The sequence below is a fragment of the Pseudoalteromonas sp. BSi20480 genome, assembly GCF_000241365.1.
GTDB lineage: Bacteria > Pseudomonadota > Gammaproteobacteria > Enterobacterales > Alteromonadaceae > Pseudoalteromonas > Pseudoalteromonas marina.
In genome coordinates this window covers 1-57,671 of record NZ_BADX01000145.1, presented here as the reverse complement: position 1 = coordinate 57,671, position 57,671 = coordinate 1, and the positions used below count along the sequence as shown (strand labels likewise).

At 40.3% G+C, this 57,671-nt stretch carries 42 protein-coding genes, 1 tRNA gene and 4 pseudogenes (1 of these 47 running past the window's edge); 39 read left to right on the top strand and 8 right to left on the bottom strand.

What is annotated here, in order from left to right; all coding sequences use genetic code 11:
* Both P20480_RS04425 and P20480_RS04430 read right to left on the bottom strand, forming a co-directional pair.
* On the bottom strand, positions 1-621 hold the 5' portion of the coding sequence (locus P20480_RS04425) for a TraB/GumN family protein (protein ID WP_008131696.1). 300 nt of this gene lie to the left of the window's left edge; the window shows 621 of its 921 coding nt (coding positions 1-621); its start codon is at positions 619-621; the stop codon falls past the left edge of the window.
* Positions 622-654: 33 nt separating this feature from the next.
* Positions 655-1,020 carry a hypothetical protein gene (locus tag P20480_RS04430; protein WP_008131695.1) on the bottom strand — a complete coding sequence of 122 codons (366 nt, stop codon included), beginning with the start codon at positions 1,018-1,020 and terminating at the stop codon, positions 655-657.
* A gap of 305 nt (positions 1,021-1,325) precedes the next feature.
* Here P20480_RS04430 and P20480_RS04440 point away from each other — a divergent pair, with 305 nt between their 5' ends.
* On the top strand, positions 1,326-3,470 hold the full coding sequence (locus tag P20480_RS04440) for a winged helix-turn-helix domain-containing protein (RefSeq protein ID WP_033025744.1): 2,145 nt from the start codon (positions 1,326-1,328) through the stop codon (positions 3,468-3,470).
* Positions 3,471-3,551: 81 nt separating this feature from the next.
* Here P20480_RS04440 and uvrA read toward each other — a convergent pair whose 3' ends face one another.
* Entirely contained in the window at positions 3,552-6,371 is a 2,820-nt protein-coding gene (uvrA, locus tag P20480_RS04445; RefSeq protein WP_008131688.1) for an excinuclease ABC subunit UvrA, read from the bottom strand.
* A 161-nt stretch (positions 6,372-6,532) separates the two neighbouring features.
* Here uvrA and P20480_RS18590 point away from each other — a divergent pair.
* The 12 genes and pseudogenes from P20480_RS18590 to P20480_RS19930 all read left to right on the top strand — a co-directional run bounded on the left by P20480_RS18590 (position 6,533) and on the right by P20480_RS19930 (position 20,259).
* Positions 6,533-7,899 (top strand): annotated as a pseudogene (locus tag P20480_RS18590) (MFS transporter).
* A 20-nt stretch (positions 7,900-7,919) separates the two neighbouring features.
* A complete protein-coding gene (ssb, locus tag P20480_RS04450; protein ID WP_006793117.1) occupies positions 7,920-8,621 on the top strand; it encodes a single-stranded DNA-binding protein in 702 nt (233 codons plus the stop codon).
* Between the two features lie 140 nt (positions 8,622-8,761).
* Positions 8,762-10,057 (top strand): tyrosine-type recombinase/integrase, encoded by a 1,296-nt coding sequence (locus P20480_RS04455; protein WP_008115066.1) that lies wholly within the window; start codon positions 8,762-8,764, stop codon positions 10,055-10,057.
* Position 10,058: 1 nt separating this feature from the next.
* Positions 10,059-11,597 carry a site-specific integrase gene (locus P20480_RS04460; protein WP_008115067.1) on the top strand — a complete coding sequence of 513 codons (1,539 nt, stop codon included), beginning with the start codon at positions 10,059-10,061 and terminating at the stop codon, positions 11,595-11,597.
* A complete protein-coding gene (locus P20480_RS04465; RefSeq protein ID WP_008115069.1) occupies positions 11,590-13,680 on the top strand; it encodes a hypothetical protein in 2,091 nt (696 codons plus the stop codon). The genes P20480_RS04460 and P20480_RS04465 overlap by 8 nt, the downstream gene beginning before the upstream one ends.
* Positions 13,673-14,089, top strand: coding sequence for a hypothetical protein (locus P20480_RS04470; RefSeq protein WP_008115070.1), 417 nt, complete (start codon positions 13,673-13,675; stop codon positions 14,087-14,089). Before P20480_RS04465 ends, P20480_RS04470 begins: the two co-directional genes overlap by 8 nt.
* Positions 14,086-14,514 (top strand): hypothetical protein, encoded by a 429-nt coding sequence (locus P20480_RS04475; RefSeq protein WP_008115071.1) that lies wholly within the window; start codon positions 14,086-14,088, stop codon positions 14,512-14,514. The genes P20480_RS04470 and P20480_RS04475 overlap by 4 nt, the downstream gene beginning before the upstream one ends.
* A complete protein-coding gene (locus tag P20480_RS04480) occupies positions 14,511-16,745 on the top strand; it encodes an AAA family ATPase (RefSeq protein ID WP_008115074.1) in 2,235 nt (744 codons plus the stop codon). Before P20480_RS04475 ends, P20480_RS04480 begins: the two co-directional genes overlap by 4 nt.
* 107 nt (positions 16,746-16,852) lie before the next feature.
* A complete protein-coding gene (locus tag P20480_RS04485; RefSeq protein WP_008115076.1) occupies positions 16,853-17,611 on the top strand; it encodes a hypothetical protein in 759 nt (252 codons plus the stop codon).
* A 37-nt stretch (positions 17,612-17,648) separates the two neighbouring features.
* On the top strand, positions 17,649-18,071 hold the full coding sequence (locus P20480_RS04490; RefSeq protein WP_008115078.1) for a hypothetical protein: 423 nt from the start codon (positions 17,649-17,651) through the stop codon (positions 18,069-18,071).
* A gap of 552 nt (positions 18,072-18,623) precedes the next feature.
* Complete coding sequence (locus P20480_RS19935) at positions 18,624-19,253, top strand: hypothetical protein (protein ID WP_238530317.1); 630 nt, start codon at positions 18,624-18,626, stop codon at positions 19,251-19,253.
* Entirely contained in the window at positions 19,240-20,259 is a 1,020-nt protein-coding gene (locus tag P20480_RS19930; protein ID WP_008131675.1) for an EAL domain-containing protein, read from the top strand. The genes P20480_RS19935 and P20480_RS19930 overlap by 14 nt, the downstream gene beginning before the upstream one ends.
* Before the next feature lie 61 nt (positions 20,260-20,320).
* Here the strand turns inward: P20480_RS19930 and P20480_RS04495 are convergent, their stop codons facing one another.
* A complete protein-coding gene (locus P20480_RS04495) occupies positions 20,321-21,229 on the bottom strand; it encodes a 1-aminocyclopropane-1-carboxylate deaminase/D-cysteine desulfhydrase (protein ID WP_008131673.1) in 909 nt (302 codons plus the stop codon).
* Positions 21,230-21,404: 175 nt separating this feature from the next.
* Between P20480_RS04495 and P20480_RS19530 the strand changes: the two genes are divergently transcribed.
* The 10 genes and pseudogenes from P20480_RS19530 (at position 21,405) to tldD (ending at position 35,014) form a co-directional block, all read left to right on the top strand.
* A complete protein-coding gene (locus tag P20480_RS19530) occupies positions 21,405-21,926 on the top strand; it encodes a type II secretion system protein (protein WP_008131670.1) in 522 nt (173 codons plus the stop codon).
* A 374-nt stretch (positions 21,927-22,300) separates the two neighbouring features.
* On the top strand, positions 22,301-24,349 hold the full coding sequence (locus P20480_RS04505) for a formylglycine-generating enzyme family protein (RefSeq protein ID WP_008131669.1): 2,049 nt from the start codon (positions 22,301-22,303) through the stop codon (positions 24,347-24,349).
* Positions 24,350-24,480: 131 nt separating this feature from the next.
* Positions 24,481-25,525 (top strand): annotated as a pseudogene (locus P20480_RS19455) (rod shape-determining protein).
* Positions 25,525-26,367, top strand: coding sequence for a rod shape-determining protein MreC (gene mreC / locus P20480_RS04510; RefSeq protein ID WP_006793122.1), 843 nt, complete (start codon positions 25,525-25,527; stop codon positions 26,365-26,367). The pseudogene P20480_RS19455 and the gene mreC overlap by 1 nt, the downstream one beginning before the upstream one ends.
* Positions 26,360-26,839, top strand: coding sequence for a rod shape-determining protein MreD (gene mreD, locus P20480_RS04515; protein ID WP_006793123.1), 480 nt, complete (start codon positions 26,360-26,362; stop codon positions 26,837-26,839). Before mreC ends, mreD begins: the two co-directional genes overlap by 8 nt.
* A pseudogene (locus tag P20480_RS18575) lies at positions 26,839-27,409 on the top strand (Maf family protein). Before mreD ends, P20480_RS18575 begins: the two are co-directional and overlap by 1 nt.
* Before the next feature lies 1 nt (position 27,410).
* Complete coding sequence (gene rng / locus P20480_RS04520) at positions 27,411-28,883, top strand: ribonuclease G (protein ID WP_006793125.1); 1,473 nt, start codon at positions 27,411-27,413, stop codon at positions 28,881-28,883.
* A complete protein-coding gene (locus P20480_RS04525; RefSeq protein WP_008131662.1) occupies positions 28,883-32,746 on the top strand; it encodes a YhdP family protein in 3,864 nt (1,287 codons plus the stop codon). Before rng ends, P20480_RS04525 begins: the two co-directional genes overlap by 1 nt.
* Positions 32,739-33,578 carry a carbon-nitrogen hydrolase family protein gene (locus tag P20480_RS04530; protein ID WP_008131661.1) on the top strand — a complete coding sequence of 280 codons (840 nt, stop codon included), beginning with the start codon at positions 32,739-32,741 and terminating at the stop codon, positions 33,576-33,578. Before P20480_RS04525 ends, P20480_RS04530 begins: the two co-directional genes overlap by 8 nt.
* Complete coding sequence (gene tldD / locus P20480_RS04535) at positions 33,575-35,014, top strand: metalloprotease TldD (RefSeq protein WP_008131660.1); 1,440 nt, start codon at positions 33,575-33,577, stop codon at positions 35,012-35,014. The genes P20480_RS04530 and tldD overlap by 4 nt, the downstream gene beginning before the upstream one ends.
* A gap of 56 nt (positions 35,015-35,070) precedes the next feature.
* Here tldD and P20480_RS04540 read toward each other — a convergent pair.
* Together P20480_RS04540 and gorA are read right to left on the bottom strand one after the other, a co-directional pair.
* Positions 35,071-35,924 (bottom strand): annotated as a pseudogene (locus P20480_RS04540) (mechanosensitive ion channel family protein).
* Positions 35,925-36,110: 186 nt separating this feature from the next.
* On the bottom strand, positions 36,111-37,472 hold the full coding sequence (gorA, locus tag P20480_RS04545) for a glutathione-disulfide reductase (protein WP_008131658.1): 1,362 nt from the start codon (positions 37,470-37,472) through the stop codon (positions 36,111-36,113).
* A 332-nt stretch (positions 37,473-37,804) separates the two neighbouring features.
* Between gorA and prlC the strand changes: the two genes are divergently transcribed.
* From prlC to P20480_RS19280, 13 genes are all read left to right on the top strand, one after another.
* Complete coding sequence (gene prlC, locus P20480_RS04550) at positions 37,805-39,844, top strand: oligopeptidase A (protein ID WP_008131656.1); 2,040 nt, start codon at positions 37,805-37,807, stop codon at positions 39,842-39,844.
* Between the two features lie 137 nt (positions 39,845-39,981).
* Positions 39,982-41,160, top strand: a complete 1,179-nt coding sequence (locus tag P20480_RS04555) for a response regulator (protein ID WP_008131654.1) — start codon at positions 39,982-39,984, stop codon at positions 41,158-41,160.
* Positions 41,161-41,217: 57 nt separating this feature from the next.
* On the top strand, positions 41,218-41,973 hold the full coding sequence (locus P20480_RS04560; protein ID WP_006793133.1) for a class I SAM-dependent methyltransferase: 756 nt from the start codon (positions 41,218-41,220) through the stop codon (positions 41,971-41,973).
* Between the two features lie 103 nt (positions 41,974-42,076).
* Positions 42,077-42,802, top strand: a complete 726-nt coding sequence (gene trmJ, locus P20480_RS04565) for a tRNA (cytosine(32)/uridine(32)-2'-O)-methyltransferase TrmJ (RefSeq protein ID WP_008131652.1) — start codon at positions 42,077-42,079, stop codon at positions 42,800-42,802.
* 232 nt (positions 42,803-43,034) lie between these two features.
* Positions 43,035-43,526, top strand: a complete 492-nt coding sequence (gene iscR, locus P20480_RS04570; RefSeq protein WP_006791973.1) for a Fe-S cluster assembly transcriptional regulator IscR — start codon at positions 43,035-43,037, stop codon at positions 43,524-43,526.
* A 24-nt stretch (positions 43,527-43,550) separates the two neighbouring features.
* Positions 43,551-44,768 carry an IscS subfamily cysteine desulfurase gene (locus tag P20480_RS04575; protein WP_006791974.1) on the top strand — a complete coding sequence of 406 codons (1,218 nt, stop codon included), beginning with the start codon at positions 43,551-43,553 and terminating at the stop codon, positions 44,766-44,768.
* A gap of 48 nt (positions 44,769-44,816) precedes the next feature.
* Positions 44,817-45,200 (top strand): Fe-S cluster assembly scaffold IscU, encoded by a 384-nt coding sequence (gene iscU, locus P20480_RS04580; protein WP_008131649.1) that lies wholly within the window; start codon positions 44,817-44,819, stop codon positions 45,198-45,200.
* 12 nt (positions 45,201-45,212) lie between these two features.
* Complete coding sequence (iscA, locus tag P20480_RS04585) at positions 45,213-45,536, top strand: iron-sulfur cluster assembly protein IscA (protein WP_006791976.1); 324 nt, start codon at positions 45,213-45,215, stop codon at positions 45,534-45,536.
* 75 nt (positions 45,537-45,611) lie between these two features.
* Positions 45,612-46,139, top strand: a complete 528-nt coding sequence (hscB, locus tag P20480_RS04590; RefSeq protein WP_008131647.1) for a co-chaperone HscB — start codon at positions 45,612-45,614, stop codon at positions 46,137-46,139.
* Between the two features lie 41 nt (positions 46,140-46,180).
* Positions 46,181-48,043, top strand: coding sequence for a Fe-S protein assembly chaperone HscA (hscA, locus tag P20480_RS04595; RefSeq protein WP_008131644.1), 1,863 nt, complete (start codon positions 46,181-46,183; stop codon positions 48,041-48,043).
* A gap of 11 nt (positions 48,044-48,054) precedes the next feature.
* The gene (gene fdx, locus P20480_RS04600) at positions 48,055-48,393 is read left to right on the top strand and encodes an ISC system 2Fe-2S type ferredoxin (RefSeq protein ID WP_006791979.1); all 339 of its coding nucleotides are present in this window, start codon (positions 48,055-48,057) and stop codon (positions 48,391-48,393) included.
* Positions 48,394-49,077: 684 nt separating this feature from the next.
* Complete coding sequence (locus tag P20480_RS04605) at positions 49,078-50,505, top strand: NAD-dependent succinate-semialdehyde dehydrogenase (protein WP_008131638.1); 1,428 nt, start codon at positions 49,078-49,080, stop codon at positions 50,503-50,505.
* Between the two features lie 216 nt (positions 50,506-50,721).
* Complete coding sequence (locus tag P20480_RS19280; protein ID WP_370587344.1) at positions 50,722-50,904, top strand: EAL domain-containing protein; 183 nt, start codon at positions 50,722-50,724, stop codon at positions 50,902-50,904.
* Between the two features lie 104 nt (positions 50,905-51,008).
* Here P20480_RS19280 and P20480_RS04615 read toward each other — a convergent pair whose 3' ends face one another.
* Positions 51,009-51,992, bottom strand: coding sequence for an IS110 family RNA-guided transposase (locus P20480_RS04615; RefSeq protein ID WP_008131636.1), 984 nt, complete (start codon positions 51,990-51,992; stop codon positions 51,009-51,011).
* A gap of 652 nt (positions 51,993-52,644) precedes the next feature.
* Positions 52,645-52,720, bottom strand: a tRNA-His gene (locus tag P20480_RS04620).
* 431 nt (positions 52,721-53,151) lie between these two features.
* Here P20480_RS04620 and P20480_RS04625 point away from each other — a divergent pair.
* From P20480_RS04625 to P20480_RS04635, 3 genes are all read left to right on the top strand, one after another.
* The gene (locus P20480_RS04625) at positions 53,152-53,970 is read left to right on the top strand and encodes a mechanosensitive ion channel family protein (protein WP_008113937.1); all 819 of its coding nucleotides are present in this window, start codon (positions 53,152-53,154) and stop codon (positions 53,968-53,970) included.
* A gap of 106 nt (positions 53,971-54,076) precedes the next feature.
* Positions 54,077-54,859, top strand: a complete 783-nt coding sequence (locus tag P20480_RS04630; RefSeq protein ID WP_008113939.1) for a DUF481 domain-containing protein — start codon at positions 54,077-54,079, stop codon at positions 54,857-54,859.
* Between the two features lie 119 nt (positions 54,860-54,978).
* Complete coding sequence (locus P20480_RS04635; protein ID WP_008131634.1) at positions 54,979-57,525, top strand: SLBB domain-containing protein; 2,547 nt, start codon at positions 54,979-54,981, stop codon at positions 57,523-57,525.
* Positions 57,526-57,671: the final 146 nt, after the last annotated feature.

The window sequence follows — 57,671 nt, the reverse complement described above, 5'->3', positions numbered from 1 at the left end:
AAATATATCATTATAGTTATTTAGCTCTGCTAGGTTACGTTTGATAAAGTCATTTTCGTTACCTTGACCCATTGTTTTATATAACTCTAACTGAAACTCCATTGTTTCTAAGTAGTTTTTTGTTTTGTTGTCTTTAGTCGCTTTTTTCGTATAGTAAGCATCAACACCTTCACCCATTAAGTTTTGTTTTTGCAGTTCCATGGACATTAAAACGATACCCACCATGGCTGGGCGAAAACCATCTAACTTTTCTAGGTTAGCGCCAAACTCACTCAGTTTATTTTCGAGTGAAGCTTTAACCTCAGGCTCTAACTTTTCACTTAACGTTTCATTATTAGTATATGAAAGCGCGCCAAGCATTTGCATTTGAGCATTAGTATCAGCTGGGTCTGCTGCTGGCGCTTCAAAAACAATTGTATCGGCTTGTTCATAGGCATGATTAAACTCAACGGGTAATGGCATTTCAGCTTTAGGTAAAATATGTACAGTACCGCCAATAAATAACGAGTCATCTCCTTTGCTTACTTGCCATACAGAGCTTTGAGCTTGTGCTGTATTTGCTACCAAGCTGCAACCAAGTAAAACGCTGGCAGACACTAATTTTTTTGTAAAATTTTTCATAATAACTTCCTAATACTTTAAAATTTGTTGTTTTTAGTTAGATAAAATATTGCTGAAATAAGCAGTAATTGACGATGTTACTTTTGAAAGGTTTTCGTCAATTTCTGTGTTTATTTTGCTCATTGAAGAATCAAGTTCAGCTGATATTTTTTCATCTATTGAAGAAAGCAGTGTTTGCGTATCGACATGAGTTTTTAAAGACTCAGTTGCATTTACTGTGTTAGTTTTTTGCTGCTTTTTGTTAGTTGGTTTGTTTGTTTCTGGATGTTCACCAATTACACACTGTTCAACGCTCTTTTTAAATATGTGTTGTTTCGTATCAACTGCGAAGGCTGATGTAGTATTAAAAGCAGTTACTAGTAGTAGAGTAGATAGACCTTTTTTCATTGTGCTGTTCATAATTAAACCTTTTATATTTTTAATTGCAGCTAATTTAGAATCGCAAATGATTTTTAGTAAGCTGCTTGTTGATGACGGTTTAAAGAATATCGCTGAATTTACTGAGAGTCGCTTATCTAGTTATGAGCAATTAATAGATAAGGTTTTAATCGTATTTAATTGTTTTAATTCAATGGGTTAGCGCAAAACCTTATATTGTTGATATAAGGTTTTAAATGCTTTTTATACACAATAATGAGTTGATGTGGTACGGTTTATAAAAATAAAAATAAAAATAAAAATAAAAATAAAAATACCTAAAGACTATGAATTATCAAATCGGACCTTGGCAATTTATAAGTAATCGCTGTGTGATTACTTCAAATAACTTAGAAAGGGAATTAGATCCACTTTTAGTAAAGTTATTACTGCACTTTGTAAATAAGCCTCAACAAATAGTTTCCCGCCAAGCGCTAATCGAAAGTGTATGGCAACAAAGCTATGTAGACGATAACGCGATTAACCGAGCTATCTCAGAGCTAAGAAAACAGCTTGCTCATCCAGCTGAAAAAGCACCGCTTTTAAAAACGCATTACCGTAAAGGATATAGCCTTACGGTAGTACCTGAACAGTTAACACGAGAAAGCGTTACTGAAAAGCCTGTAAACTCAATATCTGACTCGGCTACTGACACTACAAATAGTGATGATTTTACTGCTGCAACTATTTCAAAACCGGTTCCAGAAAAGAACATCAAAACGCTTTTGGCTTATACATTATTAGTCATCACCTGTATTTTTTCTATTGTGTGGTTGGTACTGTTTTATACAAGTGAAGGCGCTGGTGATGTAATTAAACAAGTTACGGTAAATAAGGTTGCGAGTACGTGGAATATAGGTAGTGAGGTTCACCCTGAGCTATCTTCAGATAAACACTATTTAGCTTATACCAATGTTGAACCTGAACAGGATTTTAATCGTGCATTTGTTAAGCGACTTTCTGATCAGAGAGAAGTAGAAATTACATACCCTGGTTTTCAGGTATCTATTTTATCGTGGCAGCTAAACCAACATGCTGTGCTATTACAAGCGACAAACTTAAAACAGCAGCAATGCGAAATGGTATTAGTTGATTTAAGCCAGTTTCCTATTATTGGAGACGCTAAACTTATAAAAAAATGTGACCTCAGATACACAGGTTATGCGCAATTAGATCAAAATGGTGAGTATGTTTATTATACCGAATACAAAAATGAGCAAGATGGCTCAGGGTTATACAAATTTGATTTAGAATTACAAAAGGAGTCGATTGTTATTCCTCCGCCAGGTGTAATGTATGGTGTAATAATGCCGCGTTTATCTCATTCGGGTAATAAAATAGCGTACATACTAAGCCAAAAAGGCCAGCCATTTTCTGTATTTAGTTACGACTTTAACACACGTGAGACTAAGCGATTATTTAAGGCAAAGAGAAGAACCATCAGTTTCGCGTTCGATTGGCTTTCAAATGATAAAGGCGTCATTGTGTTTGAAGACTCTGATCTTTCAAGCATTACGTTTAATGAAAATAATATAATTAAACATACTCTAAATGTTACCCCCGCAATTTCACCTTATTATATTGCAGTTCAGTCTGCTAATAGTCTGTTTTACTCAGCAAATAAAACACAAGCATTTTCATTAATTAAAGCAACGGATACCTTTGGCGACAATCCAGTTTATGAACCTTTGTATACAAGTGATAATGACGACTACAGTATTGTGGAAGTAATAAATAAAGCTGGGCCAGCGCATGTTTTTGTATCAGAGCGCTCTGGTAGCAGCCAATTATGGATTGCTCAAAATGGGCTAACTAAGCAACTTAGTTTTTTTAATTACGACGATGACTCCTCTACCTATAAATTAAGAGGGTTAAAAGTATCCCCTAATAAGAGGCGTATATTATTAATAAAAAATAAGCGCTTTTCACTTTATGACCTAAACACGCAAAAATTCTACCCGTTAGAGATGTTAAGTGGGCGAAAAATAGAGAGTTATATTTGGTCAAAAAATAACGAAAGTATTATTTATATTGAGCAGCTTGATTCAAAAAATAGAGTCGTTGAGTTGAACTTGCTAACCCGAGATACTCGCGTAATTGAAGACATTAAAGCCAATAAGCTCATTTCGGATAGTGAAGGTAACGCTTACGCAATAACACTTGATCAGTTAATTCGTCTCGCAGATAAGCAAAGCTGGGCATTACCTAAAAATGCCAGAAAGGCGAATGTATATGGAGTAAGCAAAGACTATTTTTATTACTCAGATTCTATTTCAAGAATTGCAAGGCTCAATTTAAAAGAGGGTACCGTGCAAGATACACACGTGGACTTTCGGCCTATCACTTTTGAGGTGAGTTCAGATAACGAAATTTTATTTACGGGTGCTAAATACAAAGATATGCAAATTATACAAATTAGTTGGGATGAATAAAAAGTTTATCAAGGACTAACAGTTGGGAGCCAAATATAAAAAACACCAAGTAGTTAAATTAACTTGTGTTTTTTATTGGTATTAAAGCAATGGCTTTAGGTAATGACCTGTGTGCGAACGCTCACATTCGGCTACTTCTTCAGGCGTACCTGCAATAAGTATCTCACCGCCGCCAGCGCCCCCTTCAGGGCCTAAATCAACCACCCAGTCTGCAGTTTTAACCACATCTAAGTTATGCTCAATAACCACGATGGTGTTACCGTGATCGCGCAGGCGATGTAATACAACAAGCAGTTGTTCAATGTCAGCAAAATGTAGGCCAGTTGTGGGCTCATCAAGTATGTACAGTGTTTTACCTGTATCGCGTTTAGAAAGCTCACGGGCAAGTTTTACACGCTGAGCTTCACCGCCAGAGAGTGTAGTAGCTGCTTGTCCTAAGCGAACATACGATAAACCAACGTCCATTAGCGTTTTAAGCTTACGGGCTATTGCAGGTATTTTATCAAAGTAGTCGTGCGCGTCTTCAACGGTCATTTCGAGTACTTGGTGAATGTTTTTACCCTTGTATTGTACTTCTAGAGTTTCGCGGTTGTAGCGTGCCCCTTTACATACATCACAGGGTACATATACATCAGGTAAAAAGTGCATTTCTACTTTAATTACGCCATCACCTTGGCAGGCTTCACAGCGTCCACCTTTAACGTTAAAACTAAAGCGACCCACTTTATATCCACGAGAGCGTGATTCTTGTGTACCCGCAAATAACTCACGAATCCCCGTAAAAATACCGGTATAGGTAGCAGGGTTTGAGCGTGGTGTACGGCCAATAGGGCTTTGGTCAATATCAATTACTTTATCAAAATGGTCAAGACCACTAATTGATTTATACGGTGCGGCTTCGGCTGTGGTTGCGCCGTTTAATTCAGTATGCGCTAGTTTGAATAGCGTATCGTTTATAAGTGTTGATTTACCAGAGCCCGACACCCCTGTTATGCAGGTCATTAAACCAAACGGAATTTTTAAATCGACATTTTTAAGGTTGTTACCTGTTGCGCCAAATAGCTCAAGCCATTTATCGCCGGTTGGGTTACGCTTTTTTGGTACTTCTATTTTTCGCACGCCTGATAAAAACTGGCCAGTTACTGAGTCTTTCGTGGCTAAAATATCGTCGCGTGTACCTTGTGCGATAATATGTCCGCCGTGAACACCCGCACCAGGGCCAATATCAATAATATGATCGGCTGCGCGAATGGCGTCTTCATCATGCTCAACAACAATAACGGTGTTACCAAGGTCGCGTAAATGCACCAATGTTTGTAATAGACGATCGTTATCGCGCTGGTGTAAACCAATTGATGGTTCGTCTAATACATACATAACACCAACAAGACCCGCACCAATTTGGCTGGCTAAACGAATTCGCTGCGCTTCACCACCAGAGAGGGTATCGGCACTGCGCTCAAGCGATAAGTAATTAAGGCCAACATTGATTAAAAACGATAAACGGTCGCGAATTTCTTTAAGAATTTTTTCTGCTATTTGTGCTCTTTGGCCACTTAACGATAAGCTCTCGAAAAAGTCCATCGCTTCGCCAATACTCATGGTGGTAATAGCAGGTAAGTTAGTTTGGCCAATAAATACGTGGCGTGCTTCTTGGCGTAAACGCGACCCCTTACAACTAGGGCAGGCTTGGCTGGTTTGATATTTAGCGAGCTCTTCACGTACCGAGTTTGACTCAGTTTCGCGATAGCGACGGTTCATGTTATTTAACACGCCTTCAAACTCGTGGTTGCGTGTGATTAAATCGCCTCTGTCGTTACGGTAGTTAAAGGCTATTTTTGTACTGCCAGAACCTTCTAAAATAATTTTTTGAGAGTCTTTAGCCAGCTTTTCAAACGGTACGTCTAAATCAAATTTATAATGTTCTGCTACGGCTTGAAGCATTTGGAAGTAGTAAAAGCTACGTTTATCCCACCCTTTTATAGCACCTCCGGCTAAGCTTAACTCTGGGTTATGCACTACGCGGTTAGGGTCAAAGTACTGGCGTACGCCTAAACCATCACAACTTTGACACGCACCGGCAGGGTTATTAAACGAAAATAAACGTGGTTCTAATTCGGTCATTGCATAGCCACAGGTAGGGCAGGCAAAGTTGGCTGAAAACAACATTTCTTCAATACTGCTGTCGTCCATGTAGGCTACATTTGCTACGCCGCCCGACATTTCAAGTGCTGTTTCAAACGACTCAGCTAAACGCTGCTGTTGACCGTCTTTTACCTTAAAGCGGTCAACAACCACTTCAATAGTATGTTTTTTATGAAGTTCAAGTGTCGGCGGATCTGATAAGTCGCACACTTCGCCATCTATTCGGGCACGGATATAACCTTGGCTTGCAAGCTGCTCAAGTAATTTAACGTGCTCACCTTTACGGTCTTTAACCACTGGTGCTAAAAGCATCAGTTTAGTGCCCTCTGGCAGCGCTAAAACGGTATCAACCATTTGGCTAATTGTTTGTGCGGCTAAAGGTAAATCATGTGTAGGGCAACGAGGTTCGCCCACACGGGCAAACATTAAACGTAAGTAATCGTATATTTCGGTAATTGTACCTACGGTAGAGCGCGGATTATGCGAAGTTGATTTTTGTTCTATTGAAATTGCAGGAGACAGTCCCTCAATATGATCAACATCGGGTTTTTCCATCAAGGATAAAAACTGTCTTGCATAAGCAGAAAGTGATTCAACATACCGGCGTTGCCCTTCAGCGTATAAAGTATCAAATGCAAGTGATGACTTTCCCGAACCAGATAGGCCTGTGATAACAATTAATTTATCACGTGGGATGGTTAGGCTGATGTCTTTTAAATTGTGCGTACGGGCGCCTCGGACTTCAATGTTTTCCATGCTATCTCGTTAATTACCAAAATTATTTACTGAGTATCTCATAATACGCTGCAATATTAATCCTTGATCATGAAAAATCCTTAGCTTTAAGCGATTAATTATTGCCAAGCTTGTGGTAGAATCCTTGCCTAATTTTTTCACATCGTAAGATTTTGCTGATAATGACTGCATCTTCACTTAATTCACGAGAAAAGCGCGCCGCTGTATCGCTAGCGAGTGTGTTTGCATTTAGAATGCTCGGCTTATTTATGCTGATGCCGGTATTAGCGATTTATGGCCAGTCGCTTGACGGTTTTTCACCTATTTGGATTGGCTTTGCTATTGGTGCGTATGGCCTAACGCAGGCTGTGTTGCAAATACCTATGGGCCGTTTGTCAGACAAAATAGGCCGTAAAAAAGTTATTATTGGTGGCTTAGTTGTGTTTGCTATTGGCTCAGTCATAGCCGCATTAGCTGAATCTATTCAAATGGTAACCGTAGGGCGTGCATTACAAGGCATGGGCGCTATTGCTAGTGCTTTGCTTGCATTTGCCAGCGACTTAAGCCGAGACGAACAACGACCCAAAGTAATGGCGGTTATAGGTATGAGCATAGGCATGAGCTTTGCTTTTGCTATGTTATTAGGGCCTATTGTTGCCGCGTCGTGGGGTGTTGCTGGCGTTTTTTGGCTAACAGCAATACTTGCGGTATGTGGTATTTTTATTATTACGTTTTTAGTGCCCAAAGCGGTTAATAAAGCCCCCAAAGGCGACACGCTTGCAAGCTTTAGCGATATTAAAAAGCTGATTAAACACCCGCAGTTAGCACGCTTAAATGCCGGTGTATTACTGTTGCATTTAACATTAACAACCATTTTTGTTGTGTTACCCAGCCAACTAATAAAAGAAGGCCTAGCGGCAGAACAACATTGGTATTTGTATATTCCAGTCTTGCTTTTAGCATTTCTATTAATGGTGCCCATTATGATTGTGGCCATAAAAAAAGAAAAAGAAAAGCAAGCATTTATAAGTTCTGTAGCGCTGTTAACAGTCAGCATGCTTGCCATGTCAGTATGGATTAATAGTGTGGTAGGAATTGCAATATGTATGTTGCTTTATTTTGTTGCGTTTAACTTTTTAGAAGCAACAATGCCCGCGCTTGTATCGCGCTTAGCGCCTGCTAGCCAAAAAGGGTCAGCCATGGGCGGGTACTCGTCTAGCCAGTTTTTAGGGGCTTTTTAGGTGGTATTTTAGGTGGTTACGTAGCACAAACAATAAGTACGCAAGCTGTGTTTGCGGCAGCGGCACTTGTTGGGTTAATATGGCTTGTTGTTGCGTGGAAAATGGAAGTACCACCCAAAAGTAAAGTTATTAGTTTAATGACCAAATTAAGTACTGAGGAGCATGCCCAAACATTGGCTTCTCAGTTAGTTGCTTTACCCGGTGTAATAGAAGCAACAGTAGTACGCGACGAAAGCCGTAGCTACTTAAAGATTAATGATAAAGAATTTGACCTAGACCAAGCGCGAAAAGTCGCTGGTTTAATCTAACGTTTATAGGAGATGGTTTCATGGCACGCGGTGTGAACAAAGTAATTTTGGTTGGTAATTTAGGGCAAGATCCTGAAGTTCGTTACATGCCTAACGGTAACGGTGTAGCAAATATTACCTTAGCAACTTCAGACAGCTATAAAGATAAAAACACTGGCCAAATGGTTGATAAAACTGAATGGCACCGTGTTGTATTTTTTGGGAAACTGGCTGAAATTGTAGGCGAATATTGTCGTAAAGGTTCACAAATATACGTAGAAGGTAAACTTCAAACACGTAAATGGACTGATCAACAAGGCCAAGAAAAATACACCACAGAAATCGTTGTTGATGGCTTTACAGGTCAAATGCAAATGCTAGGTGCTCGCGGTGGAGACCAGCAAAGTGGTGGCGGTTACCAAGGCAATCAAGGTGGCCAGCAAAACAGTGGTTATCAAGGTAATCAAGGTAGCCAACAAGGCGGTTATTCACAAAATAATCAAAACCAGCAAGGTAGTTATGCACCACAGCAGCAAGCTGCACCTGCTGCACAGCCTCAATCGGCGCCTGCACCACAGCAAAATAACCAGTATCAGCCACAAGGCGGTGGTTTTGCTCCACAGCAAAATAGTGCACCACAGCAGCAAGGTGGTTTTGCACCTAAGCCTCAAAATGCACCACAAGGCGGCGCATCAAATCCAATGGAACCAACAATAGATTTTGACGACGACATTCCGTTCTGAGGAATACATAAATAAAAATTGTAGATTAAAATTATTAAGGGCTTGTTTTTACAAGCCCTTTTTGTATTTGTAAATTTTTATGTTGACAATGACCTCTCTAGGCACTATACATAAATAAAATGTTGATAAAGAGGTGTTCAATGTCACAAATTAGAGATCTGATTTTTAGTAACGGTGAGCGATATCCAATCTTAATGGAAGAAAATGGGTTACCTAATTATTGGGTGACGTTGTACGTTACTGAAAAATTGAGAACATCCCACACACAGTCAGCAATATCTAATTCACTTGGTCATCTAATCCATCTAAAGCTTTGGGAAAATATTAATGATAGAAATCTTGTCTCTGAGTTTGAGCAAGGCCGCTTATTAAATGACGAGGATGTTTATTCCATACGAGATCATTGCACATTAGATACAAGGAGTTTAAAGAAGTGGCTAAAGACATCCGAGAAGAATGTCGTTAAGTTTGCTGCGGCATCGACAGCTAGCGTAACACCAATACAAAAAGTATCTAACGATCATGCTTCAAACCGAATGAGTCAGATAGCTTCTTATCTTGAGTTTTTAGTTAGAACTATTCTCAAAACGAAATTAATTGAAGAAGAGGTTTCAAATAATATTGAAGCCATGAAAAGCCTACTTTTGGCAAATAAGCCTAAAGGCAGCAGTGGCAAAGGACTTACTGCTGATCCAAATACTAAAGCTCCGCCTCCTAAAGCGTTTGAACGAATTTTAAGAATCGTTAAGGAGACTTCACCTGATAACCCATTTAAGGGCGAAGAAGTTAAATTTCGAAACGCAGTGATATTTGAGGTGATGGAAGCAACAGGGATGCGTGCCGGAGAAATTCTAGGCTTGCAGATCCAAGACATTGATTTTCAGAAAGGAAAGGTAGCAGTTGTTCGTAGGCATGACGCTGTTGAAGATCCTCGCAAGAAACAGCCAGTGGCGAAAACTAATGAACGCTCGATTCCTATTGATAAAAAAATCACTGATAGGTTGCGTGACTACATCATGGATAAAAGAGCGAAAATACCTGCTGCTAGAAAGCACCCGTATGTTTTTGTTACGCATAAACATGGTAAATATCACGGTAAACCAATCTCGAATAGCACCTTCGTTAACAGAGTGCTGAAGCCTGCGGTTGCTATCCATCCAGAATTACTTGAAGAAATTACTCGTCATGGTTTTCGTCACAATTTTAACTACAAGCTTTCTAAGAGGATCGATGAGATTAATAAAGCGGCTAAAGAAAACCCTAAAATTAAACCTATTAATGAAAAGAAAGAAATTCAGATCCGAAAAGAACTGAATGGGTGGAGTTCAGATAAAACCGCTGAAACTTATAACCTGAGACACATTCGAGAAGAGGCTGATCGAGTGATGCGAGAGGATATGGATCACTGGACTAACCGAGCTAAGAAGGACAAGTAGTATGCAATTAAAGAAGAATAAGGCTCTAGTCAGCCAGCACACAACGAAAAGCGGCTATCCGTTTTATTTTTCGGATATTGAGTGGAGGCTAGACGGTTCAACCGTGATTAATTTCCAGCGTTTAACCGCTCTTGAACCAGAAACCGAAGATGGTTTTAGAAAAGCTTTGTGCCGCTACGCTGAAGAACTTTCGGCTATGCATACTTTTAATATGTTTAATCGCTTCAATGCTTACATGAAGACTACAAAAGAAGGTAAGCTGTCATTGCAAGGGTTAACAAATTATCGAGCGTCATTTGATTCAGATAGCGAGTATAAGCTAGGAGCACTCAAGGGATTCTTGTTGGCTTGGCATGAGTGGGGATTCAATGGGGTCAGCAAGGAAATTGCAGATTATTTAGAAGAGCTAACTCTAAAAGGAAACCCAAAAGGTAATGCGGTAAAAGGCGCTTGCCCATATTCTGGCCCTCTAACACATAATGAGCTTGGAGCTTTAATTGACTGGGCATCAAATGCCTTTACTAAGGAAACTCTTAATTTAAAAGAATATTGTTGTTTTATGGCGTTGGTTTTAACTGGCCGTAGATATGTTCAGATTCGCTCATTACGTTCAGTAGATTTAATTGTTAGGGAAGATTCAAATGGTAACGACTACGTTATCAATTGCCCTAGAGCTAAACAGCGTGGTGTTGGCTTTAGGGAGCAATTTACACCGCTGCCAATTAATGAAGACTTGTATCTTCTGCTTCATAATCAACGTAACCAATCAATTCAGTATGTTGAATCTAGCTTAGGAGAAAAGTTACATGACTCTATACGTGAGCAGATCCCAATTTTTGTTGAGGAAACAAGAGTTAATCGGTTATCAAGTATAGAGGAGTTAGAAACAAGACTTTCACAAACGCCAGACTACTTACATATGGCTGCTGATTCTGCATATGAGTTATTGCGAGGAGTAGCGATTAAAAACACAGCCTGCTCTGAAAGAACAGGTGATTACATTAACTTCACTGCTTCACGTTTTAGATATACCAAAGGAACAAATCTAGCTCGAAGAGGGATTAGTGGTGTTGCATTAGCTGCTGCACTGGATCATACCGATACGCAAAATATTGGTGTGTACACAGAAAATACTGAAGAAACAGCAAAGCAAATTGATGAAGTAATGGCTCCTATGCTTGCGCCATTAGCTCAAGCTTTTTCAGGGAAATTAATTGCATCAGAACGTGATGCTGTTAGAGCAAATGACCCGAACAGCCGAGTGAAAAATGGCAAGTCTGAAAATGTTGGTAACTGTGGAACTTATGCTTTTTGCGCTTCTGGATATAGGGCTTGTTATACATGTTCAAGTTTTGAGCCTTGGATTGAAGCACCTCATGAAGAAGTTCTCAATGAGATCTTAGCTGAAAGAGATAAGCAAAAAGAGTTAGGAATATCCAACAATGTTATTCAGTCTACAGATCGGCTTTTACTTGCAGTTCAACAAGTTATTGTAATGTGTAAGCAAGAGCTGTCAAAAGAGGAGTGCGCAAATGGCTGATATTATTCACTTTCAACCTAAGCATGAGATAAGCGCTAAGCAAAATCTAGACAGTTTTATTGAGCACTGCAAGAACACATTAACACTCTATGATGATCAAGGCGGTTGGCAAAGTAACAATTGGCAACACAAGCAAAAAAATCGGTCAATAGCGATGACTTTTTCCAAGTACAGAGCAAAGTCAAATCCTGCGAACTTTGACCCTTTGGATGAACCGTTCTTGTCTTTTGCAAAAGCTTATATCCGCTATAACCAGAGTATTAAAGCGGTATCCAGCGTAACAAATAAAATGGTCGCATTGCGTATGTTACATGACGCTCTAGTAGCCGTGCATGGTATTGCCAATGTACTGAAAACTGATGGACTGGTAATTGGTGAATTAGAGACTATCACTAAGCAAAGAGTTACCAATAAAGATCGAAGAAATAAGATTGGCTATCAGATTGAGATATTATTGGAGTTCATTCGAAGCAAGCGAACAGTGCCTGCACTTCAATCGTGGGAAAACCCTTGGCCTAAGGTGGGGGCAAAAGCCGAAAGAACAGATGAAGACTCTCGTAAATGGCAAGATACTCGTTGCCCAAGTATGCACCAGATGCTTGCTTTGGCTGATTGTTTTTCTAATGCAGAAACTTTAGAAGATAAATACTGGTCAAGCGTTATCACTTTATTGATGTTTGCACCGGGAAGAGCTGGGGAACTATCAGAGCTAACCGTTGACTGTTTGCACCGAGGTGAAAATGGGGCGCTTGGTGTGAGGTGGTATGCTGAAAAAGGTTTTGGACATACGATCAAATGGGTTCCAGAATCTTTAGAACAAACGGTCATTGAAGCGCATAGCAGACTTATGGAAATTGGAAAGCCTGCAAGGGAAGCTGCTAAGTACGCTTATGATCACCCTAATGTGTTTATGCGCCACGCAGGTTGCTGCACGCCAGACGACTTTGCAGAAAACAAACCGCTAAATGCCTATCAATTTGCACATGCGATGAGCTTTACAGAGCACTCTATAACAAGCATGAAAGCTAAAACGAGTCAGTTTAGCAGCGTAACAGCATGGAATATGGTTGGTGGTAAAAATACAAAGTGGGTTCAAAAATTAATTGCCTCAGGTGAGCCTACTTATGAAGATTTAGCAAGCTTTGTTGCTTCAGAATATCAAACTCACGACTGGCCTAATCTACCTTCTATTCAACGCCCAGTATGGGAATCTTTAGTATTAATAAGAGATCGTGAGTTCCACAATGACTTTGACGTTAGAGAATTCTCATGGCGATTACCAAGCGTTAATGAACTTAATGCTCAATTAGCAATTAGAGACAAGTTAAAAAATCCACCTAAAACATTATTCCAACGTATGGACTATAAAGATGAAGACGGCTCTGATATTCGCTTAACTTCACATCAGATCAGAGTTTGGTTATCAACTAATGCTGAGCGTGGTGGTATGGATGCATGGCAGCTAGCTAGATGGGCTGGGCGTGCTCGAATTAACGATAATCGTCACTATGACTTACGCACACAAGATGAACGTGAGCAGCAAGCGAGAAGTATTCTTGAGTTTAATGAGAGACCAACAGCGTTAGAAGCGATTAAGCTGAATTTGCCTGTTAGCTACAAAGATCTAGGGGTAAATCGTATCGGTATAGCCGATGTAACTGAGTATGGTATGTGTGTTCATGATTACGCAATGTCGCCATGTACGAAAGGCGGTGAGTGCATGACATGTAAAGAGCATGTTTGTATCAAAGGTATGCCAGAAACACTTGAACGCATAATACGTCTAGAGGAGCAGGTCGAATCTCAATTCAATAAAGCGACAGAAGATAACGCTGATGGTGTTTTTGGTGCTGACAGATGGGTATCGCATTTGGGTTGGAAACTGGCCCATATTCGCACACAACGTGAGCGGCTCGAATCAGAAGATACGCCAGAGGGGGCAATATTGTGGATTCCACCTGAACATGACCCTAGTCCTGTAAAAAGAGCACTTGAGCAAAACGATTTAGAAATCAACGCTAGTGATCAAGATCTTGTTGAAGAATCTGAAGTCGCAATGTTATTGGGGATCGAAAATGCCTAAAAAAATCATTACTGAAAAAACATTACCATTAGCATTACATGAACTCGATAAGTGGTCAGGAAAGCTCACTTGGAATAGTTTTGCTGAGCAGCTTGCAAAGGTGCTTGGGGAAGAGAATATTAGTAGACACACACTGCTTTCCTACCCTGCTTTAGTTGAAGCTTTTAACGACAGAAAACAAAGCCTTAAAGAAGCAACTAAAGACGAAGAAAAGGACATTACACTTGAGTTTGCTAAACAGCAAATAGCCACTCTTGAAGCTAAAGTGGAAAGGCTGGAAAAGCAAAACGAAAAATTGCTAGAACAGTTTGTCCGTTGGCAACATAACGCATATATGATGCCCAATGTTGATATGAAACTATTAGATAGGCAACTTGATAAGCCTTTACCTGAGGTTGATAGACGATGACCAAAGGAAAAAACGGACAGCAGATTGCTCAAGAGAATATCAAACTGGTTCAGGCTTGGATTGATGAGCGTAATGCGGCTAGAGACTGGCACGAGTATGAATACAGCGGCAAAATTAATCGTAGAGTATTAGCTGAAGAGCTGGGTTTTGCAAAGTCTGTATGTACGCAGAATAAGGCCGTCAGAGCACTAATTGAGGAAGCTGATAGCTATTGGTTTCGCAAGATTGATGAAGATAAAAAGTCTCATGAAGCTGCACGAGAAAGAGCTGAAAAACAATCAGGTATGGCGGCAGTAAGCAACAATGCGCTGACACAAAGAATTGCTGAGTTAGAAGCCGAAAACAGACAGCTACAACGTGAATTGATCAAATTTAAAAAACAGCAAACGTTGGTTCAATCTGGCGCAGCAGGGTTCAAGTTATGAGCGAAGTTGTCCACCTTCGTCAAATCATTCAAGTGAAGAAGCAGAGAGCTAATTCATACGCAACAGTTGATCTTGTCAACGCAGATGGTTCGATTAAAAAACGAGACAGAACAACCGTTGTTAAATTTCCAGAGCACGCCCAAGATACAGCTACAACAGGTAGTTTATGGGAAGTCTCAGGTAGAGAGCGACTTAATCACTTTACCATTAATGACTTTCCATTAAGCGAGTACACCATTGATGCAGATAACATCAAGTTTCTGAAACCTTCAGGCAGGATTTTATCTCGTTGGATAAGCAACAATATCAAAGGTATCGGCAGCGTTATAGCTAATCGTCTTGTTAGACATAAAAAACTAGCCCAACTTATTGAAACGCAGGATACAAACGCTCTGCTAAACATAGCAGGAATGACTGAAAATCGTGTTAAGGACTTAATAGAAAGTTGGCCTAGTGAGGCTCTTTTTAACACAATTAATTGGCTTGAAGAGCAGAGTTTGCCACTGGGCTTTGGTGAAAAGCTAGTGGCGATATTTGGTGAAGATGCGATTGATAAAATCAAAGAGCACCCTTTTATCTTAGTAGCAATGGGGGCTGCTTTTGAACTGGTATCACAACTTGCACTAAGACTTGGCTTTACATTAGAAGACGAAGTTGTTGTTGCTGGCATCGCTCAATATGCGGCAATTAATCATGCCAATAAGACTGGTTCAACAGTGATAACCATTGATGAACTAAACAAAGAATACGCTAAGCTCATGAACTCTGACACTCCAGAAAATGTTGGGGGAATAGCCTGCGAACAAGGTCTTTTAGTAAAGGTCGAAGATGGTTATCAAGTTTACGGGAAAGCATTGATGGAAGCGGCTGTAGCTCAGTTTATTGTTGATGCACACCAAAAGCCATCAGGAGAAGGTTGTCTATTGGCTGGCTGGGAGTGTAAATTATCAACAGAATTGGTCGAGGCAGCTTTAACGGACTATGAAAGCACTCTAGATTTTAATTTAACAGTCGATCAGCGTGATGCTGTTGTCGGTGCTGTACTTTCTCCTGTATGCGGCATTTCAGGTGGTGCAGGAACAGGTAAAACAACGATACTAAAAGCTGTATTAGGTGTCTATGACCGAGTAGCACAAGGAATACAGTGCTATCAAGTGGCTCTGGCAGGCCGTGCAGCACAGCGTATGGCGGAAAGTACCCAAAGGCCAGCCCAAACCATTGCCAAGTTAATTAGTGAGCATCTAGGCGACAACAAGCCTGATTTACCTGAGCAAATATTGTTAGTCATAGATGAATCGTCAATGGTGGATCTTTTGTCTATGTATCGACTAGTTGGCATATTGCCAGATGCAGCTAGAGTAATCTTTGTTGGTGACACTGCTCAATTGCCACCTGTAGGTAATGGCTTAGTATTCCACGCCTTAACTGATACTCAGATACCATTTTTTAACTTAACGCAGGTTAAGAGGCAAAACGAGCAAAGTGGAATACACAAGTTTTCGACATCTGTTAGAAATGGGCTGCTTGAGCCTCCAGAGTTAACTAAAAATACACTAAGAGAAAGCAGAGATTGCTCGATTGAAACAAAGCCAACTGTCGAAAGGCTTATCAAGCTTTGGCAAGAGTCTGGCGGGATTACTCAGAGTATTGTTTTATCACCCATAAGAAAAGGTAAATTTGGTGTAGATAACTTAAATCTAGAGCTGCAAGCATCAGTAGGTAATGATAGGCAAGCTATTTACTTTCAAGACTCATTAAGGGGCTGGATTCCTTGGATTACATCAAAAGGTTCAAGGTTATTGAAAGGTGATCCTGTATTAGCCACTGCAAACAATTATGATGAAGATGCAGATCTAAGAAATGGTGATTTAGGGCTTGTTGTCGAAGTCTTTGAACAACCTGATGAAGATGGTGTTGTTGCCGTTATTGAAGTAAACAACACCTTAATTAACGTTACAGCTAAGCTATTGGAAAAACTGCACCTTGGGTATGCCATTACTATCCACAAATCACAAGGTTCTCAATGGCCTAATTGCTTTGTCATGTTACCTAATGAAGCGAAAAAAATGATAGATCAAACGTTGCTATATACCGCATCAACTCGTCCAAGTGAAAGGCTAGTTTTGATGGGAGATGAACAAGTAATTGACAGGGCTATTATGGTTGGTTCAAAAGCTCACAAGAGAAATTCTTATCTAAGAGAGCGAATAACCATAGTAAAAAATATCTAGAATAAATTGTTGATATTTTTTAAAAACTGTTCGTAACTTGCACAGTTTAGATATTGTTGCTATGTTAGTTCATGACAATGGAATTAAAAAATAACAAGGAATTTTTTATGAAATATTATTTCGTACTATTATTAACCCTCATATTTTATTCTTTTTCTTCGTATGCAACAGAGTCCTATGACTATTATGTTCAGTGCGAGTCTTGTACGTACTCTCAAATGGAGCACAAGGCAAAAGAAGCTGCTAAGACTATTGGAAGGCAAGATGTAGTTGTATTTTCTACGGAAACTTCGGTCATTAAAGCTTTTAATATAGATGTAGAAATAGAATCAGAGCCGGGTTATCAATATGTTGAAAAGTACTCCTATGTTAAGTCTGTTAGTGCTGAAACACAGAACCAATTTAACGAGGTATCTTCAACATTAAGAGAAATTAGGGCTGGAAATTCAGTAGATTATACAGGCCCTAACTGTCCTACTTCAGAGTGTTTGACAACTGTAGCTGGTATGGGGTCGGTTACTTCATGGCTCACAGGTAAGTTTGTATTCCCTGCTACAATGAACTCCGTAATGCAGAAAATTCTTAGTAAAATAACAGGCACTCCACCAGAGAAGTATAAAATATCTGTATGTTTCGATGATGGTATTTGCGTTGAATTTCAATTTGAGTATTTATTTAGTTCTTTTGGTTGGAAAACTACAGGTGTAACAAGTGCAAGTGGTCCTTCAGGAGGAACTGGTTCACCCACAGGAGGTCAAGGCTCTGGCGGAGGCGGTTACATTGTTTGTGACACATGGGTTACATATACAAACACAACCGCTGATGGGACGTATTGTGAAGGTTGGCGTTACGTATCTGTTCATTAGTAACGATAACTATTTAAATGTGTGAAATGGAGATGCTATGAAAAAGCTAAATTCAATAACAATAGTGATTATATTATCCTGCATTTATTTTTTAGGCTCTATGCTAGGTTATAGCTTTATTTTTGAGCCTTTAGGCCAGTTCATGACCTCTAATATGGCTCTAAACAAACCAACTGAATTGATGAGTAACATAATGCTATCTATACAACATTTTCTTGTTGCGTTAATTGCAGCTTTACCTGTTGCTATTATGATGCTTAAAAAATTCAAAGTGGATAAATTGATATTCATTGTATTATCTACTTTACCTGTTGTGTTGATTGGGGGGGTAGGGATTTTGAATGTTAATGGTGGCAGCAATATTTTCTTAATTGCAAAAGATATATCAATAATTATTTTAACACCACTTATAGTAACGTACTTGTTAAGGAAATTCGAAACGCAGAGACATCATAATTGATTTTAAAGGCTGGCTAACGTTCATTTCAACAGCCGCATTCAGTTTAATGTGTAGTTATTGAAGAGGAATTTTGAGTAGAAAGCCATAATCATAATAATACTTAAAATACATACATAATTGTTGATTATAATGACTGTATTGCTTGATTATAATTATATAGTAAACGTTTTTAATATTTATGTTGATTAAGGTTTTTTGAACTTTGTCAGATAACTATAATAATAAGGGTGCAAGACTTTTTACTCACTCACCCTTCTTTTGATTTATGTGTTCATTACCTTTTTAGACAAAGACAAAAATAAAAATGTTGAAAAGATATTTTGAAAGCCGCTATTAAGCGGCTTTTTTATGTCTTTCACTCCATCAATGTTAGCCAATTTTCTCGTGTTGCTAATAATGGTAATTAGCTTAAGTACTGTTTTACATTTAAAGTTAATTGGCTACCTTGTGCTTATGGCTTTTTTGAACAACACTTTAGTGACTAATATTACGTGTGGGTGAGTTATGTCTAAGGGGCAGTATTGGTTATTAAGATATTTTAAGCCGATTTGTTTGGTCATGCTTGTTGTATCGCTTATTGGCTTTAACCTCATTTTAAGCAATGCGTTACATTTAAAAGTACATAGCGCTGGCCAGCAGCTCACAAAGCAAGTTTATGAGTTACAATTAAATGCCCCTTTGAATCAAAAAACACTGTCTGTTTTAGCACAAAGCAATGGCTTTATGCTTGCACCTGAGTCGTCTTCCCTCCACTTTAAAAACATTATAAAGCCGCAGCTTGAGGTGTTTTCATATAAAACATTGAACTTAGGCCTTTACCATTCACCTGTGTGGATAATGGAAAGCTACTTATTTATTTTACTTAACCTGGTGATAGTGGGTGCCGCTATTTCATTATACCGTTGGGGAAGCGCTGCTAACTTTAGACAATTAAAACACCAAAACCGTCATCACAATTCAACAAAATTGGCGCGTAGTATTTCCAGTTTAAATGTGGTTAAAAATGTTGAAAGTGAGGAGTTAGCCTCACTATATGCTGCCGCTGAACAGTATCATAGTTTGTTTGTTTTGGTCAGTTGGGAGTGTAAGTTTGACAAAAATACCGACTTAGAAACTAGTTTTAAAGTTTTTATTCTAAAAGGTATTCCAGAGATAAAAAAAAGTAGCTGTGAAACTTATTAATCCAGACAAGCTAACCATTATGCTTTACAACGTATCTATTGCAGAGCTTGATCGGTACACGGAGCGTTTGCATAAAATAATTTTTAATGTGTGCCAAAGCCATCAAAAAAATACGACTCGTAAGCATGTTAAATTGGGGGCGTGTAATTTTCGTCTAGGAGCAGATCAATCAAAGGTTTTGCAAATAGCGCAGTCGGCCCTAACGCTTTCAAAAAATAGTATGTTATTACACCGTCACCGGTTGGCGCTGAGCAAAAGCCAAGAAGTGTTATTTTGTAATGAGCAGGTTATAAACAATATTAAGAAAAATAAATTTATGCTGTCTTTTCAGCCTGTTTTCGATCTGATTAGTGGTGATATTATCCAGCATGAGGCGTTAATTAGAGTAAGACACGACATGCATGGATTACTAGCTGCTCAGTATTTTATTAACCAAGTTGAGAGTAAAGATGACGCGTTAATTCTAGATAAGGCGGTATTGTCGCAAATACTAACACTAGTAATGGCCGAGAAGTCGCCTTTGAGCGTAAGTATTAATATGCATCCTAAAAACTGGCTTAACAATGAGTTTTGGAGCTGGTTAACCATGCAAATGGATAAGCTTAATCTAAGCTGTCAATTACAGTTTGAAATGAGTGAGTCTTTCTTTTGCAACAACAAAAATGCGTTATCAACTACGTTAAATACAATAAAAAAACACAGATCTAATATTATTATTGATAATGTAAAAACGAGTGAAAACATTCCTTTGCTTATTCACTGTGAAGAGGTAATAGGCCTAAAGCTAAGCTATGAACTCGTTCACTTAGTTAATGAAAAATCGCATAATCAAAAATGTATTAAAGAGATTGTTGATGCAAGTAAAATGTTAAACCTTCCTGTTTATGCCGTAGGCGTTGAGACTCAAAAAGAGCTCATTATGTTAACTAAATTGGGCGTTGCTGGCGCACAAGGTTTTTATTTTTCGGAGCCTTTACAAGAGCTAACTCAGGCTGTTTTTCATTAAAATATTTAAGCTTTGTAAATTAACGCCTTATGCAATGGGGCTTAACCGAAAAGAAGTATGCCTAAATTAGTTTTCTGTATTTAAGACCCTCTAACCCCTGCAAACCACCGGTATGAATCGCAATTATTTTACTGCCAGAAGGAAAATAATCTTGCTCTATTAAGTTCCATATTGCGTACATCATTTTACCACTATAAATAGGCTCTAATGGTAAATTGTGTGTAATGTCCATATGTTGGCAAAACGCCCATAACTCAGGGGTAAATTTACCGTAACCACCTCCATGAAAGTCGCAAAGTAATTGCCAGTTAGTTTGTGACTGTGCTTTGCTGCTTAGCTCTCGGACTTCATCCGTTAAATATTGCGCTTGCTTTAAAACTGCAATTCCTATTATTTGTGTTGCTGTATTACTCCCCTCAATTAACCCTGCTAATGTTCCGCCGCTTCCTGTGGGGCAAATTAGGTAATCGTGTTCTGGTAAACTTTGTGCAAGCTCTGCACAACCAGGTACTGCATAGGTATTTGTCCCGCCTTCGGCAAGAATATACGCATCTGGAAACTTCTCTTGAAGCTCAGCAAGGTATTGTGAATCGTTTCGTAACTTATATTCAATGCGATTAACAACATGAAGCTGCATGCCACACTGCTGTGCAAATTGAATTGTTGGGTTGCTTAGATCTAAGTTAGGCCCGCGAATAATCCCATGTGTTTTTAAACCAAAGATTTTTCCAGCTGCGGCGCATGCATGTATGTGGTTTGAAAACGCCCCACCAAAAGTAAGTAGCTCAGTTTTATTCTGCGACTGCATTTGTAATAAATTATATTTTAGTTTGCGCCACTTATTCCCATTTATTAGAGGGTGAAGCAAATCATCTCGTTTTACTAGTAACTCAATGCCTTTACTTTTTAACCACGGATCATCAATTGTTTGCGTAATAGTGGTTTCATTTATTTTGAAAGATGCAGGCATTTTTTCTCAATTAAAAGGATTAATAAAATACATGACCAATTTTATAGCTTATAAACAAAAGGGGCTATCCAAAATTACAACGGATTGTTGTGTGTAACAGTGCGTTGATTAAATTTTGAGTAGCTAGATTGGTAAACATGTTTTAAAGTTAACCAATTGTAAAGGGAGTTTAGTTATGAAGAAGCAATTTCAAGAAACAATACTTATAAAAAAACAGGTTGGCTTTTCGTTTCTGCAGCTAATAATTGTTATTGTCACTTTTGGTGCGTTAGCTGTTTATTTTGCCCCGCGCTTTTTAAACCTTCAAGGTGAGGCACACGCATCCATTCTTGAAACACTGCAAGTATCAATTCAAGCTGAAATAAGCGTTGTACATGGAAAAGCCATTGTAAAAAGTGTGCATAATAAAGCTAATGCTAGTATCGAGCTTGGTTCAGGAAAAATGGTTGATATTGTTTACGGCTATCCTGCTGCAACCGAGGCCGCTTTTAAGGCATTTTTAGATACTAAGTTTGCGAGTGATAATACTGGGGAATTTAATATTACTAGCAACCCACAAGTTGCAAAAGCTATTATTTATCCCAACAGTTATTCTGCAGTAGAGAATTGCCGTATTGAATATGTTGAAGCCAAAAAAAACACTAAACAAAATATAATTACTGCGCCCGCTTTAAGCGTATTTACGTCTGAGTGTTAGTACAAAAAATAAGTGTTTATAAGTTTGCTAGTTTATTTGATAACGTTATTTTTAATGGTTAACGGTTAAATAACGCAAATACGCTAGCTTTAATACAAAGTGACACTTAACGGTGATCAATAACCTAAAATAAAATAGTTTCACTGTTAAGTGTAAGCTTATGAATTTAATGAGAATCTAAGCATTGTTTCACAATTTATCGGGTTTAGAGTAAATGATCAGGTTATTTACTAGCGTGAAACGGGCGAATAGTTGTAAACTAAGATAATAATTGAACAAAGCTTGTGTTTTGCGCTGCAAGTACATAGCATAAGACTTTAATTATAAAAAAATAATAACGACCAAATAATTGCCGCTTTTTGGGACTGGAATATATGCGAATTACTCCTTTATCTCTGTTAATTACAGCTAGTTTGTTAGCAAGTAGTGCATTTGCACAAGACACAGCTACCGTAACTGGAATTGAGTCAGAGATTAGTGTTAAACAGACAGAATACGATAACTCGACAAGAATACTTGATAAACATTTAAAAGAAGAAAGTCAGTTACAAAATCAATTAGAGCTACTTCGTTCTCGTTCAACTGAGCTAGATAAAGAAAAAAACCAAGCGCTCGACGCGATGAACGAAATGTATCGCCGTTTAATTGATGATCCATCAATAAATATTACAAGTGCTCAATCTCGCTATCAACAGGCGGTAGTTGATCACAAGCAAAATAAAGATGATATCTCTATGCAGTTGGCGGCAATTGCATCTCACCGAAAAGATATTGAGCAAATACGAGTTGCTAAGCACACTTTACTAAATACCTTAGAAAGTTTAAAAGAGCAGTTAACAACAGCTCGTGTTGAGCGCTTGCGTAACGAGTTTACGCGTGAAGGTACGCTTGAGGTTAACCATACAATAAATTGTAAGCGCACCGAAACACTTGCAGCCTGTGAGCAACGTGGTCAGCAAATGGGTTTACAAAAAGCAACCAAACGCTTTGTAGATCAAATTTTTGCAAACTTAACCGAAGAGCGCATAGTTGAACCAAAACGCAATTTAGCAGGGGCGCAAGTACAAATTTTAAGTAGCCATGTGGTTAATAGTGCGTTTAGCGGCCAAGGTAATTACAACGTTAACTTAAGCGTTTCAATGCGCGGCGAAGTGAATAGCAGCCGTTTATGTAACCTATTAAGTATAGATAACCGTTATTGTTCAGAATACGGTTCACCGCTAAATACAGCTTACCAGCCAACTTATGGCACTACCTATTCAGATAGTCAGTTAACATTCAGCAATAGCGCGGATAATAACAATACAGTTTCGGTATCGCGTTTAAACAACAAGCCTGTACGCGATTATTCTGTTAAGCAGCCAGTTCAGTCTAAGTCTGATTACACGGTTGTTGAACAAAAAAAAGATCAGTCGGTAGAGTTAACACTTCGCTCTAATGTATACGATGATGAAGTATTCATTAACGGTGTAAGCTTTGGTTCTACTCGTTTAATTACGCGTTTACCAAAAGGTGTGCATGAAATTGAAATTCGTAAATTAGGTTACAAGCCTTACCAAGCACGTGTAAACCTAAATAAAGCGCAAACAATTAATGCTAACTTAGTAAAAAAGCCTAAGTCGATTGCTGCACCGACCTATACTCGCGAGCAACCAGAAACACAAACACGCAGAGTAAGCGAAAATGTTAACGTTTTAAACGCAAATGTAGAAACACCTGTTGTGGTTATTCCTGCTGGCAAATTTAAAATGGGTGATATCAATGGTAACGGATTAGCTAATGAGCGCCCCGTTATTGAAAAAGCCATTGCTAACTCTTTTGCTATGCAAAGCAAGGAAGTGACTGTAGGCGACTATGAAAAATTTGTTGCTAATACGGCGTATAAAACAGAAGCAGAAATAAATAAAGGCTGCGCATATTATTTAAATGGCGAGCCAGTATGGGAAGCGGCTTTAAACTGGCGCAATCCTGGCTTTGAACAGGGCAGTGACTTTCCGGCTGTATGTTTAACTTATAACGATGCAAAAGCATATGCTGACTGGTTATCTGGCCAGACAGGGCAGCAGTTTCGTTTACCTAGCGAAGTTGAGTGGGAATATGCAGCTCGTGCAGGTACAGAAACTGAGTACCCTTGGGGTAACGAAATTGGTAAAAACTTAGCTAACTGTGGTTGGTGTGGTAGTGAATGGTCAAACAAGCGCGCAGCACCGGTTGGGTCTTTTTCTCCAAATGCGTTTGGACTTTACGATACGGTAGGTAACGTATGGGAATGGACCGGTAAAAAATCAGGTGAATCGGATGTGGCAGTAAGAGGCGGGGCATGGAACTTTGCACCAAGCCTTGCACGTGTATCAACACGATTAATTTTAGCGGCTGATTTTAGATCAAACTACATTGGTTTTCGCTTAGTTCGCGAGAGATAAAATTATAAGGAAGCTTTGCTTCCTTTTTTAACAAATTCACAAAGGCGCTGCACTTTATATTGCTCATCAAAATGAGCATGTTAAAGTGAGGCAGCTAATATAAGAACGTATTTCAAAGGTCATCCAGCCTCATGTTTAAAAAACTCCGTGGTATTTTTTCTAACGATCTGTCGATCGACTTGGGTACAGCCAATACCCTAATTTATGTAAAAGAAGAAGGTATTGTTCTAAACGAGCCTTCAGTAGTTGCTATCCGTCAAGAGCGTGCTGGTGGACCTAAAAGTGTTGCATCGGTAGGTACTGAAGCAAAACAGATGCTAGGTCGTACGCCGGGTAATATTAAAGCAATCCGCCCAATGAAAGACGGTGTAATTGCTGACTTTTATGTAACAGAAAAAATGTTACAACACTTCATCAAGCAAGTGCATAACAATAACTTTATGCGCCCAAGTCCGCGCGTACTAATTTGTGTACCATGTGGTGCAACGCAAGTAGAAAAACGACGCAATTCGTGAATCTGCAATGGGCGCTGGCGCCCGAGAAGTTTACCTAATTGAAGAACCAATGGCTGCGGCAATTGGTGCGGGTTTACCGGTATCAGAAGCAACAGGATCTATGGTTGTTGATATTGGTGGTGGTACAACTGAAGTTGCTATTATTTCACTAAATGGTGTTGTTTACTCATCATCAGTACGTATTGGTGGCGATAAATTTGACGAAGCTATTATTAACTATGTACGCCGTAACTTTGGTAGTTTAATTGGTGAAGCAACCGCTGAAAACATTAAGCACCAAATTGGTTCTGCGTTTAAAACGGATGAGCCAATTGAAATCGAAGTACGTGGCCGTAACTTAGCTGAAGGTGTTCCACGTTCATTTACGCTTAACTCACATGAAATCTTAGAAGCGCTTCAAGAGCCTCTAATGGGTATTGTAAGTGCAGTAATGGTTGCCCTTGAGCAATCGCCACCAGAGCTTGCATCAGATATTTCTGCGCACGGTATGGTACTGACTGGCGGTGGTGCACTATTAAAAGATTTAGATCGCTTATTAATGGAAGAAACAGGCATTCCTGTTGTTGTTGCTGACGATCCATTAACGTGTGTAGCACGTGGCGGCGGTAAAGCATTAGAAATGATTGATGTTCACGGTGGTGACGTTTTTAGTTACGACTAATGAAATTAATGTTTGGGCGCACTGTCTCTTTGCAACTGCGACTTTTTGTCGCAGTGCTTTTGAGTATCGTACTCATAGCTGGAGATAGGTACACAGAAGGTGGAACCGTTGTGCGCACCAGTTTAAATACACTGGTTAGCCCGCTTATTTATGTTGCCAACTTACCTTATGAGTTATTTAGCATTGGTGCTAAAAGCTTACACACGCGAGACCAACTCCTTACTGAAAACGAAGCACTGAAAAAAAAGCAAATGCTACAAAGTGAGCAGCTGCAACAGTACCAATTTTTAGCCAGAGAAAACCAAAAGTTACGTGCATTACTAGGCTCGTCAGCAAAACAATCTAATCGTAAAATTATTGCACAAGTATTATCGGTTCACTCAAACCCATATAGCCATCAAGTCGTTATTAACCGTGGTACTACAGACGGTATAAGTGAAGGGCAAGCGGTAATAGACGAAATGGGGGTGGTAGGGCAGCTTACTAAAGTAGGTTCCACTACGTCGCGCGTATTATTGATGACCGATACAACTCACGCAACACCTGTGCGTATACTTAGAAATGACGTACGAACCGTAGTTGAAGGCATTGGTAAAATTAATGTGGTTAAGCTTTCGCATGTTCCACACAGCTTAGATGTGCGTATTGGTGATGTATTGGTGACTTCAGGGCTTGGGGGCACATTTCCTGAGGGGTATCCTGTCGCCATTGTGACAGAAATTAACCGAGATGAAGGTCGTCCATTTGCACAAGTATATGCAGAGCCTATTGCGTTGCTTGACCGTATTCGCTTACTTGTAATTTTATGGCGCAGTCAGCAGGAGCAAATAAACGATGATTAACCGTTACTCATTGTTAATTGCGCTGAGCATATTTTTTGCTTTAATTATGGCGCTAATGCCGTTGCCATTTTCGTTTGAACCATTTAGACCGGATTGGGTCTTATTAGTACTTATGTATTGGTCATTGGCGGTGCCACATCGGTTAAATATTGGTACTGCTTGGGTGGTCGGTTTACTCATTGATTTAGCGTCAGGCTCACCTTTAGGTGTTAACTCGCTGACATTTTCGGTATGTATATTTATTACTGCAAGTAACTTTCAAAAAATTCGTAACTTCTCGCTTTGGCAGCAAAGTTTGTTAATTGGTTTGTTTTTAACGCTGTATCATTTAATGCAGTTTTGGCTAAACCATTTTTTGCTTGGTGTTTACTTTAACCCACAATACTTATGGCCGGTATTTACTGGCATGATTAGTTGGTTTTGGGTGTTTTTATTACTTCGTAAATACCGCAGACATTTTAGGATCAGATAATGAATACTGCCGTATATCTGGCATCAGCTTCTCCTCGTCGTAAAGAGCTATTGGCTCAACTTGGTATCGAATTTTCGCAATTTAGTGTTGATGCAGACGAGAGCCAACTCCCTAATGAACTTCCTCATGCCTATGTAGAGCGCTTAGCGAGGCTAAAAGCTTGCTCAGGTGTCAAGCTTGGTTACACAGACCGGCCAGTACTAGGTAGTGACACAGTCGTTGTTATTGATAATGAATCGTTGTGTAAACCACGCGATGAAGCCGATTTTACGCATACACTTAAACGCTTGTCTGGAAACACTCACCAGGTACTAACCGCTATTGCTTTTGCGACTGAAGATAAACTGCTTAGCCAAGTTATCAGTACCGATGTGACATTTAAAAAAACTGAGCGATGAAGAGATTAAAGCCTACTGGCAAAGTGGTGAGCCGCAAGATAAAGCCGGTGGTTATGGTATTCAGGGGCTAGGTGGTCGCTTTGTTACACATATTGCGGGTAGCTATTTTAGTGTTGTCGGTTTACCTTTATATGAGACTGAACAATTATTACACGCATTTTTAAGAGGGTAGCATGAGTACAGAATTACTGATCAACGTAACACCGAGTGAAAGTCGTGTTGCCCTAATCGAAAACGGTGTGCTGCAAGAAATTCAGTTAGAACGAATTGGTAACCTAGGCATTGTTGGCAATATCTATCTAGGAAAAATAAGCCGCGTTTTACCTGGAATGCAGGCCGCTTTTGTTGATATTGGCTTAGAAAAAGCCGCATTTTTACATGCATCAGACATAGTAAACAGTGCCTCCATTGTTGAAGGTGTTGACGACGTACCAATAAAAAAAGTGCAAGATATACGAGAGTTAGTGCGCCAAGGTCAATACATTATGGTGCAAGTGGTTAAAGATCCATTAGGCACGAAAGGCGCGAGACTCACTACCGACATCACTATTCCATCTCGCTACTTAGTATTTATGCCAGACGCAACGCATGTTGGTGTAAGCCAACGGATAGAAACTGAAGAAGAGCGATCTCGACTTAAAAAAATTGTTGCTGAATATGGCGATGAAAATGGCAGTTTTATAGTACGTACCGCGGCTGAAGGTGCAAGCGAAGCAGAGTTAAGGCACGATGCTGGTTTTTTAAGAAAATTATGGGAAAAAATAACCGCACGTCGTAAAAAAACCAGTAAAGCAACCATATTACATGAAGACCTAACGCTTGCCTTTAGAACACTGCGTGATTACGTAGGTGAAGACATGGAACGTATTCGTGTTGACTCAAAGCTTACCTACCAAGAGCTAAAAATATTTACCGAAGAATTTGTGCCGCAACTTTCACAGGTACTCGAGTACTACCCGGGTGAGCGACCTATATTCGATTTATTTGATGTAGAAAACGAAGTGCAAAAAGCGTTGCATCGCAAAGTCACGTTAAAGTCAGGCGGGTACATCATTATTGATCAAACAGAAGCGATGACTACGGTTGACGTAAACACCGGTGCGTTTGTCGGCCATCGTAATTTAGAAGAGACTATTTTTAACACTAATGTCGAGGCAACGTCTGCCATTGCACGCCAGTTAAGGCTTCGTAACTTAGGTGGAATAATTATTATCGACTTTATCGATATGGTCAGCGAAGAGCATAAAAGCCGTGTATTACATTCGTTAGAATCTGCGTTAGCTAAAGATCGCACTAAAACAAATATCAATGGTTTATCGGCACTTGGGCTAGTTGAAATGACCCGAAAACGCACCCGCGAAAGCTTAGAGCATATTTTATGTGATGTATGCCCGGCATGTTCAGGGCGTGGCTCACAAAAAACAGTCGAAACGGTATGCTACGAAATATTACGTGAAATTGTTCGCGTAAACCGCGCCTACGCAGCCGATAAATTCATGGTTTATGCAGCACCAGCAGTAAGTGAAGCCTTACTTAATGATGAATATCACAACTTGGCGGAGCTTGAGCTATTTATAGGTAAGCAAGTACACATACAAACAGAAAGCTTATACAGCCAAGAGCAGTTTGATGTGGTAATGATGTAATGAAAGCAAAAGCGGTCTGTTTTTTTTGTTTTAGAAAGTTATGGCAAACCTGCGCCATAATTTTGGTATTACTGGCCGTTATTGTTTCAATATTAAAGTACACACTCCCTTACGCAAATGATTACAAAGGTGATATAGAAACCTACCTAGACGAAAAGTTTGCTATTAGTTTATCTATTGGCGCTATTTCAGCAAGCTGGCAGGGAAATGGCCCAGCCCTTGTGCTTGAAGATCTATCGTTTAAAGACAACGAAACTGCGCCAATTTCTCTCACTATTGCAAAAACTAGCTTAGAGCTTAATTTATGGGAAAGCATTAAAACCCTGCAATTAAAGTCTAACTACTTTGTTATAAATGGCTTTCATACCACGGTGAACGTGGCAGACCTGTTTGAGAGCGGTAACCAAGATGATGTTTCGTTTGAGCAAAAAGAGCTTATAGAAGGGCTGTTTTTAGGTAATACCGGTCATTTTGCAATAGAAAACTCCAGTATTAATTTTGTGTTAGACGATAACAAAGAGCGAAAACTCCTGCTTGAAAATATCATTTGGCAAAATGAAGAGTCTCAACATTTAGGTAGTGGAACATTAGCTTTACCTGGTATCACAGTTGGCACCTTTGATGCACGCATTGCTCTCAAAGGTGAAAGCTTAGAAGAAGTTGCTGGCAATATGTATGTCCAAGCCAATAAGGTGGATGTGTCTAATTGGTTGGCGCAATATATAAATACTGAAAAACAACAATTAACTAGCGATATCAATTTACAAGCGTGGCTAAAAATTGAAAAAGGCCTAATTGACGATATAAAAATGCAGTGGCTGCCTAGTTCTGTTACTTGGTTTAATGAATCTCAAAGCCAGCAAGTTAGTTTAAGTGAAGGTGGCTTTCATCTTTATCCCGAGCAAGGTAATTGGTTTTTAAAAAGCACTGGTTTAGCGTTTAATAACAATAATACGACATGGCCAAGCTTAGAGTTTGAGGCTCAACTTGGTGAAAATAATCAAATTTGGTTAAATCAAATAGATATAGCGCTACTGGCTAACTTGGCAGCGCTGACAAATTTCGACTCTCTCGACGCGTTTTTAAAACGCAAACCAAGTGGCCAAATACAGCAGGCGTATGTTAATTACGAGAGTAACCAGCAGTGGCAAGTATGGTTTAACGCCAATAACATAGGCTGGCAAGAGCTTAATTCAGTGCCTGCTGCGCAAGGTTTACGCGTAAGCGGTTTATTAAATCAAGATAAAGGCCGTATCAGCTTATTTGGCGAAAACGGCACTTTATTAACTGGCGATAGTTTTAGTGACAACATTAATTATAACCAGCTCAATATAGAATTAGACCTCGCAAAGCAAAATAATAACTGGCGTATTAGCAGTGATAATATTTGGTTTGATAACAATGAGATAACGCTAGCCGCAGAAATGCAGCTGAGCTTTGGTGATACACCGCGTCTTGATTTATACGCAGAGGCATTTGCAGAGGATGCCAGTATTGCCGGTCATTATTTTCCGTTAAAAGCGATGAACCCAGAATTAGTTAGCTACCTAAACGGGGCTATTAAAGGCGGTGAAATATCAAAAGCTCAGGTTCTATTTGCAGGGCCGTTATCAGGATTTCCATTTAAAGATGGCTCAGGGCAATTTGATGTACTTGCTCAAATTGATAATGCCACGTACCAGTTTGACCCGAAGTGGCCAGCAGTAACAGATGCAAAGGTAAAACTACATTTTGCTAATGAACGCATGGATATTTACAGCCAACAAGGCTCTTTGGTTAATTTAGATGTGGGTAACAGCGTTAAAGTTAGCATTAATGATTTAATGAATGCCGATGAGCTGGTGGTGCAAATAGATAAAAAAGCACCGATGGAAAACCTGTACACCTTTTTTAAAGCTACGCCCATTGCGAGCCCGCTAGCTGATATTTTTGAGGTAATACAAGGCCAAGGTGAAGCCGATGCCAGCATTGAGTTACTGGTAGGTTCAAAGTTTGAAGGTGGTGCCAGTGTTAGCGGCACTGTCAAGCTAGATGATTTACCCGTATTTATTGCCACACCCGGTATTGCGTTAAATAACTTAACTGGCGTGCTTAACTTTAAAAACGATAATATCGAACTTAAAAATGCTACCGCTACATGGCTTGGGATGCCGCTGGCAATTAATTACAACAGCCAAAGTGAAGCGAGTGACTACAAAGCAAACATAGATATTAATGCACAACTTGATGCCAATACCTTAATTGATAGCGGGCAAGGTATTTTAAAAGGGTCACTAGAAGGACAAAGTGCAGTTGATATTGGACTTGTGCTTAATTTTACCGAGCAAGGGTTTAATTATCGTGCACAGGTTAAATCTGACCTTGTTGGGTTAACAAGTAAATTGCCAACACCATACAAAAAAGCCGAGATACAACCGTGGGTTCTTGATGCGGTTGTTCAAGGCGATGATATTTCAAACCTTATAACTGCACAGATAAATAAGCAGTTTTATTTTAATGCAATATTAGAAAATGGAAAATCGCAATTTAGTAATGCGCATTTTGTTATAGGTAAGCAAGATTTAGGGCTAAATTCACAAGACTTAAGCGTTTCAATAAACCTAGAGCAAACCGAACTTGTACCTTGGGTTGATCTTATTGATCAAATAATTAGTGCGGCCCAAAATGAGGATGACCCAGAATCACAAGGTATCATGCCACCGCTTAACGAGATTGTCGCAAATATTGGCATGCTCGATATTAGTAGTATGGTGTTTAATGATTTTGAAATGCGCCTAGCCCCTGAGCAAAGCAATGTGTATTTAAAATTAAACGCCAAAGAATTACGTGCAGGTGTATTTATTCCTACTTCGCAGCGCAGCCAGCCTATTCGATTTAACGCTGATTATTTACGCGTGAATTTTGCAGAGCAAATTGAAGCGCCTATCACTGAGGCTGCAAAAGCAGACCCTGACACCGATTTAACGTGGCTGACGAACTTACCGGCTATAGAGTTTGAATGTGCAGATTGTAAAATTACCAACTATCAGTTAGACAAAGTAAGCGCGTCGTTACTTGGCGACGGTAAACGTTTGGTTATTTCTGAGTTGGTTGTTGATAAAGGCGATCATATTTTGCGCACGAAAGGGCAATGGCAAAATGGACTTACACAGTTAAGCGGTGAAGTTAAAAGTGATGATATAGGCGCGTTGTTTGATGAGTTTGATATTACCACGGCTATTAAGGGCTCTAAGGCCACTATAAATTACAATCTTGCTTGGCAAGCCGCACCTTACTCATTTGATGTCCCGAGCCTCAGTGGTGAAATTGATTGGGATTTAGCAGAAGGGCACCTAACAGAAATTAGTGATGGTGGTGCACGGGTTTTTTCGTTGTTGAGCTTAGATTCGTTGGTGCGAAAACTAAAACTTGATTTTAGAGATGTATTTTCAAAAGGGTTTTTCTACAACAGCATGCAAGGTTCTATGCAATTAGAGAACGGTATTGCTTATACAAAAGACACTAAGATGGATGGCGTTCCGGCTGATTTAACCATTAAAGGCTACGCAAATTTAAATACGCTTGATATCAACTACGATCTCGCTGTTGCACCGCAGGTCACCTCAAGTATTCCCGTTATTGTGGCGTGGATGGTAAACCCAGTGACAGGGCTAGCAGCACTGGCACTAGATAAAGTAATACACTCTGCGCGTGTAATTTCTGAAATTAACTTTAAAGTGACTGGCACCATGAGTGAGCCTGTTGTTCAGGAGCTCGATCGTAAAAGCCGCGAAGTTACATTACCACAAGCAGCGCAAAACCAGCCTCAAGCTTCAGTCGATTTAAAACTTAAAGATGCTGAAGTAACCGCAACTAATGACTAATTTAGCGACCCCTAATAACCACAATATAGTTGCTTTACAAATGTGTTCTGGCCTAAATGCTGACGACAATATTGCAGAACTTAAAAAAGCATTAAACACACTTCCCGCATCACGGCCATTACTTGTATGTCTCCCTGAGGCCTTTTTAGTGTTTAGTAAAAGCGGTCACGATACGCTCTCAACAGCTAAACACATCGAGCAATACAAACGTCAAATAAGCCAATTATGTAAACACCATAATATTTGGTTAAACGCAGGCACAATACCAGAGCCATACAATAATACTAAATATTATGCCGCCTCACATTTATATAATAATCAAGGTGAGTGCGTCGCAACGTATAATAAAATACATCTATTTGATGTAAACGTTGATGATAAAACAGGGAGTTACCGCGAATCTGATTTTACCCAAGCAGGAAGTGATGTGGTTGTGGTTGAATCTCCCTTTGGTAAACTAGGTCTAACAGTGTGTTATGATCTGCGTTTTAGTGCCTTATTTACTGCGCTTGCACGTAAAGGTGCTGAAGTTATTTTAGTGCCAAGTGCATTTACAATGGTGACTGGTCAAGCACACTGGCAACCATTATTAGCGGCGCGAGCGATAGAAACCCAATGTTATGTGGTTGCTGCAGCCCAATACGGCACACATGAAAATGGCCGCCAAACGTATGGCCACAGTATTATTATTTCACCCTGGGGTAGTACTTTAAGTAATTTACCCTGTGGTACAGGTTTTATTAGCGCTAACGCTGATTTAGAGCCGTTACAAAAAATTAGACGAGATATGCCTGTGCAGTCTCATCAACGATTTAGAGAGCATTTATTATGAATTCGGTTGAACAGCATTTATTACACGACAGCCAACTAAATAGAGAAGAGCTCGAAAAAACGCTCGCTTACATACATCAGCACAAAGTAGATTACGCCGATTTATACTTTCAATCGAGTCATCACGAGTCGTGGGTACTGGAAGATGGCTTGGTAAAAGAAGGCTCATACAATGTTGAGCGCGGCGTTGGCGTACGTGCAGTCAGCGGCGAAAAAACAGGTTTTTCATATTCGGATGCTATCAACTTAGAAGCGCTAAACAAAGCCGCTACAGCTGCTCGCAGTATTGCCGATGCAGGTGAAGATAAAACCATTAAAGTATTTAGTGATGTATCAGCAAAAGTGCAATTTGCGCCACATCAACCCATTTCAAGTATGAGCGATAGCGATAAAGTGAGTTTATTACGCGAGCTTGAAAACTACATTCGAGAACTCGCTCCCGACGCTGAGCAAGTAATTAGCTCTATGTCAGCAGTATACGAAGAAGTATTAATTGCGGCCAGTGACGGTACATTTGCTACCGATATTCGCCCGCTTATTCGTTTAAACTGTTCAGTATTGCTTGAAAAAAATGGCCGTCGTGAGCGCGGTGGCGCAGGCGGTGGAGCTCGTTTAGATTACGGCTATTTTAAAGAGCTGGTAAACGGTAAACCACGTTGGATGGAGTTTGCACAAGAAGCTGTACGCCAAGCTAAAGTCAACCTAGAAGCTATTGATGCGCCAGCTGGCACTATGGAAGTAGTATTAGGAAATGGTTGGCCAGGTGTACTTTTACATGAAGCCGTAGGCCATGGCCTTGAAGGCGACTTTAACCGTAAAGGCGCATCAGCGTTTAGTGGTAAAGTAGGCCAAAAAGTGGCTTCTGAGCTATGTACCGTAGTTGACGATGGCACCATGGCCGATCGTCGCGGCTCTCTAAACGTAGATGATGAAGGCACGCCTGCTGCTTATAATGTGCTTATCGAAAATGGTATTTTAAAAGGGTATATGCAGGATAAGCTAAACGCACGTTTAATGGGGGTAAACCCAACCGGAAATGCACGTCGTGAGTCGTATGCGCATTTACCTATGCCACGTATGACAAATACCTATATGTTAGGTGGCGAGCATAGCCAAGCCGATATTATCAGTAGCGTTAAAAAAGGCGTGTTTGCGCCTAACTTTGGTGGCGGGCAGGTTGATATTACCTCGGGTAAATTTGTATTTAGTGCATCAGAGGCCTACTTAATCGAAAACGGTAAAATTACACAGCCAATCAAAGGCGCAACCCTCATTGGTAATGGCCCTGAAGTCATGCAGCATATTTCAATGGTAGGTAACGACTTAGCACTTGATAAAGGCGTTGGCGTGTGTGGTAAAGATGGGCAAAGTGTTCCGGTTGGCGTAGGGCAACCGAGCCTTAAAATTGATCAGCTAACGGTAGGTGGAACAGCTTAAAGGCCTAACCGATAAAGTTTAGGCGCGAAACCGTTCGCGCCTAGTCGCTTTATCAGTTAGTTAGTTACTTGGTTATTTACTTCGTTTAATGCAATTTTATGCTTCATTTCTTCTTCATACCATAGCGCCATAAAACACTCAGTGAGTTTATGCTCTATGTCCAGTGCCTGCTCGGTTGGGCAAAATAGCGTAAAGCGTGCTCTGAACTCACCCAATTCGGTTGTTCCAAAGTGTATTTCTGGTGCTGGGCCCGATATTTTTGCATCTAGTTTTCGCTCAATAATCGAGTTGTAACGAGTTGCGAGCTCTTCAAACTCCTCACAATACATTTTAGCTTTTACCGAGAGCGTGTCGTAAATTGGGTAAGGGTTAAAGCTCTCTTTTCGAACAATAGAAAAGCTATGTGTTGCAAAGCGTTTTACATAATTTAGATTTTTAATCGGGCTGGTGATGAGTTTATTATTAGGTATGTAAATCGTTTTTCTAGAAAACTGATAAGTGTGCATGTCTATTTCATGCATGGTTGTTTTTATCCAGTCTGTTTCTGCTACTTCACCGTAATATTCACCGACTTGCACCCAGTCGCCGACTCTAAATGGGCGTGTGGTGACTAAGTAAAAAAAGCCAATAACACATTGAATAAACTCGCGCGTAGCTAAAACAATGGCAACCGCAAAGGCCGCAATAGATAACGCAAAATTTTGAATTTCAGTCGACCACACAAACAACAGCGACAGCACCAACACAAAATTAATAAAATGCTTAATGTTATGTGCAATGTAGCGAATATCTTTGTCTTTTTTTCTGCGCGGTTTCTCGCTAATTTATCAACAAGTACTTTTAATCCAAGTGCAAAACTAAGCATAACAATTGAAACAAGAAACGGGTGTAGCAATATATCAGTAATCATAATATCCAGTTGTTGGTATGTTGATAAACACACGCTAGTATATTGAGTTATTTAGCTAATAAGCAAATTTAACCTTAATAAAAAAGCCCCTTAGCACATATGTGTAAGGGGCTTAACGTTATTAAATTAGTAAATAACCTGAACTCTGATTAAGTGATTTATTATCCAAAATTTAGGTTAAATATCTTAGCGCATAGTAACAAACTCTTCAGATCCTGTTGGGTGCAGTGCAACAACAGCGTCAAAGTCAGCTTTAGTTGCGCCCATTTTCATTGCTACGGCAAAACCCTGAATCATTTCATCAACGGCAAAACCAAGGCCATGTAAGCCAACTACTTTTTCGTCTTCTCCTGCGCAAACTAGCATCATGTTGCATGCTTGGCGGTGCTGAGTTACCGCTGTGTACATAGCTGCAAAGCTTGATTTATACACTTTTACGTTTTCTGCGCCGTACTGAGAAATCGCTTCTTGCTCGGTTAAACCAATGGTGCCGATAGGCGGATGACTAAATACGACTGTTGGTACTAGGCTGTAATCCATTTTTAAATCATCAGGGAGCGCTTTATTAAATAAGCGTTCTGATAACGTACGGCCTGCTTTAACTGCAACAGGAGTAAGCTCAATACCGCCTTCGATAATATCACCTACAGCATAAACGTTTTCAGCAGTCGTATTTTGGTACTCATCTACTTTCACATAACCGCTTTCATTTACTTCTACACCGGCTTCCGCAAGGTTTATCTTGTCTGTTGTAGGTGTGCGGCCAATGGCCCAAATAACTTGGTCAACATTTTGGCTGTAACCGTTTTCAAAATGAATAGTTAAACTGCCGTCACTTTCTTTGATTACTTCTTTAGGGGAGCATTCAGTATGAAGAGTCGGACCTTCTTTAGCCATAATATCGACGAGCGTGTCGATTATGTAGGGGTCAAATGTACGCAGAGGCTTACTTTTACGAACGAATAAATGTGTTTCTGTGCCCAAGCTATGTAATACACCTGCAATTTCTACGGCAATGTAACCAGCACCAATTACAGCTACGCGTTTAGGCTGTTCATTAAGTTCAAAAAAGCCATTAGAATCAATACCATGCTCAGCGCCCGGAATGTTTGGAATAGTAGGACGTCCGCCTACAGCCACTAAAATATGATCGGCGGTGTAGTGTTCACCATTTACTTCTACTGTTTTGCTGTCGATAAAGGTAGCAAAGCCTTTAATAACGGTAACGCCATTACTTGCTAAACCGTTGTCGTACCCTTTATGAATTCGGCCAATATAGGCTTCACGGCTTTCTACTAGCTTGCTCCAATTAAAGTCTTTTACCTCAACGTTAAAACCGTAATCGGGTGCATATAAGTTAATTGCTTCGGCTACTTGTGCGCCGTGCCACATAACCTTTTTAGGCACACAGCCTACGTTTACACAGGTACCACCCATGTGTTTTGCTTCAATAAGTGCCACTTTAGCACCGCGCATTGCAGCTCTGTTTGCAGAAGCAATACCACCGCTGCCACCGCCAATTGCAATGTAATCAAAGTGTTGTGTCATTTTAAGTCCTTAGGCGTTGAGATTTATGCGCATAAGCATAACATTAAGTTTTAAAAATAAAGAGTGTTTAGATGACCTATGTTGAGTAAAAAAACATTCAAATTTACAGCCTTATCGATATAAAGCGATATGCTAAGTCAGTACCAAACAGAATATCTGCAGTACGTAACCGGGCTCGCTTTAGATTGCATTCCCTGTAGGCATTTCATTATTACCGAGCCTAAAAGTAGTTATTAATGGCTTTTGAATAGCTAGATTAATAAAAAGTATGTTGTTTTTTAACTTTTAGACCCAATCTAAAAATGAAATGCATTAACGCAAAGAGAGTATTTATGAGCAACCCACTAATTGGCCTTGAAGGCTTACCACCATTTTCTAAAATTAAGCCTGAATTTGTAGTACCGGCACTTAAAGACGGAATAGCAAATTGTCGAAAAGCCATCGATGACGTACTCGCGAAAAAGTCATACACGTGGGATGATTTAGTGTTACCACTTGAAGAGGCCGACGATAAACTATCGCGACTATTTTCGCCTGTTTCCCATTTAAATTCTGTTATGAATAACGACGAACTGCGTGAAGCATACGAGCAGTGTTTACCGCTTATTTCTGAGTACTCTACGTTTGTCGGTCAGCATCAAGGTTTATACGAAGCGTATAATGCTTTGCACAACAGTGACGAATTTAAAACACTCACTACAGCACAACAAAAATCAATTACTAACGCCTTGCGTGACTTTAAATTGTCGGGTATTGCATTAGCGAGCGAAGATCAAAAGCGTTACGGCGAAATTAGTGCGCGTTTATCTGAGCTTTCATCTAAGTTTGGTAACAATGTAATGGATGCGACTTTAGCGTGGCACAAGCACATTACTGATGAAGCCGATTTATCCGGACTCCCCGAGTCTGCACGAGCGCTTGCTGCTGACACAGCCAAAAGTAAAGAGCTGGACGGTTGGGTATTTACGCTTGATTTTCCATCTTACTTGCCAATAATGACTTACGCTGATAATCGTGAACTTCGTAAAGAAACCTACACCGCATTTAGCACACGCGCATCTGATCAAGGCCCAAATGCGGGTGAGTTTGATAACTCAGACATTATGAAAGAAGCACTTGCACTTCGCCATGAGCTTGCGCAGTTATTAGAGTTTAAAAGCTACGCTGAAAAATCATTAGCAACAAAAATGGCTGAAACACCAGAGCAAGTGTTTTCGTTCTTAGAAGATTTAGCCGCTAAATCTAAGCCGCAAGCAGAGCAAGAAGTGGCAGAACTCAGAGCGTATGCAGCACAAAAACACGGAATTACAGAGTTAGAAGCGTGGGACTTTGGCTACTATGGCGAAAAACTAAAACAAGAAAAATACGCAATTTCTGATGAAGTACTACGTCCTTATTTTCCTGCTAATAAAGTATTGAGTGGCTTATTTGAAACAGTTAACCGCTTATTTGGCATTAGCGTAAACGAAGTAACCGATTTTGATACGTACCATAAAGATGTGCGCTTTTTTGAAATTGTTGATAGCAATAACACGCTACGAGGACGTTTTTACTTAGATCTTTACGCACGCGATCGCAAACGCGGTGGCGCGTGGATGGACGATTGTATGGGTCGTAAGGTACGCGCTAATGGCGAGTTACAAACCCCTGTAGCTTACTTAGTATGTAACTTTAATAAAGCGGTAGGCGATAAACCAGCTTTGTTCACCCATAATGAAGTAACGACTTTATTCCATGAGTTTGGCCACGGTATTCACCACATGCTGACTCAAGTTGATGCTGCTCCCGTAGCAGGTATTAATGGCGTAGCATGGGATGCCGTAGAGCTACCAAGTCAATTTTTAGAGAACTGGTGTTACGAGGAAGAAGCGCTGAGCTTTATTTCGGGCCATTTTGAAACCGGCGAGCCATTACCAAAAGAATTGCTTGATAAGTTATTGGCCGCTAAAAACTATAACTCAGGCATGCAAATGCTGCGTCAAATTGAGTTTTCGTTATTTGATTTTAAAATTCATAACGATTATGTCGCGGGCGAGCCGTGTCAAATCCAAGCTGTATTAAACGATGTGCGCAGTCGTACATCCGTTGTTCACGCCCCAGAGTTTAATCGTTTTCAGCACGGGTTTAGCCATATTTTTGCAGGTGGCTACAGTGCCGGTTATTACTCGTATAAATGGGCTGAAGTATTATCGGCCGATGCTTACGCTAAGTTTGAGGAGGAAGGAATTTTTAACCCACAAACAGGGCAAGCCTTCATGCAGCATATTCTAGAAAAAGGCGGCAGTGAAGAGCCTATGGAATTATTTAAAAACTTCCGAGGCCGCGAGCCACGTGTTGATGCGCTACTTCGTCACAGTGGTATAGCAGCTTAAAAATATGTCGTTTATTAAATTTAACAAAAGCGCCTTTTAGGCGCTTTTTTATTGTTTTTAGATAATAGGTTATAAACGTTAGTAATTTCAGCACGCCGTACTATGCTCTAAGCATACTCAACTAAACGGATTTGTGTATGGAAAAGTTAGTACTTACCATTGATGACGATAAATTAACCCACCTTATTATTGAAGAGTCTCTAGCTGGGTTTTGTAAACTTCTTCATGCTAAAGAGGGCGAGGAGGGGCTAAGGTTAATAAACGAACATAAACCCGATATTATCCTTCTCGACATAGAAATGCCGGGTAAGTCGGGTTATCAAGTCTGCCAAGAAATAAAACAAAATGCCGATACAAAAGATATTCCGGTTATGTTTTTGTCATCAAAAGAAGCGCTTATCGACCGAGTTAAAGGCTACAGCGTTGGTGCGTCTGACTACATAATGAAACCGTTTAATGCACAGGAGCTAATGGCGCGTATTAAAATACTTTATGCGTATCGTCAGCAATGCGTCAAACTCGAAAGCGACATAAACAAAGCCAATAAAACGGCTGCAATGGCGATGACCGAGTCGGGAGATATGGGGCGAATTATGCGCTACGTTGGACAAAGTTATCATGCCAACAGCTTACAAACGTTGAGTGAGTTCTTCTTAGGGTTTTTTACTCCTCTTAATTTGGATGTAGTGGTTGTATTTTGGTATCAACATAAAAGTGAATTTTACAGCTTACAAGGTGGTGTATGCCCACTAGTGCAGGAGTTATTGGCGCAACATAAAGATGCACAGCGGTTTGTTGATATAGGCGAGAGCACTATTATTAATTACCCAAAACTATCGTTGCTGGTTAAAAATATGCCCTTCGATGAGAGCGAAAAATATGGGCGTTATAAAGATTTGTTTCCTCATATTTTAGAGGTTACCAATGAGAAGGTCGTTACTATGGAAAGAAACGAAAAAAATTACCAGCAAGCTGAACAAATTAGCACGGCACTGGAAGATATAATAAGCCAGTTTAATGCTCAAAATATCACGCAAAGTACTGTAGCAGAGCAGTTTTGTACACAACTAGAGGCATTAAATACAGCCATTGAGCTTCAAAAGAATAATTTAAACCCCGCCGATTTTGATTCATGTATATCGCAGCTCGAACATACTATGCAGTTACTGGTGTCTGCCAATAGCGATTTAGCGTTTATAAAATATCAGTTTGAGCAAGTAACACAAGGCCGCAGTGAGTTTTTACAGAGTTTACGCCATAAAGTTGAAGACATTGAGCAGGCAAATAATCAAGACCCTGACATAGAGCTATTTTAGTGCGCTTAAGCTCGCTGGTTGATATACTCTGACGGTATTTTATCGTCGGAGTGTATTGTGGTTATTCAGTGTGCCTTTAAAGAGTGTCGCCCGTATTTAAATGAATTAGAAACGCGTTTTGGTTTAGTAAATTGGCAACAAAATAGCCAAGGTTTTAGCCTGCACTATGACGATACAGGTCTGAGTTTATTTAAAACTGATGAACCTAAATTAGGTGCCATTAACGTTGATTTTGTTACCGGGGCAGCCGCCCACAGGCGAAAATTTGGTGGCGGTAAAGGGCAAGCTATTGCCAAAGCAGTTGGTCTTAATAAAGGGGCAACGCCTGTAGTACTGGATGCCACCGCAGGTTTGGGCCGCGATGGCTTTGTATTGGCGTCACTCGGTTGCAAGGTTATTTTACATGAGCGTCACCCAGTGGTTGCTGCATTGCTGGCCGATGGTTTAAATAGAGCTTACAGCGACAGTGAAATTGGTCCTTGGATGAAAGACAATATGAGCTTAGTGTTTGGCTCCAGCCACACGTTACTTGCCCAATGTGAAAGCATGCCCGATGTGGTTTATCTAGACCCTATGTTCCCACACCGTGAAAAGTCAGCCTTAGTAAAAAAAGAAATGCGAGTATTTCAAGAGTTAGTAGGTGCAGATACCGACGCCGATGATTTACTTGAATTTGCCTACCCACTTGCCAGCAAGCGAGTGGTGGTTAAGCGCCCTGATTACGCCCCGTTTTTAAATGACAAAACCCCCAGCATGCAAATTAAAACTAAAAAGAACCGTTTTGATGTGTATGTAAAAGCGGCCATGGTTTAAAGGCCCTTATTACGTGTGTTGATCGGGTTTAAGGATCTAGGATCTTAGTGTGCTTTTATGTTAGAATTCGCGCAATTTTTTGGCATTAGTAAGAAGCACAGCAATGATCTTAGACGATATTCGCGTTGTTTTAGTTAACACATCACACTCAGGTAATATAGGTTCGGCGGCTCGCGCCATGAAAACAATGGGTTTATCAAAACTCTATTTAGTTGACCCTGCTTGTGAAATTGATAGCCATGCAAGTGCTTTATCTGCAGGTGCCAGCGATGTATTAGGCAATGCAGTGATTGTTGATAAGCTTGAAGATGCCATTGCTGATTGTGCATTAACCATTGGTACAAGCGCACGTTCGCGCACGCTTTCATGGCCTATGGTTGAGCCTCGCGAGTGTGGTGAAAAGCTGGTGGCAGAAGCTGAAAATGGTCCTGTGGCATTAGTATTTGGCCGTGAAAACAGTGGTTTAACTAACGAAGAGCTACAGCTGTGTAATTACCATGTATGCATTCCAGCTAACCCAGAATATAGCTCGCTAAATCTTGCTATGGCTGTGCAAACATTGTCTTACGAAACACGTATGGCATTTTTAAATAAGCAACCTAAGCAAGAAGCACAAGACGACACCGTTTACCCTAACTCTAAACAAACAGAGTTATTTTACGAACACCTAGAAGAAACACTTTATAACACAGGTTTTATTATCAAACAGCACCCAGGCATTGTGATGACAAAGCTTCGTCGTTTATTTAACCGTGCACGCCCAGAAGAGGCTGAAATGAACATTTTGCGCGGTATTCTTACCTCTATAAATAAATCGATTCCTAAGTAAGGTATAGCAATTAGTTATATAAACGGGTGTTTAAATAACTGGCTAATACTTGACTAAATTACTCAGGTAATTACAATGGAGACAATACTTGACCAAACAGGTCAGGTATTAAAAATTTGTTAACTACATTCACTTTGAGCGATATGTTTTTAAATCAAATTTTTATCAAGTGATAATACTTGACTAATTTACTCTGGTAATTAAAATTTGCACTCTTTGTGCAGGGGGCGTTATGAAATTAACATCAAAAGGCCGATATGCCGTTACAGCGATGCTTGATGTTGCGCTGCACACAGGTGTTGGTCCTGTCGCCCTTGCTGATATTTCACAAAGACAAGAAATTTCTTTGTCATACCTTGAACAATTATTTGCTCGGCTGCGTAAAAATGGCTTGGTAAGTTCGGTTCGAGGACCTGGTGGCGGCTATTTACTAGGGCGAGAAGCCGGTGTTATTTCTGTTGGTGACATTATTACCGCAGTTGATGAATCGGTTGATGCAACACGTTGCCAAGGCGCCAACACTGGCTGCCAAAGCGGTATGCGCTGTTTAACCCATAATTTATGGTCAGACTTGAGCGCACGTATAGAAGAATTTTTGAACAGTATTACCCTTGCTGAATTGGTGGAAAAATCAGATGTGAAAGAAATTGCATCGCGCCAAGATAACAGTATCAATAACGCAATTAAGCAGTTGGAAAACATTCAAGTAAGCTGTCAACTTTAAGGTTGACCTGCAGCGGAGAGAGAAATGAAGTTACCGATTTATTTAGATTACGCAGCAACCACGCCTGTTGATGAGCGTGTTGCTAAAGAAATGATGCAATGCCTTACAATGGACGGTAAATTTGGTAACCCTGCATCACGTTCACACCGTTTTGGTTGGCAAGCTGAAGAAGCCGTTGACCAAGCACGTACAGATATTGCTGATTTAGTAAATGCAGACCCACGTGAAATTGTGTTCACTTCGGGTGCAACTGAATCAAACAACCTAGCTATTAAAGGTGCAGCACAGTTTTACAAAAAGAAAGGTAAGCACGTTATTACCGCTAAAACTGAGCACAAAGCAGTCATCGACACATGTCGTGAATTAGAACGTCAAGGTTTTGAAGTAACCTATATGGACGTTGAAGAAAATGGCTTGCTTGATCTGCAAAAGCTAGCAGACACAATGCGTGACGACACAGTACTTGTCAGCATCATGCACGTGAATAACGAGCTAGGTGTAATTCAAGACATTGCAACGATTGGCGAAATGTGTCGTGAACGTAAAATCATGTTCCACGTAGATGCTGCGCAAAGTGCAGGTAAAGTACTTATTGACGTACAACAACTTAAAGTTGATTTTATGTCGTTCTCTGCGCACAAAGCATACGGCCCTAAAGGTGTAGGTGCGCTTTACGTTCGTCGTAAACCACGTGCTCGTTTAGAAGCGCAAATGCACGGTGGCGGTCATGAGCGTGGTATGCGTTCAGGTACACTTGCAACTCATCAGTTAGTGGGTATGGGTACTGCATTTAGAATCGCAAAAGAAGATTTTGAAAAAGATTTTGCACACATCAGCGCATTACGTAAACGCCTAATCGACGGCATTATGGCTGATATGGACGAAGTATATTTTAACGGCACACAAGACCAATCAGTACCGGGTATTGTAAACATCAGCTTTAACTTTGTTGAAGGTGAATCGTTACTTATGGCAGTAAAAGACATTGCGGTATCGTCAGGTTCAGCCTGTACATCAGCAAGCTTAGAGCCTTCTTATGTTTTACGTGCACTTGGCCGTAACGACGAATTAGCACACAGCTCAATTCGTTTCAGTATTGGTCGTTTTACTACCGAAGAAGAGATTGATTACACCGTTGAATTAATGAAAAACTCTATCGGTCGCCTACGTGAAATGTCTCCACTTTGGGAGATGCATCAAGAAGGTATTGATTTAGATTCAGTTGAATGGGCTCACCACTAATACTTAGTGATGTAAGCACATACCCTAGCAGGTAATGAGGATAGAATTATGGCGTACAGTGATAAAGTAATCGACCACGTAGAAAACCCACGTAACGTAGGTGCTCTAGACAAAAACGATCCGTCAGTGGCAACGGGTATGGTAGGCGCACCAGCATGTGGTGACGTAATGAAATTGCAAATTAAAGTATCGTCTGAAGGCGTTATTGAAGATGCAAAATTCAAAACCTATGGTTGTGGTAGCGCAATTGCTTCTTCTTCACTTGTAACAGAGTGGGTTAAGGGTAAAACACTCGACGAAGCAGCAACCATCAAAAACACTGATATCAGTGCTGAGCTAGAATTACCACCAGTGAAAATTCACTGTTCAATTTTAGCCGAAGATGCAATTCAAGCAGCAATTGCAGACTACAAAAGCAAACAAGCGAAGTAAGAAGAGAAACTCATGGCAGTGACATTGACAGATGCGGCAGCAAACCGCGTACAATCATTTTTAGCAAACCGCGGCAAAGGGTTAGGTCTGCGCGTTGGCATTAAAACGACGGGCTGTTCAGGTCTTGCTTATGTACTTGAGTTTGTTGACGAGTTAAACGAAGACGATGAAACCTTTGCGGCTAAAGGCGTTACTTTGATAGTTGACGCAAAAAGCTTAGTTTACATCGATGGCACAGAGCTCGACTACACTAAAGAAGGCTTAAATGAAGGGTTTAAATTTAATAACCCTAATCAAGCTGATGAGTGTGGTTGTGGCGAAAGCTTTACCGTTTAATTGCTACGTGTAATTGTATTTTGAAGCCCTGCAACTGTAGGGCTTTGTTATTTCTGAATATTACTGGTTGAAGTTATGCGTTACTTTGAATTATTTGCAGTGCCCGTTGATTATAATATTGATTTAGCAACGATTAATAAAAATTACCTAGAATTACAGCGTGCTGTACATCCCGACCGCCATGCCAATGCAAGCAGCCGTGATAAGTTAATGTCTGTGCAAAGTGCTGCAGAAATTAACGATGCCTTGCAAACACTTAAGCACCCAGTTAAACGTGCTGAGTATATGTTAAGCGAGCTGGGTGTTGATATTCGCGCTGAGCAACAAACACTGCAAGATCCATTATTTTTAATGCAACAAATGGAATTGCGCGAAGAACTTGAAGAGCTTGCATCAGCGAGTGACCCGGATGCGGCCATTGCTAATTTTGAAAAACAAATAAAACAACTTAACGAGCAATACAGTGCACAACTTGCAGAACAGTTAGCAAGCAGCAACGAGCAACAGTACCAACTCGCTGCCGATAATATTCGTAAACTGAAGTTTGTTTATAAATTACGTGACGAACTAGAACGCATTGAAGACAGTTTATTTGACGATTAATTACTTGCTGTAAAGCGAGCAAAACGAGTTTAAAGAGCATTATGGCATTATTGCAAATTGCTGAGCCGGGGCAAAGCGCGGCACCACACGAACATAAACTAGCCATAGGTATTGACCTTGGCACCACTAATTCATTAGTTGCTACCGTACAAAGTGGCGAAGCGCGCACTTTAACAGATGAGTTAGGTGCGGCAATGTTGCCGTCGGTTGTTCGTTATCAAGCCGGTGGTATTACTGTGGGTAGCGATGCGGCTCAAGCTGCAACACAAGACCCAGCAAATACACTTATTTCGGTAAAGCGTTTTTTAGGCAAAACACAGGCTGAAATAGAGCAAAGCTACGGCCAATTACCGTATCAATTTTGTGAAGATAATGGCTCGCTTGCCATTCAAACTGAAGCTGGAAAAGTCAGCCCAGTTAAAGCGTCAAGCCACATATTAGCCGCGTTGAAAGCGCGTGCAGAACAAAGTTTTGGTAATCAAGAAATTTTAGGCGCTGTTATTACCGTTCCTGCGTATTTCGATGATGCTCAGCGTCAAAGTACTAAAGATGCAGCAGAGCTTGCTGGCATTAACGTATTACGCTTGTTAAACGAGCCAACAGCGGCGGCTGTTGCCTATGGTTTAGATTCGGGCCAAGAAGGGATCATTGCCGTTTACGACTTAGGCGGTGGTACATTTGATATTTCTGTTCTTCGTTTACACCAAGGTGTGTTTGAAGTAATGGCAACCGGCGGCGACTCAAGTTTAGGTGGTGACGATTTTGATTCACTACTCGTTGACTACTTTAAGCAGCAAACCGGTGTATCAGCGTTATCACCTTCGGTTTTACGTTTATTTATTAACAAAGCCAAAGCCTGTAAAGAAGCGTTAAGTCAATACGCAAAAGTAAATGTAGGGCTTGAATTTGACGGGCAAAACCACACGGTAGAAGTAACGCGCGAAACATTTGACGAAATGGCGATGCCACTGGTTAAAAAAACACTGCGTTCGTGTCGCCGAGCTGTTAAAGATGCTGGCATTGAAAACGAAGAAGTTTTACAAGTTATTATGGTCGGCGGTTCAACGCGTATGCCACTGGTACGCAGCCAAGTACATAGCTTTTTTGATAAAGAACCGCTAACCTCAATCGACCCTGACCGCGTTGTGGCATTGGGTGCAGCACTGCAAGCAGACGTGCTCATTGGCAATAAGCCAGACTCAGATATGTTATTACTTGATGTACTGCCACTGTCGCTTGGACTAGAAACCATGGGCGGTTTGGTTGAAAAAATTATTCCGCGTAACACCACTATTCCGGTAGCGCGTGCTCAAGAATTTACGACGTTTAAAGATGGCCAAACGGCGATGTCTTTGCATGTATTACAAGGTGAGCGTGAGCTGGTTGACGATTGTCGTTCACTTGCTAAGTTTAGCTTAAAAGGTATTCCACCAATGGCAGCAGGCGCTGCGCATATTCGGGTTACCTTTAAAGTAGATGCTGATGGTTTATTAAGTGTTTCAGCGATGGAAAAATCAACGGGTGTGCAAGCCGAAATTCAGGTTAAGCCTTCGTTTGGTTTATCTGACGACCAAGTGGCTAACATGCTAAAAGAGTCGATGAGCAACGCAAAAGACGACATGCAAGCACGTATGCTTAAAGAGCAACAAGTTGAGGCTCTTCGTGTTATTGAGGCACTAAATGCTTCATTAGATGCTGATGGCGCGTTACTTGATGACGCTCAGCTTACAAATTTAAGAGCTGAAATTGCAGAGCTGGTAAAAGTGCGCGAAAATGCTCAACAACCTAGCGAAATTAAAGCGGCTATCGAAAAAGTAGATAACGCCAGTAGTGAATTTGCATCGCGCAGAATGGATGCATCAATTAAAAAAGCCCTAACGGGTCAGTCAGTAGACAACATTTAAGAGAGATTAGAATGCCACAAATTGTTTTTCTTCCACATCCTGAATTGTGTCCTGACGGCGCTGCAATTGAAGCACCTGAGGGGCAAACTGTGCTCGACGCGGCGCTTAAAAATGGCATAAGCATTCCACACGCATGTGAAAAGTCGTGTGCGTGTACTACGTGTCATTTAGTTATTCGTGAAGGGTTTGATTCACTTGATGAAAGTGACGACCTAGAAGACGATATGCTAGACAAAGCGTGGGGCTTAGAGCCTGAGTCGCGCCTTGGTTGCCAAGCAATAATTAGAGATGAAGACTTAGTGGTTGAAATACCTAAGTACAATCTCAATATCGTTAATGAAGAGCACTAGTTTTTAATTAACGACTAATCTATTAAAAGCCGCTGTTTAATACAGCGGCTTTTTTGTTTTAGGCGAAGATTTATGCCGCGCAGACAAATCTTTTGTAGACGTAGAGCTTTCTCAAGTTAGCCTTGCAGCGGCTCATTGTTTGATTTTTTAGTGATTTATTCACCACAGAGGGCACAGAGAAAGTGAGCAAAGGCAAAGGTTTAGTGTTATTTACCTTAACCCCTCGGTGTAGCGCGAAGCGCCTTTGTATTCTCTGTGGTGTAAATATTTTGTAGGCGGGGCTTTACGCCGCGCAAATGTGGTTAAAGGTAATAAAATTATGCACAAAGAGGTTAAGAGACGCTGCGCTTTTAGAGGAAGTGACAAAACAATTAATCACTCAGGCTAATGGTTAGTGCTTTCTCATTTTCTTCTCATTCACTTCTCTTTGTGCATATGCTTTTTAAAGCGGTTTTATTCCGCGTTTGTTAGTAATTTTATTTACCACAGAGATTACAGAGTGCGCAGAGGAAGTGAATAAATACAAAGGTTGAAGGTAAAGGGTTACGGGCGGCAGGTAAATTAAAATTAAAAAGTCTTGTAGCGTTAACCACAAGGCTTTTTTAATTTATCGAAGCCCGAAGCCCGAAGCTCGAGGCTCGAGGCTCGAGGCCCAAAAACCAAAACCCATTTCGGAGGTATATTTTGAGTGATCTTATTTTTTCAGACTCGTTTATTAACGGTGAATTTTATCAAACCAACTCACGCTTTAGCGTTGATGATCCGGCCACCGAACAAAGTATTGTTGATGTAAGTGATATTGACGAGCAAGGCGTAAAAAATGCCATAACAGCAGCAAAAGGCGCGTTTGTAAAATTAAAAGCCACCAATGCGACCGAGCGAAGTGACACCTTGATGCGCTGGTATGAGTTGGTGATAAAACATAAACAAACCCTTGCTACACTTATGACCAAAGAGCAGGGAAAACCGCTTAAAGAATCGCTTGGTGAAATAGATTATGGGGCTGGCTTTATTAAGTGGTTTGCCGAACAAGCTAAACGCAGCTATGGCGATGTGATCCCCGCCACCGATAACGGTCATCGTTTAACTAGCTTCAAGCAACCTATTGGCGTGGTAGCAGGTATTACGCCATGGAATTTTCCTGTTGCTATGGTGACTCGAAAAGTCGCGCCGGCTTATGCTGCGGGCTGTAGTTTTATACTCAAGCCTTCTGAGCACACACCATTATGTGCTATCGCTTTAGCGTATTTAGCTGATCAGGCTGGCTTTGTTAAAGGTGCATTTAATGTGCTTGTGTCACAAGATGCCAAAAAGGTTGGCAAAATGCTGACAGACTCAGAGGTGGTACGTAAGTTTACTTTTACTGGCTCTACCGGTGTAGGTAAGCAGTTACTCTCTCAGTGTGCATCTACAATAAAGCGTACTTCAATGGAGTTGGGGGGAAATGCCCCGTTTATAATATTTGATAATGCTGATATTGACGATGCTATTGATGGATTGATGGCGGCCAAATTTAGAAACTCAGGACAAGCTTGTGTTGCAGCAAATCGTATTTTTATTCAGCGTAATATATTAAATGACGTGCTTGAAAAAATTACACCCAAAGTCGCTGCGCTCAAAGTTGCGAACGGTTTTGATGAAAATGCCGACATAGGGCCGCTTATTTACCCCAAAGCAAAAGAGAAAGTGCAACAACTGATTAAAGACGCTCTTGATAAAGGCGCTACGTTAATTGGAGATAACAGCAATTTAGGTGGCAGTTTTCAAAACCCATTAATAGTCACCAATGTCACTACACAAATGGATATTTATCACGAAGAAGTGTTTGGTCCTGTATTAACGGTGATCCCATTTGATGAAGAAAGCGAAGTACTTGCGCTTGCTAATGACGTCCCTTATGGATTAGCTGCGTACTTTTATAGCCAAAACATTAAACAAATCTATCGTATAAGCGAAGGGCTAGAGTTTGGCATGGTAGGTGTAAATGAGGGCGTTATATCAAATCCAGTTGCGCCGTTTGGTGGTGTAAAGCAATCAGGTCTTGGTCGTGAAGGCGGGCATCAGGGTTTAGATGAGTACTTAGAAGAAAAATACGTATGTATTAAGGTGTAATGATAAAGACTGTTCCGATGAGTTAATGGTTGTAAGATAAAACTCGGTTAAATGTTGCTAGATAATGGGCTAAATGTTACCTTTTTAATATATATTTTTCGTAACAAAATAGTAAAAAAATTTCTATAAGTAGAAATACCCCCGTGTGTAAATGCCACCATTTGGTGGCATTTTTTTTAGCCCCTTTTTTGGCGAACCTTATCGCTTCGGTCTAAAATTACTCTAACAATTGTAAACATGAACATCGACATGGCCAACGCACTTGGCGTAAATAGCGTGGCAGAAGGCGTTGAAGAAACGGCGCAATTCAATTACTTAAAACAACGTGGCTGCGACTTGTTTCAAGGCTATTTATTTTCAAAGCCACTGCCTATTGCACAGTGGAAAGAACGCCTTTAATAAACGGCAACGGAGCGCGGGCAACGGGCAACGAGTTTCGGGGAACCACCGCGTTTTAATTGTTTTGTAGATACCATCTCTCTTTATAGGCTTCAAGATCGTATTTAACTTTCTTGGATCTTAAACGCTTCTTGATTTTTTATTACACCAAAACATATATGAATGAGTTTACGCATATTGGCGCCAATGATTTGCATCGACGTTTTGCCATTATTCAGCAAGGCTATTTTTTGCTGTTGTATCTTATAATTCCACTGCCCAGCGACTACTGCTGCCATATAAAGTTTACTTCTTATTTTTGAGGGCCCTAGCTTGCTCATAGTTGTACGGCCCTTCATTTTCCCAGACTCATGCAGCCGCGGTATTAAGCCACAGTAGGCAGCAGCTTGCTTAGCTCTGCTGAAATTTTTAGCGGCGAATATATACGTCAGCTCCCGAGACATAACAGGCCCAATACCGGGGATTGTTTCTAGTAACGTTCTATTCTTCTTTAAGTCAGGAAAGCTATTTATGTGACTATCAATATCTGACTTAAGTTTTTTTATCTCATCATCTAGAAAGTTAATCGTTTCTTTTAATGATTGAGTGACTCGCTCAGATGTCGCATTAAACTCACTTGCTTCTAATCGATTCTGCTCTCGTTGTTTATTGGGCTCCAATGCATCAAGTCGACGCAGTAAGGCTTTAAGCTCTCTAATTTCCTTTGCTTCAGGTTGCCAGAAGTTAACGGTTGATTGCTTAGCATAACCGTAGCTTGCAAGCATTATCGCATCTGACCTATCTGTTTTATGAACAACATTTAGAGCCTCAGCATATTTTTTTGCTTTGCTAGGGTTAGCGAGAATAATATTGAATCCTTGCTGGTATAAAAAGTACATTAACGGCTCATGGTAAACACCGGTTGGCTCTACCGTGATAACGATTTCCTCAGCTATAGTTTTGGTTGTACTTAAAAGCCATTGCTTAATTTCCCTGAAAGCTAGGTGGTTATTTTTAAATACTTTTGTTTTCTTTTTATTAGTGATTGGATCTCTCAGCCAACATAAATCAACTTTATCTTTACTGATATCAAAACCAATAAACATCATCTCTACTTACTCCCCTTGTACATACAGCATCAACTTAATCTAAGAGTGCTTGGATACCATTCAGTTTGTTGAGAATTGGAAGCTAGGGCTTAATCTACGGCTCAGTATCAAGTACTGGGCGGGGCTACAAGCTCACTAACTTCCGATGTAATAAATGATAGCTAATCATCTATTACAGAGAGATACAAGGCGGGGCTTTACGCCGCGCACATGTAACTTTTTTAAAGATTAAAGGCGAAAGGTTACGAGCGACGTGGCGCGGGTAAATTAAAATTTTTTGTAGACGTAGAGCTTGCTCACGTTAGCCGCAGGGCGGCTTATTGTTATATTTTTTAGTTATTTTATTTACCACAGAGGTAAAGAGAACACAGAGGAAGTGATTAAAGTGACTAGGTGCTAGGACTTATAGCCCGCTATCCGCCCGTGGCTTTTCTCTGTGTAGCGCGTAGCGCCTCGGTGTTCTCTGTGGTAAAAAATATTTTGTAGGCGGGCTTTACGCCGCGCACATATAGCACGGTGTTAGGGTTAAGAGTAGCCCGTTACACGCAGCTCGTGGCTTTTCTCGGTGTATCAAATAGATAAACTATAATTTGATTTTTAATAATGAAGTTATGAATTAACTTTGAATATTACTGAGGATACTTAGAAATAGTGGGGCGATTGACGGGGCTCGAACCCGCGACAACCGGAATCACAATCCGGGGCTCTACCAACTGAGCTACAACCGCCACTACATACACCTTGTTTGGTGTGGCGCGCATAATACATAATATCCCCATGCTTGTGAAGCAAAAAATTAAAAAATTAAACTTATTTTAAGTATTCTATATTTAAGCTATTGGCAACGGGCAACGGGCAACGGGCAACGGGCAACGGGCAGCTCGAATCCCTAATCCCGCGCAAGATTTTCTTCTTTGTGAAGCGCCTCGGTGTTCTCTGTGGTTCAAAATGGTTTGTAGGCGCTGGTTATCCCGCGCATTTTATTAAACCCCTGCGCGAGGTAAACTCCCGCCTACGGGTATAAAAAACCTTGCTATATTAACCGTAAGGTTTTTAAATTCCTCGAACCTTGTAAAACGCTGTTGCAAGCACGTCTTAAAGATTTACAATACAACAAACAATATCGCTAAACTGCTAAATAACACGATCAGGAGTTAATATGGATTCAATACTCAATTGGCTGAATGAAAATTCAGGCTTAATTTTACACTATGGTATTCAGGCAGTTATAGCGCTTGTTATATTTTTACTGGGTGGACGAATTGCTAAATTTTGTGCAAAGTTAACCGAAAAAGCATTCGACAAGAAAAAAGTAGATAAAGCGGTTTCATCGTTTGTCTCTAGTATTGTATATGCCATTGTATTTGCAGCCACTATTTTAATGGCGCTGTCACAAATTGGCATCGAAACCACGTCATTCATTGCTATTTTAGGTGCGGCAGGTTTAGCCGTTGGCTTAGCACTGCAAGGGTCGTTATCTAACTTTGCGTCAGGCGTATTAATTATTCTACTTCGCCCATTTAAATCAGGTGACTATGTTGAAGCGGGCGGTAAAGCCGGTACGATTAAAAAAATCGAAATATTCTCAACTGAAATGCGCACACCCGATAACAAAGTTATTGTAATGCCTAATTCAAAAATCATGTCAGATGCAATCATTAACTACTCACGCGAAGCAACGCGCCGCGTTGACCTTGTGATTGGTGTTGGCTACGACGCCGACCTGCGTAAAGCAAAAGAAGTACTTAAATCAGTACTAGATAACGAGCCACGAATTTTAAAAGATCCTGCATACAACGTATCGGTTTCTGAACTTGCAGATTCAAGCGTTAACTTTATTGTGCGCCCGTGGGTTAAGTCAGAAGATTACTGGCCAACATATTGGTCGTTAATGGAAAACATTAAAATAGCGTTAGACGACGCAGACATTACCATTCCATTCCCGCAAATGGATGTACATTTACACAAGCAAGACTAATTTTTTAAAATACTTATTTATTAAGGCAGCGCTCAAATTTGATTTATTAATATGCGCGCTGTTTTTTTAATAGGTATTAATACATTTTTTACAGGGTTATTTTTTAATGAAACTTAAGCTTTTATCAATTTTAGTAGCAGCCTCAGCTACAACCAATGCATTTGCAGCAGAAGAAGAACAAAAAACCTGGGAAGTTACCAGTGAAGTAGGCGCTATTATTACCAGCGGTAATACCGAAACAACGACCTTAAAAGGCGGTATTAAAGTATTACATAACTTAGAAAATTGGAACAACGAGTATAAGTTAGACGGCATCTACAAAGAAGATGAAGTAGAAAACGAAAACGGCACAAAAGAAAAACAGCGTACTAACGAAAAGTACTCTATTTCAGCGCAGGGTAATTACAAATTAAACGAAAAGCACGCCCACTTATTTATTTATGGGTCACACGTATCTGACTACTTTGGTGCATACAGAAGTGAGTCGGTTATTTCAGCGGGTTATGGTTTACGTTTACTAAACGAGTCAAACATGAAATTAAACGCTGAAATTGGTCCAGGTTATAAGTACTTTAAATACCCAGATGTAAGCGAAGAGGTTGATGAAAACGGCAACTCACTAGCGGGTGAATACGAAGGCGAAGTAATTGCGTTAGGTAAAGTAGATTTTAGCTGGAAAATTTCAGACAACGCACGTTTTACCCAGTTAGTATCGGTAGAATATGGTGATACCAATACCAAAACGCGCTCAGAAACTGCGTTACTTACTAAAATTAATGGCTCACTACAAATGAAAGTAGCCTACAATATCACCAATAACTCAGATGTGGCTGATGATAAAGAAGCTACCGACACTGAAACGTCATTAACATTGGTGTATAGCTTTTAACCAATAGCGTTTTTAATAACAATTATGTAATAAAAGAGGCGGTTGCCTCTTTTTTAATTACGCGAAAATGGTGTATAATACGCGCATTATCGACTGTAGAACTAGGGAAATACCTACTCGTGAACTTTTTTAAATACTTTATTAGTGCGCTGATAATTATCAGCAGCTTTAACGCATTGGCTTTTACCCCAAGTGCATCGCAAATAGAGCAATTTAAAAAGTTGCCTAAGTCTCAACAGCAGGCGCTTGCAAAGCAGTACGGTGTTGATTTATCGGTAATAACTGGGTCAAGCCAATCAAGTAATCAACCTCAAGTTGAAGAACCAACAATCGGTCCTCGTTTAGTACAACAAGAGCAAGCAGCAAAAGCAGAACCATCAAAACAAAACCCTAATACAGTTAAGCCATTTGGCTATGAACTATTTGCCGGCGAACCCACCACTTTCATGCCTAGCGAAACGTCAGCAGTACCCGATACGTATTTAGTTGGCCGAGGTGATCAGTTATTAATTAATTTTTATGGTAAAGAAAGTGCAAGCTTTGAAGTAGTTGTTGATAGAGAAGGTCGAATTAACATTCCTGACTTGAGCCCGGTGCAAGTAGCGGGCTTAACCTTTGCTGAAGTTAAAGAATTAATAAAAGTTAAAGTAGAACAAGAAGTTATTGGCGTTAAAGTATTTGTATCGCTCGGCCAGTTACGCAGCATGCGTATTTTAGTACTTGGCGAAGCATACAAGCCTGGTAGTTATAATGTATCGTCTTTAACTACTGTATCGCATGCATTATTTGTAAGCGGCGGGGTGTCGGATATTGCTTCACTGCGTAACATTCAAGTAAAGCGTGCGGGTAAAGTAGTTGCTAATTTTGATTTGTACGACCTACTTATTCATGGCGATAGCAGTAACGATATAATTTTAAAGCCAGGTGACGTAGTATTTGTACCTTCAGTTGGTGCACAAGTAAAAGTAGAAGGCTTAGTGAAACGCCCAGCTATTTTTGAACTTAAAAAAGGCGAAACGGCGAAAGAATTACTAGCTATGGCTGGCGGCTTAAAACCTGGTGCCTATACTAAAAATGCCGTGGTAGAGCGTTTTAAAAACAACCGCAAAGAAGTACTTACCGTAGACTTTTCTGCTAGCAATATAAATTACATTCCGCAAGACGGCGATCGCATTCGTTTTAACACGGTAAGCGCACAATATAATAACGTTGTAAATTTAGTGGGGGCAGTAGTTCGCCCTGGCAGCTACCAGTGGTATGAAGGTAAACGCATTTCCGACGTGTTAAAGTCGGTACGTGGTGATCTACTACAACAAGCTGATTTAAGTTATGGCTTAGTAATTCGTGAAATAAATATTAGTGGTGATATAGAAGTGCATCAGTTTGATGTTGCGCAGGCCATTGTAAAAAATGCTAAAAACGACTTAACCCTTAACGCAAACGATAAAATTATTATATTTAGTGAGTTTGAGCAAAAGCAGCAAGAGCAACTTACTTTATCAACTACAGGCTCAGGTACTAAAAAAGATAAATCTATTAAGCAAGCATCGCGCGATGAAAACAGTAATGAGTTAAGCGCTGATAGCTACTCACCATACAGCCGTAATAATTTACTAGCGCCAATAATTAAACAGTTGAAGCAACAAGCTTCAACTAATAAAGCAATACAACTAGTAGAAATTAACGGTAAGGTTAGTCACCCGGGGGTTTACCCTTTAACCGTAAATGGCCGTGTAGCTGACTTAATAACAGCTGCTGGGGGCTTGTTAGAATCTGCCTATACTAAAGAAGCTGAAATAACCCGCATGGTTGATGGCGATGCTTCACAAGTAGAACATGTAAAAATAAACCTTGAACAACTAATAGGTAGTAACGAAAGCAGCCTTGCTTTGCAAAGCAAAGACAGCTTAAATATTTTTGCAATTCCTAACTGGCAAGAAAACGTTAAGGTAACTTTAAAAGGTGAGTTTAAATTTCCGGGCACCTACACCATTCGTCGCGGTGAAACCTTAAGTAACCTACTAGAGCGCGCCGGTGGCTTTAGTGATTTTGCAGAGCAAAATGCCGCTATATTTACTCGCTTATCGGTAAAGCAGCAAGAGCAGCAGCAATTAGCGCGTTTAGCAACAGAGCTTCGCCGTGATGTGGCATCAAAAAGCTTTCAAGACTCAGTCAGCACAAGTGCACTATCGTATGATGAAATGAACAAGTTACTCAATGACCTCGCAAGTGTAGAAGCATTAGGCCGTTTGGTAATAGACCTGCCGCTTATTCAAAATAACCAGCAAACCTTAGTGCTTCAAGATGGTGACACTTTATATGTACCTAGCAAACGCGACTCTATTAGTGTTGTGGGTGAAGTAAACTACTCAACCACTCATCTTTATAAAGCAGGTATAAGTGTTGATGACTACCTAGAGCTAAGTGGTGGCTTAAAAGAACGCGCTGACGATGACCGTATTTATATTATTAAAGCCAATGGCGCAGTAACCATACCTAGCTCAGGAAACTGGTTTGCTCCAGGTAATGAGCAAATGCTAGAACCAGGCGACACCATAGTAGTGCCAATGGATGCAGGCCATATGGATAAGCTAACGCTGTGGAGCACTGCAACGCAAATACTTTACCAACTAGGCGTAGCAGTAGCCGCAATCGGAAGCTTGTAATATAGGGTTATAAGCAACGGGTATCGGGCTGTGGGCTATTAGCTTAGGGCTCGAAACTCGTAGCCAGTGGCTCGCAGCTAAAATGTTTTTTTTAAAGCGGGGCTTTACGCTTCGCAAACGTAGCAGCGACTTTATGTCGCGTCTAT

Coding starts and splice junctions, on each gene's coding strand:
- P20480_RS04430 (WP_008131695.1), bottom strand. CDS start 1,020: ATGAACAGCACAATGAAAAAAGGTCTATCTACTCTACTACTAGTAACT.
- P20480_RS04440 (WP_033025744.1), top strand. CDS start 1,326: ATGAATTATCAAATCGGACCTTGGCAATTTATAAGTAATCGCTGTGTG.
- uvrA (WP_008131688.1), bottom strand. CDS start 6,371: ATGGAAAACATTGAAGTCCGAGGCGCCCGTACGCACAATTTAAAAGAC.
- ssb (WP_006793117.1), top strand. CDS start 7,920: ATGGCACGCGGTGTGAACAAAGTAATTTTGGTTGGTAATTTAGGGCAA.
- P20480_RS04455 (WP_008115066.1), top strand. CDS start 8,762: ATGTCACAAATTAGAGATCTGATTTTTAGTAACGGTGAGCGATATCCA.
- P20480_RS04460 (WP_008115067.1), top strand. CDS start 10,059: ATGCAATTAAAGAAGAATAAGGCTCTAGTCAGCCAGCACACAACGAAA.
- P20480_RS04465 (WP_008115069.1), top strand. CDS start 11,590: ATGGCTGATATTATTCACTTTCAACCTAAGCATGAGATAAGCGCTAAG.
- P20480_RS04470 (WP_008115070.1), top strand. CDS start 13,673: ATGCCTAAAAAAATCATTACTGAAAAAACATTACCATTAGCATTACAT.
- P20480_RS04475 (WP_008115071.1), top strand. CDS start 14,086: ATGACCAAAGGAAAAAACGGACAGCAGATTGCTCAAGAGAATATCAAA.
- P20480_RS04480 (WP_008115074.1), top strand. CDS start 14,511: ATGAGCGAAGTTGTCCACCTTCGTCAAATCATTCAAGTGAAGAAGCAG.
- P20480_RS04485 (WP_008115076.1), top strand. CDS start 16,853: ATGAAATATTATTTCGTACTATTATTAACCCTCATATTTTATTCTTTT.
- P20480_RS04490 (WP_008115078.1), top strand. CDS start 17,649: ATGAAAAAGCTAAATTCAATAACAATAGTGATTATATTATCCTGCATT.
- P20480_RS04495 (WP_008131673.1), bottom strand. CDS start 21,229: ATGCCTGCATCTTTCAAAATAAATGAAACCACTATTACGCAAACAATT.
- P20480_RS19530 (WP_008131670.1), top strand. CDS start 21,405: ATGAAGAAGCAATTTCAAGAAACAATACTTATAAAAAAACAGGTTGGC.
- P20480_RS04505 (WP_008131669.1), top strand. CDS start 22,301: ATGCGAATTACTCCTTTATCTCTGTTAATTACAGCTAGTTTGTTAGCA.
- mreC (WP_006793122.1), top strand. CDS start 25,525: ATGAAATTAATGTTTGGGCGCACTGTCTCTTTGCAACTGCGACTTTTT.
- mreD (WP_006793123.1), top strand. CDS start 26,360: ATGATTAACCGTTACTCATTGTTAATTGCGCTGAGCATATTTTTTGCT.
- rng (WP_006793125.1), top strand. CDS start 27,411: ATGAGTACAGAATTACTGATCAACGTAACACCGAGTGAAAGTCGTGTT.
- P20480_RS04525 (WP_008131662.1), top strand. CDS start 28,883: ATGAAAGCAAAAGCGGTCTGTTTTTTTTGTTTTAGAAAGTTATGGCAA.
- P20480_RS04530 (WP_008131661.1), top strand. CDS start 32,739: ATGACTAATTTAGCGACCCCTAATAACCACAATATAGTTGCTTTACAA.
- tldD (WP_008131660.1), top strand. CDS start 33,575: ATGAATTCGGTTGAACAGCATTTATTACACGACAGCCAACTAAATAGA.
- gorA (WP_008131658.1), bottom strand. CDS start 37,472: ATGACACAACACTTTGATTACATTGCAATTGGCGGTGGCAGCGGTGGT.
- prlC (WP_008131656.1), top strand. CDS start 37,805: ATGAGCAACCCACTAATTGGCCTTGAAGGCTTACCACCATTTTCTAAA.
- P20480_RS04555 (WP_008131654.1), top strand. CDS start 39,982: ATGGAAAAGTTAGTACTTACCATTGATGACGATAAATTAACCCACCTT.
- trmJ (WP_008131652.1), top strand. CDS start 42,077: ATGATCTTAGACGATATTCGCGTTGTTTTAGTTAACACATCACACTCA.
- iscR (WP_006791973.1), top strand. CDS start 43,035: ATGAAATTAACATCAAAAGGCCGATATGCCGTTACAGCGATGCTTGAT.
- P20480_RS04575 (WP_006791974.1), top strand. CDS start 43,551: ATGAAGTTACCGATTTATTTAGATTACGCAGCAACCACGCCTGTTGAT.
- iscU (WP_008131649.1), top strand. CDS start 44,817: ATGGCGTACAGTGATAAAGTAATCGACCACGTAGAAAACCCACGTAAC.
- iscA (WP_006791976.1), top strand. CDS start 45,213: ATGGCAGTGACATTGACAGATGCGGCAGCAAACCGCGTACAATCATTT.
- hscB (WP_008131647.1), top strand. CDS start 45,612: ATGCGTTACTTTGAATTATTTGCAGTGCCCGTTGATTATAATATTGAT.
- hscA (WP_008131644.1), top strand. CDS start 46,181: ATGGCATTATTGCAAATTGCTGAGCCGGGGCAAAGCGCGGCACCACAC.
- fdx (WP_006791979.1), top strand. CDS start 48,055: ATGCCACAAATTGTTTTTCTTCCACATCCTGAATTGTGTCCTGACGGC.
- P20480_RS04615 (WP_008131636.1), bottom strand. CDS start 51,992: ATGATGTTTATTGGTTTTGATATCAGTAAAGATAAAGTTGATTTATGT.
- P20480_RS04625 (WP_008113937.1), top strand. CDS start 53,152: ATGGATTCAATACTCAATTGGCTGAATGAAAATTCAGGCTTAATTTTA.
- P20480_RS04630 (WP_008113939.1), top strand. CDS start 54,077: ATGAAACTTAAGCTTTTATCAATTTTAGTAGCAGCCTCAGCTACAACC.